The organism is Streptomyces sp. RLA131, assembly GCF_056270125.1.
The window spans coordinates 113,486-171,156 of record NZ_JBWDOQ010000002.1; the positions used below are offsets into that span (position 1 = coordinate 113,486).

At 68.1% G+C, this 57,671-nt stretch carries 40 protein-coding genes and 9 pseudogenes (2 of these 49 running past the window's edge); 25 read left to right on the top strand and 24 right to left on the bottom strand.

What is annotated here, in order from left to right; all coding sequences use genetic code 11:
- Together RWE79_RS01300 and RWE79_RS01305 are read left to right on the top strand one after the other, a co-directional pair.
- Positions 1-335: the 3' end of a beta-ketoacyl-ACP synthase 3 gene (locus RWE79_RS01300; protein WP_475945543.1), read on the top strand. It extends 610 nt beyond the left edge of the window; 335 of the gene's 945 nt are visible here — the last part of the coding sequence; its start codon lies off the left edge, out of view; the stop codon is at positions 333-335.
- Between the two features lie 19 nt (positions 336-354).
- A complete protein-coding gene (locus RWE79_RS01305) occupies positions 355-588 on the top strand; it encodes an acyl carrier protein (RefSeq protein WP_475938135.1) in 234 nt (77 codons plus the stop codon).
- Positions 589-772: 184 nt separating this feature from the next.
- Here the strand turns inward: RWE79_RS01305 and RWE79_RS01310 are convergent, their stop codons facing one another.
- From RWE79_RS01310 to RWE79_RS01330, 5 genes are all read right to left on the bottom strand, one after another.
- Positions 773-1,600, bottom strand: a complete 828-nt coding sequence (locus RWE79_RS01310; RefSeq protein WP_475938136.1) for a methyltransferase — start codon at positions 1,598-1,600, stop codon at positions 773-775.
- A 300-nt stretch (positions 1,601-1,900) separates the two neighbouring features.
- The gene (locus RWE79_RS01315) at positions 1,901-9,085 is read right to left on the bottom strand and encodes an amino acid adenylation domain-containing protein (RefSeq protein ID WP_475938137.1); all 7,185 of its coding nucleotides are present in this window, start codon (positions 9,083-9,085) and stop codon (positions 1,901-1,903) included.
- Between the two features lie 2 nt (positions 9,086-9,087).
- Positions 9,088-10,350 (bottom strand): cytochrome P450 family protein, encoded by a 1,263-nt coding sequence (locus RWE79_RS01320; protein WP_475938138.1) that lies wholly within the window; start codon positions 10,348-10,350, stop codon positions 9,088-9,090.
- A 31-nt stretch (positions 10,351-10,381) separates the two neighbouring features.
- Positions 10,382-11,209, bottom strand: a complete 828-nt coding sequence (locus RWE79_RS01325) for a methyltransferase domain-containing protein (protein ID WP_475938139.1) — start codon at positions 11,207-11,209, stop codon at positions 10,382-10,384.
- Positions 11,210-11,594: 385 nt separating this feature from the next.
- Complete coding sequence (locus tag RWE79_RS01330) at positions 11,595-12,146, bottom strand: EF-hand domain-containing protein (RefSeq protein ID WP_475938140.1); 552 nt, start codon at positions 12,144-12,146, stop codon at positions 11,595-11,597.
- Positions 12,147-12,996: 850 nt separating this feature from the next.
- Here RWE79_RS01330 and RWE79_RS01335 point away from each other — a divergent pair.
- Together RWE79_RS01335 and RWE79_RS01340 are read left to right on the top strand one after the other, a co-directional pair.
- Positions 12,997-14,208: an FAD-dependent monooxygenase gene (locus RWE79_RS01335; protein ID WP_475938141.1), complete on the top strand. Its 1,212-nt coding sequence runs from the start codon at positions 12,997-12,999 to the stop codon at positions 14,206-14,208.
- An 82-nt stretch (positions 14,209-14,290) separates the two neighbouring features.
- Entirely contained in the window at positions 14,291-15,343 is a 1,053-nt protein-coding gene (locus RWE79_RS01340) for a methyltransferase (RefSeq protein WP_475938142.1), read from the top strand.
- Positions 15,344-15,557: 214 nt separating this feature from the next.
- Here RWE79_RS01340 and RWE79_RS01345 read toward each other — a convergent pair whose 3' ends face one another.
- Positions 15,558-16,169 carry a hypothetical protein gene (locus tag RWE79_RS01345; protein WP_475938143.1) on the bottom strand — a complete coding sequence of 204 codons (612 nt, stop codon included), beginning with the start codon at positions 16,167-16,169 and terminating at the stop codon, positions 15,558-15,560.
- Between the two features lie 15 nt (positions 16,170-16,184).
- Here RWE79_RS01345 and RWE79_RS01350 point away from each other — a divergent pair, with 15 nt between their 5' ends.
- Positions 16,185-16,667 (top strand): hypothetical protein, encoded by a 483-nt coding sequence (locus RWE79_RS01350; protein ID WP_475938144.1) that lies wholly within the window; start codon positions 16,185-16,187, stop codon positions 16,665-16,667.
- A gap of 195 nt (positions 16,668-16,862) precedes the next feature.
- On the opposite strand, the gene RWE79_RS01355 is transcribed toward RWE79_RS01350, so the two are convergent.
- The gene (locus RWE79_RS01355) at positions 16,863-17,912 is read right to left on the bottom strand and encodes an aldo/keto reductase (protein ID WP_475938145.1); all 1,050 of its coding nucleotides are present in this window, start codon (positions 17,910-17,912) and stop codon (positions 16,863-16,865) included.
- A 113-nt stretch (positions 17,913-18,025) separates the two neighbouring features.
- On the opposite strand from RWE79_RS01355, the gene RWE79_RS01360 reads away from it, so the two are divergent.
- Both RWE79_RS01360 and RWE79_RS01365 read left to right on the top strand, forming a co-directional pair.
- Positions 18,026-18,496 (top strand): MerR family transcriptional regulator, encoded by a 471-nt coding sequence (locus RWE79_RS01360; protein ID WP_475938146.1) that lies wholly within the window; start codon positions 18,026-18,028, stop codon positions 18,494-18,496.
- Positions 18,497-18,731: 235 nt separating this feature from the next.
- Positions 18,732-18,917 (top strand): annotated as a pseudogene (locus RWE79_RS01365) (hypothetical protein); the annotation flags it as partial.
- Between the two features lie 293 nt (positions 18,918-19,210).
- Here RWE79_RS01365 and RWE79_RS01370 read toward each other — a convergent pair.
- From RWE79_RS01370 to RWE79_RS01380, 3 genes and pseudogenes are all read right to left on the bottom strand, one after another.
- Positions 19,211-20,131: pseudogene (locus RWE79_RS01370) on the bottom strand (SulP family inorganic anion transporter); the annotation flags it as partial.
- 62 nt (positions 20,132-20,193) lie between these two features.
- Positions 20,194-20,645: pseudogene (locus RWE79_RS01375) on the bottom strand (helix-turn-helix domain-containing protein); the annotation flags it as partial.
- 239 nt (positions 20,646-20,884) lie between these two features.
- The gene (locus RWE79_RS01380) at positions 20,885-21,718 is read right to left on the bottom strand and encodes a PIG-L family deacetylase (RefSeq protein ID WP_475938147.1); all 834 of its coding nucleotides are present in this window, start codon (positions 21,716-21,718) and stop codon (positions 20,885-20,887) included.
- A 1,797-nt stretch (positions 21,719-23,515) separates the two neighbouring features.
- Between RWE79_RS01380 and RWE79_RS01385 the strand changes: the two genes are divergently transcribed.
- The gene (locus tag RWE79_RS01385) at positions 23,516-24,013 is read left to right on the top strand and encodes a hypothetical protein (protein ID WP_475938148.1); all 498 of its coding nucleotides are present in this window, start codon (positions 23,516-23,518) and stop codon (positions 24,011-24,013) included.
- Between the two features lie 731 nt (positions 24,014-24,744).
- On the opposite strand, the gene RWE79_RS01390 is transcribed toward RWE79_RS01385, so the two are convergent.
- Positions 24,745-25,308 (bottom strand): DinB family protein, encoded by a 564-nt coding sequence (locus RWE79_RS01390; RefSeq protein ID WP_475938149.1) that lies wholly within the window; start codon positions 25,306-25,308, stop codon positions 24,745-24,747.
- Positions 25,309-25,410: 102 nt separating this feature from the next.
- On the opposite strand from RWE79_RS01390, the gene RWE79_RS01395 reads away from it, so the two are divergent.
- Positions 25,411-26,421: a helix-turn-helix transcriptional regulator gene (locus RWE79_RS01395; protein WP_475938150.1), complete on the top strand. Its 1,011-nt coding sequence runs from the start codon at positions 25,411-25,413 to the stop codon at positions 26,419-26,421.
- A gap of 216 nt (positions 26,422-26,637) precedes the next feature.
- Here RWE79_RS01395 and RWE79_RS01400 read toward each other — a convergent pair whose 3' ends face one another.
- Positions 26,638-26,793 (bottom strand): hypothetical protein, encoded by a 156-nt coding sequence (locus RWE79_RS01400; protein WP_475938151.1) that lies wholly within the window; start codon positions 26,791-26,793, stop codon positions 26,638-26,640.
- Between the two features lie 254 nt (positions 26,794-27,047).
- Between RWE79_RS01400 and RWE79_RS01405 the strand changes: the two are divergent.
- The 3 genes and pseudogenes from RWE79_RS01405 to RWE79_RS01415 form a co-directional block, all read left to right on the top strand.
- Positions 27,048-27,388: pseudogene (locus RWE79_RS01405) on the top strand (hypothetical protein); the annotation flags it as partial.
- Between the two features lie 215 nt (positions 27,389-27,603).
- Positions 27,604-28,065 (top strand): hypothetical protein, encoded by a 462-nt coding sequence (locus RWE79_RS01410; protein ID WP_475938152.1) that lies wholly within the window; start codon positions 27,604-27,606, stop codon positions 28,063-28,065.
- A gap of 97 nt (positions 28,066-28,162) precedes the next feature.
- Positions 28,163-28,978 carry a PIG-L deacetylase family protein gene (locus RWE79_RS01415; RefSeq protein ID WP_475938153.1) on the top strand — a complete coding sequence of 272 codons (816 nt, stop codon included), beginning with the start codon at positions 28,163-28,165 and terminating at the stop codon, positions 28,976-28,978.
- A 550-nt stretch (positions 28,979-29,528) separates the two neighbouring features.
- Here the strand turns inward: RWE79_RS01415 and RWE79_RS01420 are convergent.
- Positions 29,529-29,936, bottom strand: a pseudogene (locus RWE79_RS01420) (GtrA family protein); the annotation flags it as partial.
- Between the two features lie 220 nt (positions 29,937-30,156).
- Between RWE79_RS01420 and RWE79_RS01425 the strand changes: the two are divergent.
- Positions 30,157-30,738 carry a TetR/AcrR family transcriptional regulator gene (locus RWE79_RS01425; protein WP_475938154.1) on the top strand — a complete coding sequence of 194 codons (582 nt, stop codon included), beginning with the start codon at positions 30,157-30,159 and terminating at the stop codon, positions 30,736-30,738.
- A 364-nt stretch (positions 30,739-31,102) separates the two neighbouring features.
- A complete protein-coding gene (locus RWE79_RS01430; RefSeq protein ID WP_475938155.1) occupies positions 31,103-31,666 on the top strand; it encodes a cysteine hydrolase family protein in 564 nt (187 codons plus the stop codon).
- Positions 31,667-31,943: 277 nt separating this feature from the next.
- Here the strand turns inward: RWE79_RS01430 and RWE79_RS01435 are convergent, their stop codons facing one another.
- The 3 genes and pseudogenes from RWE79_RS01435 to RWE79_RS01445 form a co-directional block, all read right to left on the bottom strand.
- The gene (locus RWE79_RS01435) at positions 31,944-32,648 is read right to left on the bottom strand and encodes a TetR/AcrR family transcriptional regulator (RefSeq protein ID WP_475938156.1); all 705 of its coding nucleotides are present in this window, start codon (positions 32,646-32,648) and stop codon (positions 31,944-31,946) included.
- 404 nt (positions 32,649-33,052) lie between these two features.
- Positions 33,053-33,331 (bottom strand): annotated as a pseudogene (locus tag RWE79_RS01440) (helix-turn-helix domain-containing protein); the annotation flags it as partial.
- Between the two features lie 273 nt (positions 33,332-33,604).
- Entirely contained in the window at positions 33,605-34,465 is an 861-nt protein-coding gene (locus RWE79_RS01445; protein WP_475938157.1) for a hypothetical protein, read from the bottom strand.
- A gap of 547 nt (positions 34,466-35,012) precedes the next feature.
- Here RWE79_RS01445 and RWE79_RS01450 point away from each other — a divergent pair.
- A protein-coding gene (locus tag RWE79_RS01450; RefSeq protein WP_475938158.1) for an IS630 family transposase occupies positions 35,013-36,076 on the top strand; the annotation gives its coding sequence in 2 pieces (ribosomal slippage) (positions 35,013-35,460 and positions 35,460-36,076; 1,065 coding nt in all).
- Between the two features lie 125 nt (positions 36,077-36,201).
- Positions 36,202-36,636: a hypothetical protein gene (locus tag RWE79_RS01455; RefSeq protein WP_475938094.1), complete on the top strand. Its 435-nt coding sequence runs from the start codon at positions 36,202-36,204 to the stop codon at positions 36,634-36,636.
- A 213-nt stretch (positions 36,637-36,849) separates the two neighbouring features.
- On the opposite strand, the gene ltrA is transcribed toward RWE79_RS01455, so the two are convergent.
- Positions 36,850-38,094 carry a group II intron reverse transcriptase/maturase gene (gene ltrA / locus RWE79_RS01460; RefSeq protein WP_475938159.1) on the bottom strand — a complete coding sequence of 415 codons (1,245 nt, stop codon included), beginning with the start codon at positions 38,092-38,094 and terminating at the stop codon, positions 36,850-36,852.
- 1,853 nt (positions 38,095-39,947) lie between these two features.
- On the opposite strand from ltrA, the gene RWE79_RS01465 reads away from it, so the two are divergent.
- On the top strand, positions 39,948-40,817 hold the full coding sequence (locus RWE79_RS01465; protein ID WP_475938160.1) for an IS5 family transposase: 870 nt from the start codon (positions 39,948-39,950) through the stop codon (positions 40,815-40,817).
- Between the two features lie 22 nt (positions 40,818-40,839).
- Here the strand turns inward: RWE79_RS01465 and RWE79_RS01470 are convergent, their stop codons facing one another.
- Positions 40,840-41,370 (bottom strand): GNAT family N-acetyltransferase, encoded by a 531-nt coding sequence (locus tag RWE79_RS01470; protein WP_475938161.1) that lies wholly within the window; start codon positions 41,368-41,370, stop codon positions 40,840-40,842.
- Between the two features lie 417 nt (positions 41,371-41,787).
- Here RWE79_RS01470 and RWE79_RS01475 point away from each other — a divergent pair.
- Positions 41,788-42,426, top strand: a pseudogene (locus RWE79_RS01475) (transposase); the annotation flags it as partial.
- Here RWE79_RS01475 and RWE79_RS01480 read toward each other — a convergent pair.
- From RWE79_RS01480 to RWE79_RS01490, 3 genes and pseudogenes are all read right to left on the bottom strand, one after another.
- A complete protein-coding gene (locus RWE79_RS01480) occupies positions 42,409-42,618 on the bottom strand; it encodes a DUF1272 domain-containing protein (RefSeq protein ID WP_475938162.1) in 210 nt (69 codons plus the stop codon). The pseudogene RWE79_RS01475 and the gene RWE79_RS01480 overlap by 18 nt on opposite strands.
- A gap of 556 nt (positions 42,619-43,174) precedes the next feature.
- Positions 43,175-44,409, bottom strand: a protein-coding gene (locus RWE79_RS01485; RefSeq protein WP_475938163.1) for an IS3 family transposase whose coding sequence is annotated in 2 segments (ribosomal slippage) — positions 43,175-44,086 and positions 44,089-44,409 — 1,233 coding nt in all. Because the reading frame shifts where the segments join, the coding sequence is not laid out codon by codon here.
- A gap of 72 nt (positions 44,410-44,481) precedes the next feature.
- Positions 44,482-45,098 (bottom strand): annotated as a pseudogene (locus RWE79_RS01490) (transposase family protein); the annotation flags it as partial.
- A 30-nt stretch (positions 45,099-45,128) separates the two neighbouring features.
- On the opposite strand from RWE79_RS01490, the gene RWE79_RS01495 reads away from it, so the two are divergent.
- From RWE79_RS01495 to RWE79_RS01510, 4 genes are all read left to right on the top strand, one after another.
- Positions 45,129-45,629 carry an N-acetyltransferase family protein gene (locus RWE79_RS01495; protein WP_475938164.1) on the top strand — a complete coding sequence of 167 codons (501 nt, stop codon included), beginning with the start codon at positions 45,129-45,131 and terminating at the stop codon, positions 45,627-45,629.
- A 289-nt stretch (positions 45,630-45,918) separates the two neighbouring features.
- Entirely contained in the window at positions 45,919-46,797 is an 879-nt protein-coding gene (locus RWE79_RS01500; protein WP_475938165.1) for a class I SAM-dependent methyltransferase, read from the top strand.
- A 484-nt stretch (positions 46,798-47,281) separates the two neighbouring features.
- Positions 47,282-48,202: an NADP-dependent oxidoreductase gene (locus tag RWE79_RS01505; protein WP_475938166.1), complete on the top strand. Its 921-nt coding sequence runs from the start codon at positions 47,282-47,284 to the stop codon at positions 48,200-48,202.
- Between the two features lie 594 nt (positions 48,203-48,796).
- Entirely contained in the window at positions 48,797-49,297 is a 501-nt protein-coding gene (locus RWE79_RS01510; RefSeq protein WP_475938167.1) for a DDE-type integrase/transposase/recombinase, read from the top strand.
- Between the two features lie 98 nt (positions 49,298-49,395).
- On the opposite strand, the pseudogene RWE79_RS01515 reads toward RWE79_RS01510, so the two are convergent.
- Positions 49,396-49,509 (bottom strand): annotated as a pseudogene (locus tag RWE79_RS01515) (IS5/IS1182 family transposase); the annotation flags it as partial.
- Positions 49,510-49,637: 128 nt separating this feature from the next.
- On the opposite strand from RWE79_RS01515, the gene RWE79_RS01520 reads away from it, so the two are divergent.
- The gene (locus tag RWE79_RS01520; RefSeq protein ID WP_475938168.1) at positions 49,638-52,307 is read left to right on the top strand and encodes a helix-turn-helix transcriptional regulator; all 2,670 of its coding nucleotides are present in this window, start codon (positions 49,638-49,640) and stop codon (positions 52,305-52,307) included.
- A 477-nt stretch (positions 52,308-52,784) separates the two neighbouring features.
- Here RWE79_RS01520 and RWE79_RS01525 read toward each other — a convergent pair whose 3' ends face one another.
- A complete protein-coding gene (locus RWE79_RS01525) occupies positions 52,785-53,915 on the bottom strand; it encodes an FAD-dependent oxidoreductase (protein WP_475938169.1) in 1,131 nt (376 codons plus the stop codon).
- 117 nt (positions 53,916-54,032) lie between these two features.
- On the opposite strand from RWE79_RS01525, the gene RWE79_RS01530 reads away from it, so the two are divergent.
- Positions 54,033-54,650 (top strand): TetR/AcrR family transcriptional regulator, encoded by a 618-nt coding sequence (locus RWE79_RS01530; RefSeq protein WP_475938170.1) that lies wholly within the window; start codon positions 54,033-54,035, stop codon positions 54,648-54,650.
- 398 nt (positions 54,651-55,048) lie between these two features.
- On the top strand, positions 55,049-57,229 hold the full coding sequence (locus tag RWE79_RS01535) for an MMPL family transporter (protein WP_475938171.1): 2,181 nt from the start codon (positions 55,049-55,051) through the stop codon (positions 57,227-57,229).
- 206 nt (positions 57,230-57,435) lie between these two features.
- On the opposite strand, the gene RWE79_RS01540 is transcribed toward RWE79_RS01535, so the two are convergent.
- On the bottom strand, positions 57,436-57,671 hold the 3' portion of the coding sequence (locus RWE79_RS01540) for a LuxR C-terminal-related transcriptional regulator (RefSeq protein ID WP_475938172.1). Its footprint extends 2,422 nt past the window's final position; 236 of the gene's 2,658 nt are visible here — the last part of the coding sequence; the start codon falls outside the window, past its right edge — the gene reads right to left on this strand; the stop codon is at positions 57,436-57,438.

Below are 57,671 nucleotides of genomic sequence, written 5' to 3' on the forward strand. Positions count from 1 at the left end.
GGCGGGCCTTGGAGCACATGGAATCCGCCTCCCGCGCGGCTTTGGATGCCGCGAGGTGGAAGCCGCAGGACGTGGACCGGATCATCCCTCATCAGGCGAACGCGCGGATCAACGCCATGCTCCCGGAACGGCTGAGTATCGCGGCGGCCTGTGCACTGTCCAATATCGAGCATGTCGGCAACACCTCGGCCGCATCGATCCCGATCCTTCTTGATCACGCCAGCCGCTCAGGCGAGCTTGAGCCCGGACACCGCGTCCTTCTCACAGCCTTCGGCGGCGGCCTGACCTGGGGCGCCACCACCCTCGTGTGGCCGCGCCTCGACCGCCCGCACTGACCCACTCCGGAGAGACGGTATGTACGACATTCTGGTCAGCATCCTGACCGACAGATTCCAGGTTCAGCCCGAACTGCTCTCCCCCGACGCCACGCCAGCGGCTCTCGGTCTGGACTCACTGTTCGTGGTGGAACTGTCCCTCGTGCTGGAAAGAGACCCCGGCGTCGAGATCGGAATCGACGAACTTGCGGAAGCGATGACGCTGGCCGACATCGCGCGGGTGATGCAGGACAGGCAAGACGCGTCGGTCTGAAGGTCCGCGATTTGCGAAGTCGCCGAGGCGATCCGGTCACCACCCGGGGTCCTCGAAGGTACTGAGCCGCACGACCAGTTCGAAGGGGGCCGGGCGGGGTGGTGGTCGTCCGGACGGGGTCGCCGAGGAAGCCAACGGCCGCTCCGTTCCGATGTCGTCGGACTGCGCGGAAGAACGTCAGCGGTCAGTGGCGTTCGAGGGGCCGCCGGAACATCAGGGCGTGCACCGTGAAGCGCGATCCGTCGAATTCCGCCCGGCCCGCTGCTCGCTGTTCCTTCAGTAGGCTCAGCATGGTGTCCTTGTGCTCGGCGTACGCCAGGAGCGGAATGTCCATCTCGAAGATTTCGAGCGTGTCGCTCGTATAGCCACGCCCGGTGAGGGCCGTGACGGTCCGGGGAATGTCGGCGAGCGAGGAGTGTGCCATGAGCAGGGTGCCGCCCGGTGCGAGGAGCGTGTCCATGCGCTCGACGACGGAGTCGTACACCGCGCGGCCTCCGCTCCGGGCGACGAGGGCGGTTTCCAGCCCGTCGTCCCTGCTGTAACTCGGGTCGTAGGGCAGGTGCGGCGGATTCGTGATCACCAGGTCGAACCGCTCGTCCGGTGTGTAGTCCCCCAGCGGCGAGGTGACACAGGTCAACCGTGTGGCGTCGAGACCGTTGGCCACCACGTTGGCCACGGTCTGGGCGGCGGAAGCGGGGTTGATGTCCAGAGCGGTCACCCGCTCGGCGCCGGCTGCGAGCAGGGCGACGCTGTAGAGACCGGAACCGGACCCGATGTCCAGTGCCTTGACGCCGTTCAGGTCGGGAGTGTTGTCACCGTTGAGGGCGGCGATCAGGCTCAGCCCGCAGTCTGTCGGGAACAAGACCTCGGCGGGGTCTTCCACCGTAAGCTGCAGGCGCCTGCCGCGGAACTCGAAGAGTCCGCACGCGGGTCGTGCCTCCCACAGCGAGCCGTTCTCACCGGCGGGCAGGACACGGCGTCGCGTCAGCGTGTGGATCAGAGTGTCGGTCATCGCAGCGTGGACCTTCCGATGGGTGGGAGACGGCCATTGGGTTCGAGGGGCGAAACCATGCGGAAATCCGCACGGTCCAGGACGTATGCGGCTCCGGCAACTGTGCGATCGGGGGCAGCGGCTCGTCGGGGTTACCGGAAGACGCCAGTGGCGCGCGACAGGCTCTACGGCTCCTCGGAGAGGGCGACCGGCACGGCGCGGACAGAGCCGTCACGGAGTCGCCGTTTCGCGCGGCTCCGGGATCACCTGATCGGCGAACTCGTAACGGCCGGCGTCGGACGCCGTCCCAACCGCATCGGGTCATCTCTTCCGGCCGGTTCGGACGAAGTCGGTCCTGATCAGATCGGCGACGGTGCCGGCCACGTGTGCCACGTACGGTTCCTCCATGAGCGTCAGGTGGTCGCCGGGGACGCGGACGACGTGAACCCGGCCACGGGTCATGGCGCTCCAGCCGTTGCACGGATCCTGGTGGCGTGTTCGGGCCGCCTGGTGCATGGCGGACAGGACGGCGGGCAGCGGCTCAGTGGCGCGGATCAGCGTGAGGTCCTGGTCCTCGCGTGGGGGCCGGTAGGCCAGCGTTGCCTGCCAGTTCGCCCGATAGACGCCGAACAGGCGGCGGATCACGGCGCCGGAGCTGCCGGCCGGCAGGACGCCGCGCTCGCTCGCGACGCGGGCCATGAAGGCGAACTTCTCCTCCGGCGAGGCGAGTCCGTCCTGGAGGTCCCGTCCCGGTGCCTCGCCGCCGTCCCGGGGCCAGAGCAGCTCATGGAAGAACCACTCCAGTAGGCCGTCGTCGTACGCCTCACGCGGCCCCTGGTCCAGCGCGGTGGTGTCCAGCACCAGCAGGGCGGCCTGCTCGCCCGCTGCCCGCAGCCGACGGGCGATCTCGAAGGCGACGAAGCCGCCGAAGGACCATCCCCCGATCGCATAAGGACCGTGTGGCTGAGCCTTCCGCAACACGGCGAGGTAGCTGTCCGCCAGGTCCTCCACGGTGCACAGCGGTGTGGTGCCGGGCTCGGCTCCAGCGGCCTGGAGCGCGTACAGCGGCTGGTCGTCCGGGAGGTGCCGGGCGAAAGCGACGTAGCACAGCACGTTGCCGCCCATGGGGTGGACCATGAACAGCGGCGGGCGGGTGCCCTGCGGGCGGATCGGCACCAAGGGGTCGAACGTGGCTCTCGCACCGCCGTCGCGCAGCCGTGCCGCGATTCCGGCGGGGGTGGGTGCCGCGATGAACTTCGCCAGGGGGATGTGCACCCGGTAACGCTGTTCGATCCGGACCACCAGCCGCATCGCCGTCAGGGAGGTGCCGCCGAGGTCGAAGAGGCTGTCGTGCACCCCCACCGCGTCCAGGGACAACACGTCCGCCACCATCTCGGACACGGTCCGCTCGTACGCGTCGCGCGGACCGGTGCCGGAGGCACGACCGGGGAGGGTCATCGGCGCGCGGCGCAGCGCGGCGTCGTCGCGTTTGCCGCTGGGGGTCAGGGGCCACTGGGAGACCCATTGCAGGTGCGAGGGGACCATGTAATCGGGCAGGGCGGCACGCAACCGCTCACGGACGCCGGCCAGGTCCTCGTCCGTGCCCTCTCCGAGGAGGAACGCGGCGAGGAACGCCTCGCCGTCCGTACGCCGACGCGCCACGACCGCGGCGTCACGCAGGCCCGGGTACCGCTCGGCCAGGCCGGTGACGGCCAGTTCCACCTCCGCCGGCTCTACGCGAAAGCCCCGTACCTTGACCTGTGCGTCGTCGCGTCCGAGGAAGACCACATCTCCGCCGGGAAGCACCATGCCGACGTCGCCCGTGTAGTAGAGCCTGCGATCCGCGTCCGTGAAGGGATGCGGGAGGAAACGCTCCTTGGTCAGGTCCGGGCGGCCCTCGTAGCCGTCGGCCAGGCAACCGCCGCCCAGATAGATGTCGCCCCGCGCCCCAGTCGGCACCGGACGCATCCGCTTGTCCAGGACGTGCACTTCGGCGCCGTCGATGGCGCGGCCGATCGGCGGGAGCGCGGGGAAGGCCGCCGGGTCACCGGTCATGGTGAACGCCGTCACCACATGAGTCTCGGTCGGACCGTACTGGTTCTCCAGCACGGCTCCCGGGAGGTCGGCGCACAACGCACGGATCTCCGGCGTGACGCGCAGCTGCTCACCACAGGTGATCATCACCCGCAAGGTCCGCGGGGTGATGCCCAGCGTGCCGGCGGCTTCGGCCAGTTGCTGCAGGGCCACCGGGGGGAGAAAGACCTGCTCGACACGGTCTCGGTCGAGCAGGCGCAGCAGTGCGCGCATGTCGCGCCGCTCCGCGTCGCCGGCCAGGCACAGGGTGCCGCCGGAGCACAGCGTGGAGAAGATCTCCTGGAAGGAGATGTCGAAGCTCAGCGGGGCGTACTGCAGAGTCGCACCGCCCGCGGCCGCGCTGGGCGCCCCCGCCTGCCAGGCCACCAGGGCGGCCAGGGTGCGGTGCGGCATGGCGACGCCTTTGGGGGTCCCGGTGGAGCCCGAGGTGAACAGGACGTAGGCGGTGCTCTCCGCGTCGGTCCCGCCCCGCGCCGGGCACACCGGCGCGGGCGCGGCCACCGACTCGGCGGGCAGCAGCAGCGCCGGATCGCCTGCGAGGTGGGCGTGCGCAGACTCGGCCACGACGCGGAAGGGGCGGGCCTGCTCGACCATCGTGGCCAGCCGCGGGGCGGGGTAGCTGACGTCCATCGGGGCGATCGCGCAGCCGGCCCGCATGACACCCAGGAGCACCGCCATGGTCAGTGGGGACCGGTTCATGGCGATCCCGATCCGGGCGTTCGGCGGGGCGCCGAGCGCGCACAGCCGCCCGGCCACGTTCTCGACGGCCTCGGCCAGTCGTGCGTAGCTCCACCGCTCCTCGCCCATCACCACGGCAGTCGTGTCCGGGGTGCGCGCGGCCTGTTCGGCGAAGCGCGCGACGACCGTGGGGTGCTCCGTGGGGGAGGCGAGGACGGGACGGGAGGCGAGGAAGGCGAAGTCCGCTGTGGCGTGCGGCCTTTCCACCATGCGGCGCAGGATGCTCAGGTAGCGGGCCGCGAAGAGGTTGCCCAGCTCGGCCGGGAACGTCGCACCGTCGCAGTCGAGGCGCAGCCACATGCCGCTACCGTCCGGCTCGGTGACCGCGTTCACCAGGAGACGGAAGTCGTTCTCCTCCCAGCTGCGGAACTCCTCGAGCCGCAGACCGGGCAGCCCCAGGACATCGGACAGCTGATGGAAGTGCACGTAGTTGAAGGCCGTGTCCAGGACGGGCCCACCGTGGTCCTCCTGGATGGCGCTCAGCGGGTAGCGGCGGTGGGGATGGCCGTCCTGCTCCTGGCGGAAACCTTCGCGCGCCACCTCCAGCCAGCTGTCCCGTGCGGTGTCCAGGCGCACGGGCACGGTGTTGAGGAAGAGACCGACGATGCGCTCGGCTCCGGCCACTTCGGGCCGGCCGTGGGTGATCAGGCCGGTGGTCACGTCACGGGTGCCGGCGAGCATGGCCAGCGTCAGGGCGTGCGCTGCGAAGAGTACGGACTTCACGGGCAGCGTGTGTTCGGCTGCGAAGTGCCGGACGCGCTCGACGAGGGGGCTGGGCAGGTCGACCCGCCGGGAGGCCGGCTGGTTGCCGGTACCGGGCAGGTGGGGCGAGAACGCCTCGACGGGCAGCGGCTCGCAACCGGCGAGCTTTTCCCGCCAGTAGCGCCGGTCCTCCCGCGACCGCAGGGCGCTCTGCTCCAGCCGTACGTAGGCCGCTGATGAGGGAGGCGCCGCGCCCTGGACGGGGCCGGTGTCCAGGCCGAGGCCGTGGGCGTAGTCCTGGAGCAGCTCCTGGAGCAGGGTGGCGACGCTGCCGCCGTCGAGGAGCGCGTGGTGGAAGCTGAGGACCAGGTCGACGGTGGCGGGCCGCACATGGGCGCGGAACAGGTACAGCGGCGGCCGGTCGAACACGTAGGGATAGTGGCGGCGTGCCTCGATGTGCGCGCGTACCTCGGCCTCGGCCGCCTCGCTGTCGAGCGGACGCAGGTCGGCGATCTCCAGGCCGCCGTGCACCTGGGGGTGGACGACCTGCAGCGGTTCGGCGCCGGCCAGTTCGAACGCCGAGCGCAGCGCCGGATGCCGTACCGTCAGCCGGTCGTAGGCACGACGGAACTCCTCCTCGTTCCAGGGCATCTCCAGGGTGTACCGGAAGACGTCCTGGTACTTGGCCGAGGTTTCGTGCCTGCGACTGTGGTACAGCATGCCGAGCTGGAGACGGGTCAGCGGGTAGGCGTCGGTGGCGTCCCGCAGGCGGGCCCGGTCCACGTCGGCCACCAGGGCGAACGGGCGCGGGACGGCCCCGGTCTCCGGTGCTTCGCACTTCTCGGCGCACGCGGCGAGGCCGGCCACCGTCGGGTTGCGGAGGAGGTCGGTGAGCGAGAAGCGCAGGCCCCGGGTTTCCGCTTCGGCCCGCACCCTGAGCATCGTGATCGAGTCGCCGCCGAGGGCGAAGTAGTCGTCGTGCACCCCTACGGCGTCATGGCCCAGGACGCGGGCCCAGACCTCGGCAAGGACGGCCTCGGCAGGGTTGCGCGGCTGCCCGTCCGCAGTGGCCTTCGGGGCGTCGTGCGGGGGTGGCAGCGCGTCGCGGTCGGCCTTGCCGTTGGGGGTCAGCGGAATACGGTCGATCCAGGTGAAGGAGGCCGGGACCATGAACGCCGGCAGCGTCTGCCCGAGCCGTTCGCGCAGCAGTGCCGTGTCGATCGGGGCTTCGGCGACGTAGTAGCCGACCAGGACGGTTCCCCGGTCGGGGGTGGTACGGCCCACCACGATGGCGTCCCGTACACCGGTGACCGCGCGCAGGGCCGCAGCCACCTCGTCGGGCTCCACGCGGTTGCCCCGGATCTTGACTTGGCCGTCGATCCGTCCGAGGTACTCCAGGGTGCCGTCCGCGAGCCACCGGGCCAGGTCCCCGCTGCGGTAGAGGCGGCCGCCCGGCACGAACGGGTCGGCGCCGAATCTTTCGGCGGTCAGCTCGGGGCGGTCGAGATACCCGCGGGCGACGCCGGCTCCGCCGATGCACAGCTCCCCGGCGACACCGACGGGTTGGGGCAGGTCGTCGGCGCCCAGTACGTACAGCCTGGTGTTGTCGATCGGCCGGCCGATGGGCACTCGTGCGATGTCGTGCGCGGTGTCGCCCGGACAGTCGTAGAACGAGACGTCGACCGTGGCCTCGGTCGGGCCGTACAGGTTCACGAGCCGTACCGGCTGCTCGGTGTCGCTCCCACGACGGCACCGGTCGGCCAAGCGGTTGAACTGCTCGACCCGCGAACCGGGCAGGGCCTCGCCGCTGCAGAAGACGTACCGCAGGGTTCCGATGCCCTCGCGTGCCGTCGCCGACTCCTCCAGCAGGTCGAGGAAGGGGCCGAGCATCGAGGGGACGAAGTGCACGGCGGTGACCCCGTGCTCGCGGATGGCCCGCAGGACCTCACGCGGGTCCCGCTGGCCGCCGGGCGGCAACAGGGCCACGGCGGCGCCCTCGACGGCCCACCAGAACAGCTCCCAGACGGAGACGTCGAAGGAGACCGGCGTTTTTTGCAGGAGGACGTCCCGTTCCCCGAGAGGGTAACGGCGCTGCATCCACGCGAGGCGGTTGACCACGCTGTGGTGCTCGACCATGACGCCCTTGGGCTGTCCGGTCGAGCCGGAGGTGTAGATGACGTACGCGACGTCACGGGAGGTGGCGAGCGGATCGAGCGGGGCGCTGCTGCTGGTCAGCAGGGCGCCGATACGCCGCGCCGTCGCGTCTGCGGGAAGGCCGGCCGGAGCGTCGTCATCGACGATCACCACCTTGGCGCGGCTGTCACGCAGCAGGAAGCCCACCCGCTCGGCCGGGTAGCCCGGGTCCACCGGTACGTAGGCGCCGCCGGACTTCAGGATGCCGAGCAGCGCGATCAGCAACTGCGGCCCCCGCTCCATCATCACCGCGACCCGGTCGTCCGGCCCGATGCCGTCCGATCGCAGGGCCCGCGCGACACGGTTGGCCCGCTCGTCGAGTTCGGCGTAGGTCAGCGTCTTCCCGGACGCCGCGATGACGGCGGTCCGGTCCGGTCGGAGTGCGGCCCGTGCCTCGAACAGTCCGTGCAGGGTGGCCTGATCCGCATAGGGCACCCGCGGGCCATGGGCACGCCCGGCGGTGAGGTCCCGGTATTCGACCGGGGACAGCATGGGAACGTCGGACACGGGCTGGTCCAACAGGTCCAGACCGTGCTCCAGGAGCGTCGTGAGGTGGCCGACCACGGAGGCGATGGGAAGGTCCTCGTCGAAGACATCGCGGGCGTAGTCCAGGTCGACACGGATATCGGTCGTGTCGTCGAAGGAGGACACCAGGACGCCCAGTGCGTCCTGGTCGTGTGAGGGGGCCATCAGGGTGCTCTGCCGCACGACTCCCGGGATTTCCGGCCGGGACCAGTTCATGGAGGAGAGCGTCACGTCGAAGAGCTGCCGTGTGCCCTTGGCCGCTGCGGGTGCTTCCCGCAGGATGTCGCCGAGCGCGAGCCGCTCATGACGCCGGAGCGCGCCGGTCGTGCCCTGGATTCCGGTGAGCAGGTCCCGGACGGTCCGCCCGGCGGGTGCCGCGACCCGCAGCGGCAGGGTGTTGGCGAACTGGCCGAGTACGGCTCTGTGCCGCTCCGTCGGGCGGTTGAGGTAGGGGACGCCGAGGACGACCTCCTCGCTCCTGTGCAGGCGCGTCAGGTACGTGCCGAGCATCGCCGCGATGTAGGTGAACGGCCAGTAGCCCGCGGCACGGACCCGGCCGATGAGGGCACCGTCGATCACGAAGGAGTGGCGGCCGCGTTCACGCGGGTCGCTGTCCGTCGTACGGGGGAAGAGCGCGGGTGCCACGCCGCGCAGGTAGTCCCGGTAGAAGGTGCGGTCGCGGTCGCCGTCCGCACCGGTGTGGTGGGCGGCGTCCTCCTCGACGAACGCCAGGTAGGAGGGCGTCTCAGGGGTGTCGGGCCGTGGACCGTCGTGCGGCGCGCGTACGTAGTCCTGGAGGATCTCGTGGCTCAACCGGTCGAGGGTCCAGCCGTCGGCGACGATGTGATGCGCCTTGATGTGCAGGTGCGTGATGTCCGGACTTTCCCGGAGGAGCGTGGCCTCGACCAGGGGGCCGCCGGTGAGGGGCAGGGCGTCGGCCAGCGATCTGCGCATCCACTGGGCGCAGGCGGTGTCCGGCCCGGGTTCGTGCGAGAGGTCGACCACGGTGACCGGAACGCGCTTCTGCGCCACACGTTGGAGGGGAACACCGGCATTGTCGGCGAACCGCAGCCGGAACGTCTCGTGGCGGTCCAGCGCCCGTTCCACGCAGGCGACGAGCCTGTCGTGGTCGACACCGCCGTACAGACGTTCGTGGAGGACACAGTTGAACTGGGGTGATTCCGGGGCTCGGGAGCCGACGGACCACACGTCTCGCTGAAACGTCGTCAACGGATGCGGCGCTTGGTGGTTCATGCTCACCTGGTGGGGTTTCCTTCGAGCCGGACGGGGATCTCCCGGTGCCCGTTGAAGATGAGGGAGGGCAGCGGGGTCAGACGATCGGGTCCGGCGGCGAGTTCGAGTGCGGGGAACCGGGAGAAGAGCGCGGGAAGCGCGATGCGGCCTTCGAGACGGGCAAGTTCGGCGCCCAGGCAGTAGTTGGGGCCGTGGCTGAAGGCCAGGTGCTCGCGGGCGGTGGCACGGGTGATGTCGAAGAGGTCGGCGTCCGCGCCGTGCACCCCGGGATCGCGGCCGGCCGCGGCGTAGTTGATGACGATGGCGTCGCCCCGCGCGAAGGTAAGCCCGGTCGCCTCGTCGTACAGGTCCTCGGTGGGGAAGCGCATCATGAAGTTGGCCACGGGAGCCTGGTGGCGCAGGGTCTCCTCCACGACCTGGTCCCAGCCGACCCGGCCCGAGATGGCCAGGTCCAGCTGGTCCGGATGCGTCAGCAGGTTGACCACGGCGTGGTCCAGCAGGCTCGCCGTGGTCCCGTAGCCGGCGCCGAGCACCATCCAGACGTTGTCGGCCAGCTCGCGCTCGTCGAGCAGGCCCTCGCGGTGAGCCTTGACCAGGGCGCTGGCGATGTCGTCGCCGGGATGCTCGGTCTTGAGCGCGAGCAGTTCCCTCAGGAGCAGCGTGGCCTCGGCCGAGTTCGCGGCTGCCTGCTCCGCGGTCAGATCGGTGGTGAACACGCTGTCGTTGATGGCCTGGAAGCGGTCGTGCATGACCTCTGGTACGCCGACCAGCGCCGTGACCGTCAGCCACGGCAGTCGCGAGGCGAAGTACGTCCGCAGGTCCGCGACCCCGTTGGGGGCGGCGGCGGCCGCCCCCGCGAGGTCGTCCAGGAGCGCGGCGGTGGTCTCCTCGATCTGCGGTGCGAGGGCGCGTACGCGGCGGGCGGAGAACGCAGGGACCAGCGGACGGCGCATCCGGCCGTGGTCGGCCCCGTAGGCGGTCTGGACGGTGCGGATGTCCATCCAGACCCTCAGCGGCCAGTCGGCGGGGAGATCGCCGTTAAGGAAGGCGGGCCAGTGGCGGTGGGCGTCCTTGGAGATCCGGGGGTGGACCAGCAGTCGGCGGACGAGGCCCGGGTCGGTCACCGACCACGCCGGCACGCCGCCGGGCAGCTCGACCCGGCCGGCGGGCCCCAGGGCCCGCAGTGCCGCGGCTTCGCCGTGGACGTCGGCGGCGCCGGCGTCCAGGCGGTAGGGACAGCGGTTCCGGAGGGGTGGGGAGGACATGGCTCAGGACCTCGACGGCGCTAGAGGGGACTCAGGGGCGAACGGCGGTGAGGAGTCCGTAGCGGAGCTGCGGGGTCACGCCGAAGATCCATCCGCCCAGGTCGGCCGCTTTCTCCATCTCGCGTGCCTTCTCGCCGTCGGGTTCGCTGCGCGCGGCCTCACGCCAGGCGTCGACCATGCTGTCGTAGGAACGGCGGACGTTCTCGGTGGTGTCGGTGTAGTCCACCACCTTCAGTCCGGCCTCCCGGAGCAGCGCCTCGTACCTGTCGGTGGTCAGTGAGATCTTGAAGAACGCGTACGCGTCGGCCATGCGGGCGGCGTCCGGGCCGTCGAGTTCGCCCTCGAGATGGTGCTCGGCGATGACCAGCCGTCCCCCCGGACGCAGGACCCGCGCGATGTGGCCGAGGGCCGCCTCCTTGTCCTTCATGTGCATCAAGGACTCGATGGCGTACGCACCGTCGAAGGACTCGTCCGGGAAGGGGAGTTCCATGGCGTCGGCCAGCCGGAACGTAGCCCGTCCGGGAAGCTCCGACGACTGCGAGCGGTTGTTGGCCACATCCACCTGGTAGTCGCTGACGCTGACGCCGGTGATCCGTACGGAGTGGTGCGCGATGATGCGCATCGCGGTGCTGCCGTGCCCACAGCCCACGTCGAGCAGGTGGTGGCCCTCGGCCGGGGCGACGCGTTCGGCGACGAGGTCCGTCAGCCGGTCGGTCGCCGCCCGCATGGGGCTGCCATCCGCGTCGTCGTCCCAGTATCCGACATGGATGTTGCCGCCGAGCGCCTGGTCGTACACATCCGTGTGACGGTTGTAGAAGGACCCCACTTCGCTGGACGTGTGGGGGTGTTGAGTCAGCATGAGGCGACCTTTCACGGTTCTTCGACCGCTTGCGTGGTTGCGGACGGGACGAACAGCCCGCACCACTGGTCCTGCGGCGAGAAGGGGGGACGACAAGCGCGTCATATCTACAAGCAAGATCTACAAGCAAGGCGATACAGACGGAACGGATGAGCCGCGACTTCACCTCTTTGGAGGCACGGGTGTCACCCGGTCGCGGGAACGAACATGCCGCAACCGGCGGCCGGTGAGCGTTCGGCAGGCCTTCGCGGATGAAGCGTCGCGACCGCGTCCGTCACCAAAACACTGCAACCGCACTCGGGGTGCCGCTGCCGGTCGGCGCAGTAACCTGCGCCCGGAGCGTGTGCCAGAGGTGCGGTTGCAGTGCCGGCTCGCGTGGAGCCGCTCAGATGCGCCCGAAGAACAGGCTGCCCGGCGCGTCCGGGTCGTTCGAGAGGAAGTGCTCGCGCACCGAGCGGATGAATTCCTGGCGCGAGATCACGCCGTCCCCATCGGTGTCCAGCTTGGCGAACGCGTCCATCGCTTCGGGCGCGTCGCTTTTCCACACGTCCTTCAGGAAGCGGGCGAACTCGTCCTTGCTGATCTCGTTGTCGCCGTCGACGTCGATGACGTCGAAGATCGCGTGTCCGCCGCCCTCGGTCACGTTGAGTCGACTGGTGTCGATGACCGCGAGGCGGTTGGCCGTGACGAACTGGTCCTTCGTGAGCCGGTCCGCGTCCACGCCCGCGTGACGCAGCAGCTCCAGCCAGTAGATCTGGCAGAAGGTCTGGAGCGCCCTGGCCCGTCGGTCGTTCTTGTCGAGCCGGTAAGCCTGGATGTAACGGTCGGCGAGCTTCTGATAGTCCGTCCAGTCCACGTAGCCGTCGTGGTTGGCATCCATCGTCTCGAATGTACGTTCGAGTTTGACTGTGATGACGTCCTGCGCTGTGGTCGTCACGCGTCCTCCTTGGGGACGAAGGGGGCAAAACTATAAAAACAATGTGCGGCTCGATTACGCAGGGCAACTTGGCGCGGCGTGCGGGTCCCGCTTTTCACCCCTTCGGACTCGCACCCGCGCCTGGTGATCCGCTGGCGGGAGTCGAGCGGTCACTCCGGGCGAAGTGCGACGGAGCGGTCACGTAACGGTGGCGACGGAGAAGCCGGAAGGAAGCCGCCGCCCGTGGCCGGTAGCGCGGGCAGTCGGCACGGTTACCGGCAGGGCCACCGGTCGCCCGGTGCGGTTCCGCCGATCCGGTGAAGCGCCTGCGGCTGAAGGAGTGAAGGCCCTTCTCCTCCACTTCCTCGGGACTCGTTTCACTTGCGACACTCAGTGACGCCAGCTGTCACCCCTTTCTGCGGTGAGGGGAACTCGCCGTCCCAAGCACACCCGTCACCGTAGGGAGCGGCTCAAGGGCCGCCGGGGAAAGGTTCGGACGACCTTGACGCAGCACCTGCGGACTTCCGTAGAGAGACTGAGTACGGAGCTGGGCATCCAGTCGGCGGACAGCGCTCATCCGGCATCTCTCGCACGAGAAGCCGGACCTCGCGCCGATCCACGCCGCGGAGCCGCTCAGCAGTGTCCTCACTCTGATGCACAGCGGCTGGACAGCCACCGGCAAAGCTGCCCGGTCAACGGCCGGAGCCCCGGACCCGCGGCCGAATTCACGTCGTCCGCGTCCCGGGCGACCGCCTGACGCTCATGGAGGAACCGTACGTGGCACATGCGGCCGCCACCGTCGCCGATCCGATCAGGACCGGCTCCACCCGACCCGTCCGGGAAGGCTGATCCGATGTCATTGGGACGTCCAGTGAAAGCCCTTGTCATCGGCGCCGGTATCGGCGGCCTGACCTGTGCTGTCGCCCTGAGACGGGTCGGCATCCACGTCGAGGTCTACGAGCGCGCCACTGAACTGCGCGAGTCCGGCTCCGCTCTGGCCGTCATGAGCAACGCCGTCACCGCCTTGGCCGCCCTCGACATCGACCTCGGTCTGGACAAGCGCGGCCAGGCCGTGAAGTCGTTCACGATCACGGACCGGCACGGCCGACGGATCAGGGACCTGCCGTTCGAGGAAGCCTGCGACCGGGCGGGTGCCCGCAGCTTCTGCTTGAGCCGCGCAGACCTCCAACAGGCCCTGATGGTCGAGGCCGCAGACTGCCCGCTCCACACGGGGGCGACCGCCATCGGCTTCGAGACCGGCGACGCAGGCGTCACCGTTCGCTTCGCGGACGGCCGTTCGGCAAGCGGGGACATCCTGATCGGTGCCGACGGGTTCAACTCGGCCGTACGGCGCCACTTCGTGGGCCCCGAGACGGCCCGGGACAGCGGCTACCACTTCCAGCTCGGCATCGTGCCCTTCCGCCACCCACTCCTTCCCCTGGGCGCCGTCCGCCAGTACTGGGGCAGCGGACAGCGTTTCGCCCTCATCGACATCGGCCACGGCCGCTGCTACTGGTGGGCGAATATGAGCGCGCCCGTCGACGCACCCACCGCCGACCGCGTCAAGGCCGCCCTCGAACGGGCATACGCGGACTGGGCCGAGGAAGTACGGGCGGTGATCGAGGCCACACCAGCGGAGGCCATCCTTACCGTGCCCTCGCGTGACCGGGCCTTCCTGGAACGGTGGGGCGACGGCCCCGTCACCCTGCTGGGCGATGCGGCTCACCCCATGCTGACCACGCTCGCCCAGGGAGCCGGCATGGCTATCGAGGACGCCGTCGTGCTGGCAGGCGCACTCGCCGAGTCCGCGACGGGCGACGACCTGGTGTCGGCCCTGCGCGTCTACGAACGGCGGCGCCGCGACCGCACCAGGGCAATGGTGACCGAGTCCCGTATGACAGACGACTTCCAACAGGCCGCGGGCCCCCTTCGCGAACTGCTGCGGGACAGTCGCTTCCGACTGACGCCCCGCCGCGTGCTCGCCCAGCGGTTGACCCGGCAGCTCACCTTCCCGAACAGCCCGCAGGCCGCCCTGGCCGCCCTGCACGCCGAGCCGCGGCTCAATTCACTGGAGCCCCGCTAAGGGGGTCGCCCACCACAGCTCACCCGTCCACGTCATCGCTCGGGCCCACAATCAGCCGGTCCGCCGCTGGATGTGTCGCCGTGTGAGTCACTACGGCATGAAAGGCAGCATGGAAGGCAGTCTGTCGCTGGTTCCCCTGATGGGGCTGACAAGCGGGTTCTGGGCATTCAAAACGCTGGCGTCTTCGGTTGAGCTGGGATTGTTCACTCGACTCGCAGACGGCCGCGAAGCTTCGTTGACCGAGATCTCGTCAGAGATGAGGCTTGAAGCACGACCGACGCGCATGCTGCTGGCTGCATGCGCGTCTCTGGGACTGCTGGAGAAAGACGGGGACGTTTACCGAAACTCCGCGCTCTCCGAGGAGTACCTGGTCGAAGGCAGACCGTATTACTTCGGCGATGCCGTGCGCTATTGCGACGAAAGGGAGTACGTGCCGTGGCATCGACTGAGTGAGGCACTACACGGGAATCGGCCCATCACGTGGGATCCGGATTCACAGGACACGCCGTTCACAGCTGACGACCCGGTCATGACCGGGCTCTTCTGGAAGGCCATGAACTCCCTCTCACGGGCGACCGCGCGCGTCCTCGCCTCGAGTTACGACTTCGGCGCACATCGGAGCGTTCTGGACATGGGCGGCGGGTCGGGCGCCTACCTCATCGAGTTGTGCCAGCGACACGCACACCTGCGCGGCACACTGTATGACCTTCCGCATGTGTGCCAAATGGCACAGGAGAGGATTGCCGACGCCAGGCTGGAGAAGACCGTGGGCACCGTGGCAGGAGACTTCCTTCAGGACGCCACTCTGCCGTACGGCCACGATCTGATCCTGCTGAGCATGATCCTCCACGATTGGAACGAAGAGACCAACCGGGCGCTGCTGAAGAAATGCTACGACGCGCTCCCCGCAGGTGGCACCGTCCTCATTTCCGAGCTGCTGCTGAACTCAGAACGCACTGGCCCCCCCGCAGCTGCCCTGATGAGCCTGAACATGCTCGTCGAATGCGAGGGTGGGGAGAACTACTCGGAAGATGAGTACGTCGCATGGCTTCAGGACGTCGGTTTCACCGACACGCAGATCATCCGGTTCGATGCGGCCGGCGCAAACGGCGCCGTCATCGGTCGCCGTAGCTGACCCAAGGCGGGCGCATCTGTGTGACCCCGCTCCACCCCCGGTTTCGGTGAAGGTGCGGTAGTACAGCTGGTCGTTCGTACTGGTGACGGCGTAATTCAGCCAGTCTTTGGCCACGCTGTGGGCGGGGGCGTAGTAGCTGCGGTCCGGGCAGCGCCTTCACCACCCGCCGCGACCTCGAACTGTACGGCGTCACTAGCCACCCGCACGGCTGGCTTCAACGCACCAGGTGAAGCGCCCCGCCCGGAGAAGGAGACATACCTTCCCACGGGGCGCGGGCGACCTGGCCGCCTGTCGCAGACCAGCCCGTCGGTGCTGGTCGGTGCCGCCGCCGGCTGCAACACCTCCCGTGAAGGCCGCTCTCGCAGCCCGGACGCCCTGTAACAGAAACGCGTACGGCCACCGACCGGGAGGGGGTGGCCGTACAGGCACGGGCGCCGTGCCGGGGTGCGGCGGCCCTTCTGGGGAACGGTGAGCTGGCGTTCGTAGCGGACAGGGCGCGGTCGGCGATGTAGTCGTCCAGGCCGGTCGGGAAGGCACGGCCGCGCAGGGTCTCGGCGAGATGCCGGCGGGCTTCGGCCCGGACGTGGCGGCGGGCGAACGTGCGGCGCACGGTGTAGACGACCACGGCGACGTCGACGGCGGCGAGCGCGGTGTCCACCAGCGGACCCACCCGCTCCCGGATCGCCGCCCCGGCCGCCCGGCACCGCTCCAGCAGCCCGTCGACCATCTTCTGTCCGAAGCTCAGGATCGCCGACGCACGCCACCACGCGCGCGGCCGCTCCAGAGGCTTGGGGGTCCCCTTCTCCCGGCGGGTGTCCTGCGCCACCCACCACCCTAGACCGTGGCAACCGCGCTCGCCGGGCAGCCGCTTGTGCACGGCCAGCAGCAGGTCTGCCGGTCGGCGGCAAGATACAGACGGCGGTCGATCAGCGTGCGTCCGCGGTCGGAGGCGATCGAGGACTCGTTCGCAAGAGCACGCTTCCTGATTGCCGACCGGGACGTGCAGATCCTGCGTCCGATGGAGGGAGAGTTCCTCATCGGCGACACCCCGGCTGTGACCGTACGCCGCTACGGCCCGAAGGTCAGTTACAACATGGCCATCGGTGACTGCCACACGATCGTGCTGTCGTCCCCGGTGCCGGGCGCCGGCATCGACGTCGGCCTTGTGCACCCAGTGCCGCAGCGCTGGCCGGCCTCGACCAGCCCTTACCTTCTCGTCAGCCAGAAGACGGCCCTCGACGCTCCCCAAGAACGTCACGCTCGTCGGCCCGCGCCAGGACCGCACGCTCAACGAGGCGTTTGCCACCGGCGATCCTCAAGCTAATGCGGCTCTTCGGGATCACCGCGCAGACCGCCATGCGCTACGTCGCTGCGGCGTACCCGGAGCGGACGGTCCGACTGTCCCGCTGACCGTCCGGGGTGTTCATGAGTACGCCTGATCACCGCCGTACAACACCTTTGAAGATCGTTTCCCGTCGGAGTGGAGATCGATTCCCGGCAGGCGGGGCAGTCGCCAGCCTCAGGCTGCAGCGCGTTCGGCGAGTGGGCGGCGGCGCAAGGCGGTCTCGGTCAGTGACCGCGGGGGCAGGGAGGCGGCGGGGTTGTACAGGTTCGTCCCGGGCGGCACGATTTCGTCGATCCGGTCGAGGGTCGCGTCGTCCAGGGTGAGCGCGGCGCCCTTGAGCAGGCCCTCCAGCTGCTGCATGGTCCGCGGCCCGATGATCGCCGAGGTGACGGCGGGGTGGGCCACGGTGAAGGCTACGGCGAGCTGAGGGAGGGTGGAACCGATGCTTGTCGCGAGTTCGATGAGCTGTTCCACGGCGTCGAGCTTGGCGGCGTTTTCGGCGATCGCGGGATCGAAGAAAGCCGGTCGGAGCGCGGCACGGCCGGTTGCCAGGTCCACGGGTCGGCCCTTGCGGTGCTTGCCGGTGAGGAATCCGAAGGCGAGGGGGCTCCAGACCAGTACCCCCATTCCGTAGCGCTCGCAGACGGGCAGGAGCGAGGCCTCGATCCCGCGTGCCAGTATCGAGTAGGGCGGCTGGTCGGTGCGGAAGCGTCCGAGGCCGCGACGCTCGGAGACGTGGTGTGCCTCGACGATCTCCTCGGCCTGGTAGTTCGAGCAACCGAAGGCGCGGATCTTCCCCTCGCTCACGAGGTCGCTGAGCACCGAGAGCGTCTCCTCGATGTCAGTGGAGTGGTCGGGGAAGTGGACCTGGTAGAGGTCGATCCAGTCAGTGTTCAGGCGCCTGAGGCTGTCCTCGACCGCCTTGAGGATCCAACGCCGCGAGTTGCCACCGCGGTTGCGGCCCTCGCCCATCGAGAAGTGCACCTTGGTGGCGAGCACGACGTCGTCACGGCGCCCCCGCAGCGCCTTTCCCACGATTTCCTCGGACTCGCCCTGTCCGTACATGTCGGCGGTGTCGACGAAGTTGATTCCCTGGTCGAGGGCGGCGTGGATGATGCGGGCACAATCGTCGTGGTCGGGGTTGCAGCCGTCCTGGAACATCATGGTCCCGAGGCAGTGGACGCTGACCTCGATACCGGTTTTGCCGAGAGTGCGATAACGCATGGCGATGCCCCTTACTAGTTCAACCCAGCACGCAGAGCGACAGAGGAGTCGGTCGCACGAGGGAGCCTAGGATCTAGACTCGGCTCTAGATCAACCCCGTTACCCTGACCGGCATGGGTGAGATCGCAAAAAGTCTGAGCATCGGACAGGTCGCCGAACGCACCGGGTTGAGCGTTCACGCGCTGCGCTTCTACGAGCGTGAGGGCCTATTCGTCAATCCCGTGCGACGCGGGCCTGGCGGGCGCCGCGTCTACGGCCAGGATGACATCGACTGGCTGACCGTCTGCGTCATTCTCCGCGCCTCGGGCATGCCCCTGCCCGCGCTCAGCCGATACGCCGACCTCGTCAGAGAAGGCGCAGGTAACGAGGAAGAACGACTCACGCTCATGCGTGAGCACCAAGCGCACGTCACCACCCAGATCGGTAGGCTCACCGAGTCCCTGGACCTGATCCGGTTCAAGGTCGGGGTGTATGAGGACCTTGTCGACCAAGGCGGCGCCGCTGCCCATCACTGTCACGCCCCATCCCCTTCGGCTGACGAAGAACTCACGCCAAGCCTTTGCCACGAAACAGTGGTCGAGTGACCGGCACCGCACCACGCTCGCCGGCACCAGTCGATGGCCGCGGAGCCGGTCACCGACAACGGCTCCCCGACACCAGGATGTCCCGCGAGCGAACCAACGCTCCGACGACCAACCGCTTCCGGGCACCGCCTCGAACAGCCCCCTGAAACGCCGAAATCCCGCCCGATCAATCACATCGGACGGGGTCTTGAGAACCTTTCCCGAGCTAACTCAAGAACAGTCGCCGTCCGGCTGCGACCTGGACGACCAGGGCTACCTGACGGTCGACGCGCCCTCGACGCGTACGAACCTGCCCGGCGTCTTCGCTGCCGGTGACGTCGTCGACCACACCTACCGCCAAGCCATCACCGGCGCCGCCAGCGGCTGCCAGGCCGCCCTCTCTGCCGCAGCGCGGCGCGGGGGCGGCCCAGGCGGCTGCTGAGTGGCCGGCCCACTTCGTCGCCTTCGACCTGCTCAGTGAAGGGCACGGTCGGAGAGACGCCCTCCACACTGAGCACGAAGAACTCAAGGCGAGGGCCCAGGCGTTACGCGAAGAACGCGACCGCTTCGCCCTCCAGGTCCAGCAGTTCGCCCGCGTCGTGCAGGTCCTGGAGCTGGAGAATGAGCTGTTGCGGCAGTCCAGCCCGCACCAGGTGATCCGGCCTTGCCCCGACGTTGACGGCCTCCACCCGTCGGGCGCCCGTGTTTTCGGCACCGGACACAGTGACGGCCGCCCGAGACGGAGGAGGCGTCCCAGACGTGCGCCGCGCTCAGGTCGATGACGACGGTGTCGGGGTCGGTGGCGTAGTCGAACTGGCCGACGAGGTCGTTGGAGGAGGCGAAGAACAGCTCACCGGTCACCGAGTACACCACCGTGGCCTGGTCGGGGTCGATGACGGAGGTGACGTTGGCGAGGTGGGCGACGCGCTTGGCGAAGATCACCATGGCGGTGACGGAGCCGACGACGACACCGATGGCGAGGTTGTCGGTGGCGACCACGCAGGCCACGATGACGACCATGACGGCGATCTCGCCCGTCGGCATCCGCTGGAGGGTCTTGGGGGCGATGCAGTGCCAGTCGAACGTCGCGAAGGACACCATCACCATCACCGCGACCAGGGCCGCCATGGGGATGCCCGAGACGACCGGGCCGAAGACGATGCACAGCACCATCAGCAACGATCCCGCCAGGAAGGTGGACAGGCGGGTGCGGGCTCCGGACACCTTCACGTTGATCATCGTCTGGCCGATCATGGCGCAGCCGCCCATGCCGCCGAAGAAGCCGGTGACGATGTGCGCGATGCCCTGGCCGATCGACTCGCGGTTCTTGGAGGAGTGGGTGTCGGTGATGTCGTCGACCAGCTTGGCCGTCATCAGCGACTCCATCAGGCCGACCAGCGCCATCGCGAGCGCGTAGGGGGCGATGGTGGTCAGGGTGTTCATGGTGAACGGCACGTCCGGCAGGCCCGGCACCGGCAGGGAGGAGGGCAGTTCACCCTTGTCGCCGACGGTCGGCACCGCGATACCGGCGGCGACCGTGATGACCGTAAGGATGACGATCGACACGAGCGGGGCCGGGATCGCGGTGGTGACCTTCGGGAAGAACACCATGAGCGCGAGGCCGCCGATGATCAGCGGGTAGACGGGCCAGGGGCATGTCGTGCATCTGGGGAGTGGACTTAGTCGAAGCCCATCCCGCGGATCGGGCGGCCGGCGTGCCGTCCCCGGACTTTGTGACCGCCGGCGTCGGGGATCCGGCCGAGTTTCTGCACATCGACGTGGATCAGATCGCCCGGGCGGTCGCGTTCGTAGCGGCGGATCACGGTGCCGGTGGGCCGGTCGAGCCAGGCAAGGCGGTGCAGGCCGTGGCGGGTCAGGATCCGGGGCACGGTCGAGGCGGGCAGGCCCAGGACCGGACCGGTCCGCGCCGGCCCGAGCTTGCGGGCCCGCCGCAGCTCGCGGACTCCCGCTCGGTGGCAGCGGGGGTGCGATGCGGAGTCGTAAGCGGTCGGCTGGAACGATCCACCAGACCCGCATCGCCCTCGGCCCGCCACCGGCGGACCCACTTATGGGCGGTCGGCCGTGAGATACCAAGCTCGGCGGCGACATGAGCCACCGGCCGCCCGGAACGGACACGGTCGACCAGCAGCCGCCTGCCATGAACGGTCAGCCGTTACGGTGGGACACGAAGACCTCCTGTGCGGTGCAGTCCTAGCTAGACGGCTCCACCACACCGGAGGTCTTCGCCTTCAAGCAACCCCAGCACCAGGTGTTGAGGACTCGCACGTCCACTGGCAAGGGCCTTGATCACGGGCGGAGCGGAACTCGCGTGGACAAGCCTCCGGGCGTGCGACCCGCTCGATCGCGCCGTGCGGTCGATGCGCTTTCCCGGCCGGTCGGACGGGCGGATCAGCGCAGTCCGGCGAAGAGATCGTTCTCGGGTATGGCCGCGCCGGTGGCGTCCTGGACACGTACGAAGGTCTCCATGCCCATCAACTCGCCGAACCTCTCCTTGCCCATCTTGAGGAAGAAGATGTTCTCGCCCTGACTGGCGTGCGCGGCCAAAGCGTCGAACTTCTGACCGCTGAACGCGGTGGTGTCCACCCACGTGGTGATCTCATCGTCGGGGAGGCCGATCTCGGCCATCGCGGCGGCCTCGGCAGGATCCGGCTCCGGCATGTCCCCATGGAACTCGCGCATGATCTCGCCGAACCGCTGCATCATCGAGCGGGGCATCGTGGTCCAGTACACCTTCGGTGCCAGCGCGGTCATCTCCAGCGCCGCCATCGTGATGCGGTGGGCCTGGATGTGGTCGGGGTGGCCGTAGAAGCCGTTCGCGTCGTAGGTGACGACCACATCAGGTCGGTAGTGCCGCATGAGTTCCGCGAGTCGGGCCGCGCCTTCCTGCACGGGGGTCTGCCAAAAGGATCCGGGGGCGTCGTTGCTCGGCCAGCCCGTCATCCCGGAGTCGGCATAGTCCAGCATCTCCAGATCGCTGACCTTCAGGACGTCACAGCTCGCCTGGAGTTCTTGACGGCGCATCAAGGCGACCGCCGCCGGATCGTGCCCGGGATCCCCCGGCTTGACACCCCCCGGTCCGTCACCGCACCCGCCGTCGGTACACGTCACGAGAACCGTGCGGATGCCTTCCGCCGCGTACCGCGCGAGGACTCCTCCGGTTCCGGTGGCCTCGTCGTCGGGGTGGGCGTGTACTGCCATGAGCGTCAAGGGCCGGTCAGTCATGAAACAGTTCTCCTAAAGAAATACGTCTTGGTCCGAGTGCGCGGCGGGCGTACCGCGATCCTGGGGCCCGGATCCTGGTGGGGCGGACGACCTTGTGGTCTCCGTGTTCCCCGCCCGTACGGCGCCGGTCCCTCGGTCGATGCAACCGCGCCGACCGGACCGGCTGTTCCCGGCGCGGCCGCTGGGCCTTCCAGGCGTCGGCGTTCAACGCGAACGAGGTACAGGCTGTCCCGTGAATCCTGGAACAGTCCGCGTATCCGATCCAGGAGCACATGACTGCGCACAGCCGGAGCAGCTGTGCAGCTGTGCAGCTGTGCAGTTGTGCAGCTGCGCAGGGACCAGAGCGTGGTGCGAGGGGCCTGGATATCGAGGTGGCAGACCGCTCAGGAGCGGCACTCGGTGCGGCGACGCACTACCAGTGGACGTCTTTCTCCACGAGGAGGTGGCAAGACCAACGGGGTGCTGTTCTGCACCACCGACGTGCGCAACGAACCCACGACGATACGACGCGCTCCTGGCGCAGGAACCGCCCAGGACCGACTTCCTCCTCCCCCACGCCACCCACGACGGGCCGGGCTGACGTCACGCGGCACAGCACCCAGGCACCCTGCCCCTATCGCTCGGCGCCATCCCTGTAGTGATCACGCCCGGCAGGACACCGGAGCAGGCCGGCTCCATCACAACCGCCCACGACAGCGCGCCCACCACAGGTACGGACGTCGTCGCCAACTCCCTGAACGGGTACCCACCCGTCCGACCGGACCAGGCCGGCAGGACGGAGCAACCGAGTCAAGTCCTCCCACCCACCATCAAGTTGTTCCAGTTGGCTGCACGAAAACGAGTCAACCTCCATGCGCCCACAGCTCCTCAGACACTTGAGTGGGCAGCGGATCGTCGCCCACTCGGGATCGGCACCGCATGACTCAAACCGACCAGTTCTTTGTCAATACGCGTAGATCGGCCTTGCATCGCCCCAGCGCGCCGCCCTCTGTCTCCTAACCGCCACGTCCCCCGCCCTTCGGCGCTCCGATGGCTCTGACCAGCCGCTTCACCGAGCACGTCGCTCGTTCAACGCCTCCTGCCACGGCTTTCCCGAGTGCTCCTGTTCGACTTCGATGGCCCGATGTGCCACCTCTTCATCGGTCCGCTCGCTCATGCCGGCCACGACGAATCCGCATCACGATCCGGCACGGCAAGTTGGCCGACACAAAAAACCGCAGCTCAGCCTCATCACACAGGCTCCTCGCACATGCGGAACACCAGCCTCCGATTCCCTGCATGGCAGAGGAACACCGCAGAGCCACCCGTCACGGGACGCAGGCGACACGAGAATGGGCGTAGAAAGATGTCCACGCGCAGTAAGGTGCCAACAACCCGCTCGCATCCGACGATTGCCAACACCGCACATGCTCTGACGAAGTACGAACGCTGACCCGACCGAGGCCAGGATCAGGGGACCACTACCTGCCTCCCGGGAAGTTGCCGTCATTGGCACGGAGTCAACCCTCGCACTCCCTTCCCTGCTACCCCCATGCCTGAATTCGCCAAATATTCCGCAGGACGACGAGCGAAATGAAAAAGCGCCCTCTCAGACCAAACTCTGCCCGCGACGAAAGCGGGCGCCCGATCACCGAGTCAGTTGTACATCTCAGAGAAAGACGGATCTGCACCGACTGGAACCGAGCCCACCCGTAAGCGCTCCTCCTCCCGATATCGACGGCTGGAACCCAGAGATCGGGAGGAGGAACACACACAAAGGCGCATCACGTGATGACACCAACGCCCCACCCTAGCCGCATGCCTGCACCTCCGGAACAGCGAAAGGGGGTGTCGTGGTGGGTGCGCCGAGCCCGGGCCGCGGCCGCCACCGTGCTGACCGCAGGGCTGCTCACGCTCATGGCATCCGCGCCCGGGTCAGCAGCGACAGCAACGCATCGGGCACCGCCCCACGCCGCCACCGCCTCCTACGGCCGCGAGCTGGGTGTCGTCGGTTCACCCACACCGGACATGCCCGCGCCCATCTCCGAGCACCCGCGGGAGGCTTCGCCTACCCAGACGAACCCCGGTACGAGGGCCGCCGGACCGGCCGCCGGCCAGACCGTGAGCATGCAGAACATCCAGCTCCTCATGATCTCCCTCATCTGCGGCGCAATCGGCGCGGCGATCACCACCGCCCTTTCCCTGGTCATGGGTGCGCCCTGGCCCGCCGCACTTCTCGCCGGAGGCGGCGCCTTCGTCACCGTCGCCGGATTCATCATCTTGATCTTCAAGTTCCTGCTCGGCCTCGGAGAGTAGAGATAAACCATCACAGCTGTAACGCCGCCCGTGTCACCCAGGGAGCGGTGCTGCAGCATTTTCACAGAGAATTGAGCGCCATCAAGAAATGCATTTCTCCCCCGTCTCCCGATACGCCACAAACCTCCTCAGGAAACGCGAAGTAATCCCAGGGCCCATGCTTCGGCAAATGTTACGGGGAGTGACAGGTGGCCGATGCGACACAAGGCCTCGTTCGCCTCAGGTCGCACGAACCCACCGTCAACCGATGAGATCACCGAGGGAGTCGGGTCGGACACGGCCGCGTTCCCCAACGACCCGCCGGAGGTACTCCGAGGACACCATCATCCCCGCCGTCCTCTCGCGAATCAGGCAGCATGCCCTGCGCGCGAACTTGTGCGCGTCCATGTCGTACGGCACGGTGGTGACCCGCTGCTCGCCGGGCCGGTGAGGGGTCGTCCATGCCGGGTTCGTGCGGGCGGCCGCGCAGCGTCTGGCGAGGTGCTGGCGGGCTTCGGCGAGCAGGTGCCGGCGGGCGAAGGCCCCGCGCATCACGTAGCCGACGGCCGTCGCGTCGACCGCTGCCAGGCCGACGCCGACTGCCGCGCGCTCCCGCGCCCGGACTACCGCGGCTGCGGCCCGGGCGCGCTGCGGAAGGCTGTCGATGAGGGCTGTCGGCGTGCCGCGCCCCGCGCGCCGGGCTGGTCGTCTCGACGCCGTGGCCGCCCACGAGGTGCTCGGCGTCGGACGGGTCAGCCCATGCTCTTCGCACCGTCGATGGTTTCCCGGATGATGTCGGCGTGCCCGGCGTGCTGAGCGGTCTCGGCGATGATGTGCATCAGCACCCGCCGTGCGGACCACCGCGCCCCCGGCTCGAACCACGGCGCCTCGGGCAGCGGCCAGGTGGCATCCAGGTCCAGGGTGGCCACCAACTCGTCGGTGCGGCGAGCCACCTGTTCGTAGTCGGCCTGAATGCCACCCAGCGTCTCACCAGGCCCCATGAGGAAGGTCTGGCTGTAAGCGGCGTAGTCGCTCTCGTCCCAGTCCGCCCAGTTCTTGTTGCCGCTGGCCATCGCGGACGGTCCGTGGAGGATGAAGTCCACCCACTTGCGCTCGCCCTCGGCCACATGCTTGATCAGCCCGCCCAGGCACAGTGCGCTGGCCGTGGGACTCGCCGCGGCCTGGTCGTCGGTCAGACCGCGGACGGTACCGCGCAGGAAGGAGCGGTGCTTGCGCAAGGAGTCCACCAGGTCGGCGCGCTCGCCGGACATGATCGGGCGCGTAGCGGCGGTCTGGGTCATTTCAGGGCTGGTCATCGCGTTATCCCTCGTTGGGGCGAGTGGGTCTGTCGTGCTGATGCCAACGGTAGGAAACACAAGTGCCAGTTCTTGACCTGAATTCGCGGCAGAATCAAAGTCATGGCGAACACGAGCTCGCGAACCCTGCGGTTGCTGTCACTGCTGCAGACCCACCGGTATTGGCCGGGCGAGGAGCTGGCCCGTCGGCTGGGTGTGTCCATCCGTACGTTGCGCCGCGACATCGACCGGCTCCGCGAGCTGGGCTATCCGGTGCGCGCCAGCCGAGGGGTGGACGGTGGCTACCAGCTGGAGCCGGGTGCGGCACTGCCACCGCTGGTGCTCGACGACGACGAAGCCGTGGCCCTGACCGTAGGGTTGCAAGCCGCCGCCCAGGGCTCGGTGGCCGGGATCGCCGAGTCGTCGGTGCGCGCATTGGCCAAGATCATCGGGGTGATGCCGCCCCGTCTGCGCCGTCGGGTGGAGGCGCTGCGGGCGATGACGCTGACACCTGGCTGGGGCGACACTGGCGCGGCCGCCGACCCCGAGACGCTGGTCACCGTGGCACGTGCGTGCCGGGACAGCGAGCGGCTGGAGTTCGGCTACACCGCTGCCGACGGCGCGCGCACCGAGCGCCACGTGGAGCCGCTGCGGCTGGTCTACCTGGGCCGGCGGTGGTATCTGGTCGGCTACGACCTGGGGCGACAGGACTGGCGCAGCTTCCGGGTGGATCGGGTGGAACGCCCGTGCGTGACCGGGGTGCGGGTCCGCCCTCGCCGGCTGCCGGCCGATGACGCCGCCGCGTTCGTGCGCGCCGGTCTGCGCAACCTGCCGACGTCACATTCGGTGGAGGCCGTGGTGTACGCCCCGGCCGCCGAGGTGCGGGAGCAGATCGGCCGCTGGGCGGAGGTGGACGAGGAGGAGCCGCGGCGTTGCCGGGTCCGGATGCGGTCCGACGCGCTGGAGTGGCCGGCCATGGCGCTCGGCTCGCTCCGCGCGGAGTTCACCGTGCTCAGCCCGCCCGAGCTGGTCCAGCAACTGCGGGAGTGGAGCGACCGGTTCGCTCGAGCCGTTGCCGAATCGCCAGCCCGATCCGCGGGGCAAACGTTGCCGGCTGCGGCGCAGCCTGAATAGGCCAGCAGGATCGTCACCAGCCCCGAGTACAGGTGATCTTCGACCGTTCGGCCGTCCCGACCCACGGGATCTCGAAAAGCCGCTCACCGTCTGGCGGTTCGCCGTCGGGGCGGCGACCGGACGGCTTCGATGGGGCCGCCACTCCCCGGTGCGCGATCAGCCGGGAGCACTCGGGCGGTGGATGGTCGGCGAGCAGACCCTCGGTGACGGTCTTGATCAGGCCGCACGAACGACCGGCGAACCGGACCAACCCTGATGACGCACTTCGCCGGTGAGGCGGCGGGCCATCAGCAACGATTTCTCGACCGTGCACAGGTCGTCGGTGCCGTTCGGCATCGACCCGCCCACCGGCTTCATCGGTTCGATCTCCAACGCCTCTTCGTCCGGGGCGAATTGGACTCGTGTGACCCGCGCGATCAGCTCCCGCGCCTCGGCGACGATCTGCTCGTAACGCGTCCGGCGACGTTCCCGACCCGCTCCGCCATGATGTCCACCACCTCACCCCGGGCCGGACCCGCCGCCCAGCGGCGGCCGTCAACAAGGCTCCAGTCCAGGTCACCTCAAACGGTGACGCGGGCCTGATGCCGCAGGGCAGAGCGCGAAGCAGGGGCGTCCAGGCCGCGAGGAACGAATGCGGCCTGGATCAGTACGAAGTCCGCCGCTACGTCGGCTGGTACCGCCACATCACCCCGCCCATGCTCGCGCACGCCTTTCTGGCCGCGATGACAGCTCACGCCCTCGAAAAGGGGGCCGAGAAAACGGTCCGAGCAGCCCCGTGACCCTCACCGTGGCAGAGGTGCGACGGCTCCTGGACCTTGCCCCCCTCAGCCCGGCGCCAGTCACCCGCGCACCGTCTCCACTGGTCCCGCCGGCGCTGGCGCCGGCGCCACCAGGCCGTCGCCCGCCGTGCCACTACCAGCGCCGCACGCACCCTGATCGGGTGAGTCACGAACTACCACCCACCTGATGCGACGTCAGCCGACCGGACTCCGAAAGGGCCTTGTGACCAGGACATATGGAGAAACGCAACTGGAGTACCAGAAGGTCCCCGCACGACAACAGAACCCAACGCTCAGTCACAGCACCGCTGACCGAAACCGAGAGATCGCAGGCTGTCGTGTGGCTTCTCATCGACAGGGGTATGCCCCAATTGTCAATCGCGATCTCCCCAGGGAGGGCTACATGGAACCGCAGGGCCCTCCCGATTCCCCGCATACTCCCGCTCAGCACATACCCCAGCGCCAGTTCGAACCGGAGATAGCGGCGCTCTTCGAGGAATACCGCGCTCTGCGGGAAGAGGTCACACAGCGGGTCGCTGCGCGCATGCAGATGATCGGATTCGCTGGCATCATCTCCGCCCTGCTGGTGGTATCGAACCGGCTGACCTTCGGCGCTCCCAGCGTGTACGTCGCCGTTGCCGTTCTCCTCTTGGCAGTCTGGTGGCTGCGCGGGATCAACCTGGCGATACAGCGGATCGGTCGGCACCTGCGCGCCGTTGAAGGGCGGATCAACGCACTGGCTGCTCAGGCGTGGGCCAGCCCTGACGAAATCCTCACCTGGGAGACTGGGTCCCAGGTCAGGCGGCGACAGGTGCGCGGGCTTCCAGGCCGGCTGGGCCGGCTCGGTGGCTGGTACGTGTCATGAGCGCCTAAGCCGTGCCCGATCCTGCGGCCCTCGGATATACACGGGTCGCGACTGACACGACGACTGCCAGCTGCCCGGTAGTGCAGGATGTGACCCCATGGCAACCGTTCTCGCCTTCCACGCTCACCCCGACGACGAAGTCCTCATGACGGGCGGCACTCTTGCCCGCGCGGCTGCCGAGGGGCACCGAGTAGTGATCGTTGTCGCTACAGACGGTGCAACGGGACCCGTTGTGAACGGCGAATCGCCACGTATGGACGAACTCCGTGCGAGCGCCGCCATACTCGGGGCGGCTCGTGTTGCGCACCTGGGGTACGCGGACAGCGGTAACGGCACGTTGCTGCATCCGGACCCGCCGGACCGGGCGCGTTTTGTCAGGGCCGACCCCCAGGAGGCTGCCGAGCGGCTGGCTGTGATTCTCCGGGCGGAGAACGTGGATGTGCTTCTCAGTTATGACGCCAACGGCGGCTACGGCCACCGGGACCACGTCAGGGTGCACGAGGTCGGCAGGCGCGCCGCCGACCTGGCCGGAGTGGAGCAGTTGCTCGAGGCGACGATTCCGCGTGACCTGATCATCCGAGTCCTGCAACTGGTGGACCGATTGAGAATCCCCCTGCGCCACGATGCCGTGGCCCCCGGCACCGCGTACAGCCCGCGTTCAGCCATCACCCACCGGGTTGATGTCCGCAGGTTCGCCCGCCAGAAGCAAGCGGCCCTCGCCGCACATCGATCTCAGGTGACCGGGACCGGCCGGCTAGCCCCTGTCATGCGAGCCCTGACCCGGCTCCCGGTTCCCCTCTTCGGACTGCTACTCGGCCGGGAATGGTTCATCGACGTCAACAGAACCCCTCCGTTCGAGGTGGTCAGCGATATCTTCCAGCCCGCGGCCCGAAGCCCCACAACACGGAGTTGACCTGCCCCGACTTATGCGAGATGACGAGCAAATCCGCGAAGAAGGCCACCGCCAAGTCACCGGCCCGTCAGAAACACCACGCCCACGGTGATCGCCGTGAACAGCGACGACGAGGCCCATCCTCTGCTCTCACGGAACCGGGAGACATCCCCGTCCTGCCCATCCGCCCTTCGGTCTTCGACGTGCAGGCGGGCGAGGAGGAGCTGCGCCGCGTCACCGCGCGTTCGGCGGACACGCTGGAGGAGCGTCTTAAGAGCTTTTTGGCGCGAGGCGAGGCTTCAGCCCCGCGGCGGCAGGGGCACGGCGAGGGCGGACAGGGCCGTGAAGCGGTCGGGGCGTGGACGCAGACCAACTTGACCGTCCAGAGCGAGAGCTTGCCCGGACGGTCGCAACCGTTGCCGCCGTCCTCGCCCCGTACATGATGGCTCGCTCGCTCGCCGACTGCGTGGCCTTCGGCCACGCAGGAGTCGCGATGGACCAGGACGCGGTCTCGTTCGCTTCCTGCAACCCCCACCGGGCTGCTCTCCTGCACCATGGTCGGACTGCCGTCGAAGACGAACCGGCGCAGCACCAGGAAACGTCCGATTCCGGCGAGCCCGGAAGCGCTGAGGTAGACGGCCTGCTCGCTCAGCGTCCCGGCCGACGGCTGCACCATGTGCAGGATGAACATCGCCGCGCAAGTCACCGCGTAGGAAGCCGAGGCCGACCCTGCGGACTGCCAGTGCTGGCGCCATCCGGCATGCCGCCCGGCCTCGAAGGTGAAGCGCGCGTGGAGTTCCGTGCAGAGGATGGTGGAAGCCGCGGTGACCAGCGCGTTCGCCAAGGCCCAGGGCATCAGCGCGGCCAGCAGTGCCACGGCCGGGCCGGCAGCGAGACCGACACCGCCGCCGCACAGGACGAACCGGGTGAAGGAGGCGAGCAGGCCGGGAACAGCCACGGTCTGGCGCACCTCGTCCATGCCGGCCTCTGTCCGGCCTGTGTGCTGCGCCTCGTACGCCGCACCGGGCTTCGGGGGTAGCAGCAACTTCATGGCGATGTTCCTTCCGGACCGAGGGCTGTGCACCTCGGTCTCCGGGACGGGTGCGAAGCAGGTGGCCTACAAGCGTTGGCCATCACTTGTTGACAGGATGCCCATCCCCGGCTGGAAAGTCAACGCAGGTTGGCCTACGTTTGTTGGCATGCTGCAGGAAACCGAAAACACCACCGCCCCCCGGCGCTCCGACCGCACCCGGGCCGCCATCCTGGAAGCCGCCCGACGACGCTTCGCCGCCCACGGCTACGAGCGCACCACGATCCGCGCCATCGCCGCCGACGCCGGCATCGACCCCTCGATGGTCATGCGCTACTACGGAAACAAGGCCCAGCTCTTCGACGCCGCCCTCGACGTCGACCTACACCTCCCCGACCTCACCGGCGTCCCCGCAGACGACCTTGCCCGGGTCTGGGTGCGCCACTTCCTCGACCGCTGGGAGCACGACGGTGACGACGACGCCCTGCTCCTACTGCTGCGCTCCGCCGTCACCAACGACCACGCCGCGCAACGCATACACGGGATCTTCGCCGCCCAGGTCGCCCCCGCCCTCACCGCAGCGCTCGGCCCTGAACAGGCTGCCGCCCGGGCCGGCCTGGTCTCGACCCAGCTCCTCGGCCTCGCCCTCACCCGCTACCTGCTGCGCCTCCCGGCGGTCGCCCACCTCACCCCCGAGGAGATCGTCTCCACTCTTGCCCCCGCCATCCGGGCCACCCTCGGACAACGCTGAGCACGCCATGCCGGCCCGCGATTCTCACTCAACCGTCGCGAACAGGACGGCGTCCCAGCCGCCGCTCGGCGACGTTTTGCCGCGGTACTGACGGCCTCGTGCGGGATACCGCGTCCGTCGCAGATCAGGGCCTGTCTGCTGCCCGTCTTCCGGCGGCTGGCTTCGTAACTGACGGGCGCCACCGCTTGCCACCGAGTTCCGACAGCACCTGGTGATCACAGGGCAAGAAAAGTGTCGATGAGAACCGACACCGGTCATGGGCGCACTGCGGCACGACGCTGATGAGGATCTCCCGAACCTGCACCGCGGCTGGGCTGATCCACCAGACTTGCTCTTGTTTCCCGACGGAGAGGGGACGACGAGCATGGCGAACAGCGCGCTTCTGGTGATGGACGTCCAACGGGACGTCGTGGCCATCGCCGACGACGGTTCCGGATATCTGCCGCGCTTGCGCAGCGCGATCGACGGTGCCCGGGCTGCCCGCATCCCCGTGATCTACGTGGTGATCGGGTTACGGCCGGGCGATCCCGGAGTCAGCCCTCGCAACAGGGTGATGACAAACGCCGTGCGGGCCGGCCTGTTCACCGAGGGCGCCCCTGGCACCGAGATCCATGACGACGTCGCGCCCCAGCAGGGCGACGTGGTGGTCACCAAGAGGCGGGGGAGCGCGTTCTCGGGCAGCGACCTCGACTTGGTACTCAGGGCTCGCGATATCGACAGCCTTGTTCTCACCGGCATCGCCACCAGCGCTGTAGTGCTGTCCACCCTGTGGCACGCCATCGACCTGGACTTCGGCCTCACCGTCCTGGCGGATGCCTGCCTCGACACCGACCCCGAGGTGCACACAATGCTCACCGAAAAACTGTTCCCGCAGTGGGCAGATGTCCTCGCCGTCGAGGACTGGCTCAAAGCCATCGCACCGCAATAGCGGGAGGCCGTCCGGACCCTCGAGTACGGGGCAGGACAGCATCACCTTCCGCCGGCCGGGTGAGGTCAGCCGGCGGCGTTCTACGCCGCTGCCCGGGCATCGCGGCGGATCGCCGCGTACAGATCGACCTTGCCGTTCGTTGGCACAGGGCCGCTCCACAGCCGCTCCACAGCCGCCCCACCGCTGCCGCAAGCTCTTCGAGGAAAGCGGCGGGCACGGCCTCCTTCACCGCCCGGAACACGAACTCCGCCTGCGTCCTCGCGCTTGATCCGTACGTTCACCTTCGTCTGCGGCCAGCCGGCGCTCCGACCACGGCCGCCAGCGAGGGCACCGGGAGTTCACCCCCAGCCGGGTGTCGGTCGGCGGCTGCACGGACACGGGTTCGGCTGCGGCACGTGTCGTGGGGTTCTTCGCGCGGGATGCGACGGGCAGCCGTGTACTGACCGGGCCCGTCCGGGTCGGGCAAGCGCCGCATCCCGCTCAGCGCTCCTTCCGAAGCCGCAGCCCGTCCATGCCGCCGTCGACGGTCAGGGAGGTACAGGTCGTGAATGCGGCGAGAGAGGCCAGACAGACGACAGGCACGCAGGCTTCCGCCCCTCTGGGCCTGCGTGACCAGCAGTGTCAGTGAGCCACCGGTTTCTGGATCATCCCATGTCGCCAGGATTGCCCGAATGGTCTGCTGAGGCATCTGCTGGGGATCGCCCTTGAGTGCGCGGTCCATCACCTGGCCGGGGCTGATCCCGAGCGCCATCACCCCGCCGAACAGCCCTTGCTTGGAACCGAAGTGATAGCTGATCAGGGCCGGGTCCACGTCGGCCGCCGCTGCCACGGCTCGCATCGTCGTCGCGCTGTAGCCGTGCCGCAGGAACGACGTCTGCGCCGCCGACAGGATCCGGTCCTTGGCGTCGGAGCCTCCTCGCGGGCGGCTCGGCAGCGCGATCGGCTGGAAGACCGGTTCGCTGGACGGCAACACCTGGTTCATCGCCTTCGCCGTCGTGTCCGTGATGCTTTTCGGGGGATGCCTCCTGGGCCGTCGTCGCTCCGGAGCCAATCCGGCCGCCCGGTGGGCCGCTTTGTTCGCAGCTGTTGACGGGCTCGCCTTCCCCGCGCTGAGCCCGACCGCGGACTGGTCGTATCCGGCGATCAGCGGGACCGCTGCCGTAGGGACCGGCGCTCAACTCCTCACGATGACCGTCCCGGACCAGCGCCTGCTGCGGCCCAACGCGACGAAGCACTCCGAGACGCCACGTCCGTGTAGCTGAAGGCACAGCACACCGCCGATCCGTAGGCGGACAGCCGACCCTCCGACAGCGGCTTCTCCCATGGCAGGCGAGGGAGGCCGCTGTCGGAGCCGCTCCTTCGCGGCGGCAGTCGGTGGCCTCCCGCAGGCCGCCGGGCCGGTGTAGTCACCAGCAGGACCGGGGCGCGGGTGGCCAGCAGATCGACGACCGCGGTGGTGTAGGCGTGCGCGGTGCCGACCCAGATGCCGAACCCAGCGGCGCTCGGCGTGAGGGGCTCGTGCTTGCACAGGTACACCAGAGCGACCAGGGCACGCTGGTGCGGTGGGAGCTTGCACCTCCGGTCACCCTCGCGGCTGACGATGAACATCGTGACCCACTCGACGAGCGTGTGAGGCAGGTCGAGTGCGGCAGGATGTGGAACCAATAAGGCGTCTGCACCGATGGGTTGAGACTTCGAACGCCTCCCCCAACGGCGCACGGGAGCCTTGTGCGTTGTCGCCACGGCTCCTGTCACCCGATCGGTGGCCACACTGAAAGAGCTCAGTGAGCATTGCCTGAGGCGGGCGGAGCGGTGGCGTCCACAGACGGTACGCCAGGGTGTCCGTGTCTCCCCCCGCCAGGATGTCGAGATCAGTGACTGGCAGCGGCACCGCATCACTCGGCCAAAGGTGACGGGGAGTGTCCCCGCCTGCACGCGTCAGCGGGTGATGTCGACGAAGACCATGGGGCGGTTGGCGACCGTGTTGAACGCGGCTTCGTTGCGGCCCCACCAGTAGCCGGTCGGTTTGCCAGTCGTCGTGTCGGCCTGAATGAAGATCGTTCCCCGGCCGGCGCCGCTCCATTCCTTCGTGGTGAGTCCCGGAGAGCCTTCGACCCGGCTGTCCTTGAACGCCCAGTGGGGCGACGTCTTGGAGGACAATGCGACGCCGTGCGGGGCGGAGGTGCTGTCGGCGACCCTGACCGCGTACTCCTGGGTAGCACTGTTGCCGTCGCGCTCGAACGGTGTCACGGACTGCACGGTCATCATGTGCCCGGTCGCTCCTCCCTCCGAGCCGTCCAGGTACTTCACCGCGATGACGGATCCTGCGTGCAGGTCGCTGACCCGCTGCGCGGAGGGGCGGCTGATGTGGTCGCTCATATCCTCGAGCGCACCGCCGGCGGAGGTGTCGGTGAAGGCGTCGTAGTACTGCTCCGCGGAGGGACTGCGGAAGCCTACGCCGGAGGTGAACCACGCGTCGGTGGCCCAGGTGTAGGCGTGCTTCAGCGAGGCGGTGAGGAACTGGGCGCACTTGGCCTCGACCTGATAGGAACTGGGGTTCCCGGGCGTGCCCCAGACGACCGAGGCTGCGGTGGCGTCGGGGTGGCCGAGAGCACCGGGGTAGAAGTTCTCCGGGTCCTGTCCTGGCCAGCCGAGCGTCGCGAGTTCGTCGATGATCTCGTTCTGAGCGGCCACCAGGGGCGCGCCGTCCTCGATTCCGGCTGCCTGTGCCGTGGTCGGCATGAATGCCAGAACGACGGCTGTCGACGCTGCGCACAAGGGGGCTATGAGCTTCTTCATCGTGCTGTCCTTCTTCTTTCTGTGGTGCTGCTCTGTCGCCGGGGCGGAGCCGGCTATCGCCTGCAGGGGGTGGTCGAGCGGCACAGCCGGGGTGTTGCGGGCGGAAATCAGGAAGCGCGGGACGCCGGGCGGAGGGATGCGGTTGCCCTGCCGCCTCGGTGGTCCGCAAGCCTCGTGGGGTGGCAGGGGTCCCGGCCCCGCGCATGGGTCGCCGTTTTGAGTTGACAGCTCTCACGAACCTGGGATTGCCCACGCCTCGGTGCTGCTCTGCTTCTCGGCGGGCAAGACAGGGTGAGTCAACCGTGAGTTCGGCCGGCGGACATGAGTAATCTCTGCCTATCCGGAGGACCGCGGGCACACCAAGCTCCCGCGGTTCCTTTCCTATGTCCCAGCCGGAGGTCACGGGAAGGCGCTTATCAGGCTCGCACTCTGGATTTCCGCTGGTCCTGCTGTGGTCGGGAAGGTTCACCGAGGTTACTGAACTTGATCGGGTGATGTCGGGCTGTTCGCCGGACAGCGTGCAGGTGGGCTCGGTAGCCCTGGTGAGGTGAGATATCCGCAGGGTGGTGGCTTGACCGACGCCGAGAGGGCCGCGCGGGAGCGGGTCCGGGTCCAGGCCGTGGCGTGCTTCGAGGGCAGGGAGAAGAATCGGGAGATTGCTGCCGCGTTGCGGGTCTCGGAGCGGTCGGTGGAACGCTGGCGGCGCCAGTGGCGCGAGGAGGGCCTGGCCGGTGTGGCGTCGAAGGGATCGCCGGGGCGGCCTCGCCTGTCGGAGACGCAGATGGCCAGGCTGGAGCGGGAGTTGGAGCGTGGCCCGCTGGCCCATGGGTGGACCGATCAGCGGTGGACGCTGGCCCGGGTGAAGACGATGATCGGCCGGCTGTTCCACGTCTCGTACACCGTGGAGGGCACGTGGCGGCTGCTGAGGAGGCACGGCTGGTCCTGGCAGCAGCCTGCTCGGCGCGCGATCGAGCGCGATGGCGACGCGGTGGAGCTGTGGAAGCGGGAGGTCTGGCCGCGGGTAAGAGCACCGCGGCGGCGAACAGCGCCTGGGTGGTCTTCGAGGACGAAGCCGGCCAGTCGATGACGCCGCCGCGTGCCAGGACCTGGGGCCGCCAAGGCAGTACCCCAGTTGTCCGCGTGCGTGGACGTGGCTCGGGCCGGGTGTCGATGGCGGGCATGACCTGCTACAAGCCCGGTGAGCGGTCCCGGCTGATCTACGCGATCCGTGAGTACCGGGGCCGCAAGGACGAACCGAAGGGCTTCGGCTGGAAGGACTACCGCGACCTGATTCTCCGCGCCCGCACGCAGTTGGGCGGCCCGATCGTCCTCGTGTGGGACAACCTGCGCATGCATCTGGTCGCGCCGTTGCGGGAGTTCTTCGAGGCCAATGCCGACTGGCTCACCGTCTTCCAGCTGCCGACGTATGCCCCGGACCTGAACCCGCAGGAGGGCATCTGGTCGCTGGTCAAACGCGACATCGGCAACCTTGCCGCTGCGGACCTCAGTCAGATCACCCGCGCCGTGAAACGCAAGCTCAAGATGCTTCAGTACCGGCCGGAGGTCATCGACGGCTGCCTGGCCGGCACGGGCCTGACCCTCAGCAAGTGATCGGCTTCGCGGATGTGGTCCCGTCGGCTTACTGGGTGCTGCCGCTGCCCAGGCGGGTCTTCTCCCTCGCCCGTCGCCTCGGAATTCGATTGCCACCGGCCCATGGAGTGCGCTGATACTTCGGCATGAGCAGAATTGCGCAGGTCATCGTGCTGGCGCCGTACGCGGACGATGTGATGGAGCCACTGACACGGCCGGATGACTCGCGCAGCTGGCGGGGCCACTTCGAGCGGCTGGACATGTTTGTTGACGGGTGGATGATCGAGTTCAACCGCGTGCGTCCGCGGTCAGGTCTGCTGCGGCACTTGGAATCCCTGGCGTGGCCGTATCCGGCGAGCGTGCAGGTGCTGATCCATGACGAGGAAGATGACTGCTTCGGGCTGTGGATGATGCGCGACGGTGTGCTGGTCGAATTGCCGGTCCCGGGCCATAGGCGCCTGCACGGCCCAGCGCCGACAACCGATGAATTTCCGCCCGACCCGGGCCTGCTGTTGCGGACCGAAGCGACCGTGCCCACCGGCTTCTCGACGGACCGTCAGGACAAGCGCCCCGCCTGGTAAGCCGAGTCAGCTACTGCAAGTTGATTGATGTCGGCCGACACCCGAGGTCAGGCCGACATCACGAGTTCAAGTTCAACAGCCAGCGTTTTTTGCGACAAGGATCCTTCCGCACGGCCGGAGGGAGAGTGGTCGGGTCGCCCGGGGGATCTCACCCCCGGGCTCCCACAGAACGGAGCGTGACAGTCTCCCGTCACTCCGCTCTTGTCACTCTGATCACCAGAAACACGGTGTCCAAGCCCAGTGGGCGAAGAGCCTGGGGTGCCGGCTGGTGATGCGTTGCCAGCACTTGTGGGCTGCTTTGAACGACCGAAATCGCTTGTACTTCTTGCGGATCCAGCGCATCAGGTAGGCGCTGATGCGCCGTAGGAGGGGCAGCAGTTCGGAGCGGTAGAACGCTCCGTAGTACTGCATCCACCCGCGGACGATCGGGTTGATTTTGCGGGCCAGTTCGGCGAAGGTGAGGCCGATCCGCAGGTGGATCCGCCAGGAACGGACCTCCCCACTGATCTTCTTCAGGGCCTCCTTGCTGATCGCGGGCAGGAAGTTGGTGAAGTTCTTCCCTCTCCTGTTCCGCGCCCTGCGGGCCTGGAACGTGAACCCGAGGAAGGTGAACGACGTGTGCTCGTAGGCACCGCGCCGGTTCCCGTCCTTGCAGTACACGATCTTGGTTTTGTCGGGGTGCAACCGCAGCCCGACCTCTTCCATCCTGTTCCCGAGCGCCGTCAGGACCTGTTGGGCCTGGCGCTCGCTGACGCAGTGCACGACCGCGTCGTCGGCATACCGTTCGAACTGGACATCCCGGAAGGCCCGGGCCAGCCACAGGTCGAACGCGTAGTGCATGAACAGGTTCGCCAGCACGGGCGAAACGGCAGACCCCTGCGGGGTCCCCCGGTCCCGCTTCTGCAAGGTGCCGTCGGGCAGTCGAAGCGGCGCCTGGAGCCACCGCTTGACATACAAAATCACCCAGACGGCATCGGTGTGAGCCTCCACGGCCTTGACGATGAGGTCCCACCGGACGCTGTCGAAGAACTTCTGAATGTCGAGATCGATCACCCAGTCTTTCCTCCAGCACCGTTCCCGGCAGCGTTCCACCGCATCCAGAGCCGACCGACGTGGCCGGTATCCATAGGAATCCTCGTGGAACGCAGGCTCCACCCGGACTCCGAGGTGCCTGGCCACCACGGTCTGAGCAACGCGATCGGCGACAGTGGGAATACCTAGCATTCTCGTGCCGCCACCATGCTGCTTCGGGATCTCCACCGCTCGCACCGGAGGGGGAAAGTAAGCCCCTGACGACATCCGATTCCAGATCTTGTACAGGTTGCCCCGAAGATCTGATTCAAAGTCAGCAATGGACTGCCCATCCACTCCCGGCGCGCCCTGATTCCTCTTTACCTCCTGGAACGCCTCCCAGACTTCCCACTTCGAAATATCAAACGACTTCTCCGACGACTTCAACTGGTCCCTCGACTCCTCCCGGAGAACCTCCGGTTGGTCAAACTCCCACAGTCACGAGTGACCCGGCCCCTTCGCTCCACCCCCATTACAGGGGCTTCAGCACTACTACGGGCCGGTCCGCCGACATGCCCCGCGACGGTACTCGGATCCTCACGGTGGTCACCGCTTGGAGTGCTCCCTCTCGCGCCCGCACCGGGCTGCAGTGTCGAGGCATGTCTTCCCACGTTCCGTACAAGAGCAGCAGATCAGGCTCACGTCACCTCCATGCCGGACACCGCCTGGCCAATAAACGGGAACCCGCCAGACTCCTCCCGGAGCAAAAGCCATCGCCCCGGTTTTGATGCCACTTGAGTTGGATAACGACACGTCATCAGTGATTCGCTCGCGCTCGTCTTCCTAATCCCCACCTGACACTTCAAAGAGTGCCTTTTCCACATCGCTCACCACGGTCGCGTCACCGCTTCCGCAGCATGTGGCGGTTTGGAGCCTCCCCCCGCAGGGCGGCTCCGAAGGGCCAAATCCTTCATCTCCTGCACAGCATCAATCGCAGCGGCTCTCCTACATCGAGCCCCTCCTCTTGTTCGTGGCACACGGCTGTTTCCAACCTGTGGGCGGGGGTGAGCGTGCGGTGTCGGCTATGGCCGAAGGACGGAGCGAGGGTCCCGGTGGCTTCACGTACTTGTCCACCCTTCCCCAAGCACTCGACTCCGTTCGAGCAGGGGAGACCCATCCTGTCGACGTGTCTTGCTTTGGCTTACGTCTGCCGGGCCGTGGCGAGCCGGGTCGTGGTGATGTGGTCGGCGGCGGCGGTGAGCCGCGCCATGAGCGCGTTTTCTCCGCATCCGCATGGTGGGCTCTTGACCGCCTGAAGTCTCGTGACCTCATACGCAGGTTCGCCCACGGGCTTGGCGGCGGCCGGGTCTGAGTACGCAGTACTCAAGCGCCGTCGTACAGGAGACACACAGGATGAGCCCATTGAGGAAGGGATCCAATCCGCCTCTGTCGTACCTGCCCGCATCCAGGAACGGTGTACATGAAACGAATGACAAGGGCTATTGCCCTCGCGTCGGTAGCAACTGCAGTGGTGGCTGTGCCCTCGATGGCGCAGGCCGGCACTTCGGGCACCCCGGCGAACGGGCACCGAAGCACCGCGGCGGCGAGCTGGCGCCTCGACCTGGACATGGACCCCGGCGGCGGAGGCGGCAGACACCTGTCCGCAGCGAACCTCGGCCGGAACATGGACCCCGGCGGCGGAGGGGGGTGAGCGAGCGCCGTTGCCCTGGTGGAACGGGTACCGAAGAACGCGCCGCGTCCCGGGCTGCAGACCGGCGGAGATGGCGAGTTGACGCCATTGGAAACGCTCGGGGCGGGGCACTGCGGTCAGGGCAGCGCCCACGGGATGGCGCCGGTGGAAGAGCATGCGCCGGGGGCGCCAACGCGAAAGGCTCCGGCGGTTCGTGCATGCCGGTCACAGCCGTCGACGGCAGCTGCCCGCCTTCGCCGCACGGCGAGGCGCTGTGTACGGCTTCGTGCGGGGTGGGGGCGGCTGCCGGACGGGCGGCCACCGGCTTTCCGGATCTCGTTCTACCGGTCCGCGGCAGGGCAGCCGGCGCTCGGCTCCGTATCTGGGAGCAGCGCTCTGCCGGGCCTCCGGGGCCGGTGGTGAGCACGTCGGAAGGAATGCGCGACGTGGAATCGGCGCCGCCTTCGCCTTGCCATGCGGTCGGTTGGCGCAGCGCCGGCTCAGGGGTAGCTGACGTCCGTGGCCGGGACGTTCGTTCGCCTGTCCTGTCCTGCGGCTGTCCCTAGGCCGTGTATCGAAAGTGGATCTTGCGCGAGGAATGATTCGGTTCATGGGGCGGGGAGATCTCACAGACGAGCAGTGGGCGGCGCTGGAGCCGGTGTTGCCGAAGGGTACGAAGGCGGGGCGGCCACCCGTCTGGCCTCGGCGCCAGTTGATCGACGGTATACGGTTCCGGGTCCGGACCGGGGTTCCGTGGCGGGACGTGCCCGATGAGTACGGGCCGTGGGGCCGGGTCTACGACCTGTTCCGCCGATGGCAGCGGCAGGGCACATGGCACAGGGGCCTCATCCGGCTCCAGTCGCCGGCCGACGCGAAGGGTGCGATCAGGTGGGACCTGAGCGTTGACTCGACGGTATGCCGCGCCCATCAGCATGCGGCTGGGGCTCGGAAGCAGGGTGATCTGCAGAAGGAAGCACCGGGTGGCCGGTTCATCGAGCCCGGTGATCACGGGCTGGGACGCTCGCGTGGCGGGTTCACGACCAAGCTGCACCTGGCCGTCGAGCAGGGCCAAAAGCCCATGTCGATCGTGGTCACGGCAGGGCAGCGCGGGGACTCGCCGCAGTTCGAACCCGTGCTGGAGAAAGTCCGCGTGCCCCGCATCGGGCCTGGTCGGCCGCGCGTCCGCCCCCCTCGCGCTGACAAGGCGTACGCCTCCCGCAAGAACCGCGCCTACCTGCGCCGCCGCGGGATCCGTTGCACCATCCCGGACAAGGCTGACCAAGCGCGCAACCGCCAGAAGCTCGGCTCCCGTGGCGGCCGGCCGCCACATTTCGATCCGGCCGACTACCGCGAGCGCCACGCGGTGGAGTGCGGCATCAATCCCCTCAAACGCAACCGTGCTGTGGCCACCAGATATGACAAGCTCTCGGTCCGCTACGAGGCCACCGTGCTGGTGGCGGCCATCAACGAGTGGCTGTAACCAGCACCACCACACCGCTTGCCTACAGTGTGATCCAGTAGCGGCGCTTGATGCCCTCGTCGGTGGTGCGGACGTCCTCCAGAACGCCGCCATTGCGCTCGATGGTGCGCGCCGATGCGACATTGTCGTCGTCGCATGTGATGAGGACGCGGCCCAGACCGAGCGCACGGGCTTCGGGGAGAACAGCCCCGAGAGCCCACGTGGCCAGGCCGCGCCTTCGGGCGGAGGGCCGGATGCTATATCCGATGTGCCCGCCGCTATGGAACAGAAAGGCGTTCAGACGGTGCCGCAGATCGATGGCTCCCAGATAGCTGTCGCCCTCGACGATCCACCAGTGGGTGGCGTGGACCCACCCATCTCTCAGGGCAACTGACCTGTCCGACTGCTGCTGCAGTTGCTCTACCCACGCCGAGAAGACGGCGGGGTCGTCGAGGTCAGCCTCGGGCATGAGGCCCAAGCCAGTACCGGCTTGGTGAGCGCCTGGAGACCACTCGTCACGCGCCGCGAGCCATGAGGACTGAAGTCGACCGGTGGGTGGGATCAGTTCAGGCATGCGGGCGACGATAACATTCGCACACCTCATGTGATCAGGCATTTTATGCTGGACCATGGCCCGCAACCGCATCACACCCGATGGCGCAGAGTTGCCCGGCGGAGCTCCACCGCCGCAAGATGCGCCGTCAGTCACTCGTCCAGCTTCAACGCGGTCCGCATCTCGCCTCGGGGACGCTGCGTCGCTTTGCCCAGTCAGTCGTAGGGCGTCCCACGCGACGGCCGGGACCTCCGAGGCCGACTCCGGGACCCGGGTCTTCGCCTCAAAGACTAGAGCGGTGATCTTGATACCGGACCGGCTGATCACGTGGCTGGCGCATGAGGTGTGCCCGGCCGAGTCAGCTGACCGTCCTGGCGTCGCTCTCGCCCTCGCCACGGGCTGACGTGAGGGAGGACGGGATCGGTGTGAAGCTGGGCAAGGAAGGCCGGACTCATCCGGCACGCCAGCCGCGCGCGGGCCATGGACACCGCACGGTGGACCGACGACGTGTGGGTGGTGGACTCCACGCCGGTCGAGTGCGGCCGCTCCCGGGAAACCGTCAAACGCTCCGACCTGGCCGGCTGGGCCCAGTACGGCCACTGCTCCAGCCACTCGCGCTACTTCCGGGGGCTTCGACTGCACCTGGTGTGCACTCTGGGCGGCCTGCCGATTGTCTTCGCGCTGACCGGGGCGAAGGCCGACAAGCGCGAGATCCTGTTCGACATCGCGACCAAGCCGGCACACCTCGACGACCGTCCCGGACAGACGCTGATCGGCGACAAGAACTACTTCGGCCGCGAGTTCGAGACGCAACTGGCCGAGCTGAGCATCCAGCTGCTGCGTCCCGCCGCAAGGGAGGCCGAGCGGCCCGGATCGCAGCTGTTCAAACCGCTACGGCAGGTCGTCGAGTCGATCAACGAGGCCTTCAAGGGACAGCTCGACCTCAAGCGCCACCGAGGCCTCACTCCCGGTGGCGTGATCGTCCGCGTGCTCCAGCGGATCCTCGCTCTGACCGCCGCCATCTGGCACAACCACCACACCGGCCAGCCCGTCAAGCGGTCACTGACCGCCTACGACCTCGGCAGCGGAGGCCGGCGCACGGCGAGGGCGCGGGACGAGTTCACCGCCGCAGTTGGGGCACGTGTCCTGCATGGCGTCGCTGCAGGACACACAGAATGTGCACTCGTACGAGCAGATGCGGGCCGATGAGTCCTGCGCCGGCAGCGCACCCTCACATCGTTCGCAGCGGTCGCGCATCTCCAGGGCCATGACTCTCCTGACAGGTTCGGGCATCCATTGCCCGGGCGTTGGCACTGGACAAGGTTGAATGTCCATTTTCGCCACAGCGGGCTCGACCTAAAAGCATCAGCAGTGACAGCTTTGCGCAAGATCCGGCCACCCGGCCACCTCCTGAGCTGGCCAGGCGCGGCGTGTCAGCGGCGCGGGCTTGCGACATTCTCGCCATGCCGCACGAGGCGGCATGCCACGGTCGCAGGAGCTGTGACCTCGCTACCGCCCAGGATCCCCGCACGGTGCAACAGGCTCAGTCGGGCGCAGTTGCCGACCACCCAGCGGCCTTCCTCGTGGCAGCGACCTTCCGCGTCGTCGCTGCCGTACAGGCACATTCATCCGGGCGGCGGATCGCTGAACATCCTGGTGACATAGGCGAGATAGATGACGCCTGGACGGGTCATTCCAAATGATCAGTGGTCATAGGCGATGAGCGAGCGCGCGATCGGCCTTCGCGTTCTTTTCGCGCTTGAACGAGGGCCGCATCAGCTCGATACCGGGCCTTCCCCCGTGAAGGTGGACACGCGGTTATTGATCACGCGGCGAGCGTGAGTTTAGCGGTGTGGTGTCGGCGTTCATATTCGTTGGGGCTGAGGTGGCCGTTGGCAGAGTGTCGACGGTAGGTGTTGTAGCGGGTCAGCCAGGCAAATACCGTCCTTCTGCAGGTGTCGGCGTCGCCGTAGTCGCGGGCGTCTTGGAGGGTCTCGCGCTTCAGGGACGCGTGGAAACTCTCGCAGGCCGCGTTGCCCGCGCTGGTGCCGACCGCACCCATCGACCGGGTCACCCCGAATTGGCCGCAGAGATCGGCGAAGGCCCGGGATCCGTATTGGGCCCCGTGGTCGGTGTGGAACACGGCGCCGCCCAGGCGGCTACGGGTCGAGGCTGCCATCAGCAGTGCGTCGGCGACCAGGGCGGTGCGCATGTGGTCGGCGATGGACCAGCCGACGACCTTGCGGCTGAAGCAGTCCAGCACGGTCGCGAGATAGAGGAACTTCCCGCCTGCGAGCGGGAGATACGTGATGTCGCCCATGTATTTCAGGCCGGGTTCGGTGGCGGTGAAGTCCCGCTGGAACAGGTCCGGGACCGGTGAGGCTGCCGGGTCCGGGACGGTGGTGCGCATGCGTCTGCGCAGGCGGATGCCGGTGATGGAGAACGTCCGCATGATCCGGGCGACCCGCTTCTCGTTGACCCGCCGCCCTTTCTCGCGGAGCTCGGCCGTCACTCGCGGGGAGCCGTAGGCGCCGCCGGACTCGCCGTGGACCTCGCGGATCTCCTCGGCCAGGATCCGGTCCTCCCGCTGCCGGGTGGCCCGGGCCTCGGCGCCGGCGAGCCACTTGTAGTAGCTGGACCTGTTCACGTCCAGGACTTGGCAGAGCCGCTTCACCTCGTAGGTGTCCCGGTGGTCGTCAACGAACTGGAAGCGGCTCCTCACCAGTTCGTCTCTCCGGCGAAATATTTGGCCGCCTTGCGGAGTATGTCCCGCTCGGTGGCGAGCTTGCGCTCACTCGCCTCGAGCTCGGCCACCCGGGCCTCCAACTGCCGCACTCGCTCGTCCGGATCAGTGGACGGTAGCGTCTCCCGGCGTGCGGCCGGCCTCGCAGCCGCGGCGGTGACGCCACGGCGTTCGCGGTCCCGCAGCACCCACTCACGCAGGGTTGCCCGGTTAACGCCCAGGTCAGCGGCGATGCTCTTGTAGGTCGCCCCGGGCGTGGACTCGTACAGGGCCACGGCATCGGCCTTGAACTCGTCTGAATAGTCCTTCATCGCCATCGGCGGTCTTCTCGCTTCCTCCGGATCAAGCAGATCCAGTATCAGCGTGTCCACCACTCAGGGGGAGGCCCCACCACGCAGGGCGAGGTCGGTCTCGAACTCCTTGGAGGCGAAGCCCTTGTCGGAGATGATCAGCAGTCCGGGCCGGTCGGCGACCAGTCCGGCATCGCATCGATGCATGACCTGCGGGACCTCGCGTTCGTCCGTTTTCGGGGTGGCCAAAGCCCACAGGATCGGCATCCCGGGCGGAGTGCACACCAGATACAGGCGCGGGCCCCAGAAGAACCGGGAGTGCGAGGCTCAGTAGCCGTATCCCGCCCAGCCTGCCAGGTCGGAGCGTTTCACCGTCGGCCGGGAGCGGCCGCACTCCACCGGGGTGGAATCCACGATCCGGTGGTCGTCGAACCAGTAGTCCGTGTCGGCCCCGAGCATGCGTATCGCCTTCTTGACCAGCGGCAACGCGGCCCGCAACCGCTTGTTCCAGTCCGGCTGCTTGGGCAGGTGGGCTGGAACATCGACGTCAGGTTCTTGCCCGCGTACCTGAGCCACCGTGCCACGGATGTGAACTCCAGCATCGCCTGGGCCACCGCCAGGCAGACCAGCTCGGAATCCGTCAGCCGCGGCGGCCTGCCCAGCCATCGCTGTTCTTCACAACCTGATCTCGGATGCCCTCTTCTCGCGGTCAGCAACGGCCGGAAGTGCTGGCTACTCTGGCCCGCATGTCCACCGTCTCTCTTTCGCCGCTCCGTTTCTCTCCGCAGGAGATCACTGAAGTGGTCGACCTCTACGCGAGCAACCCGGAGTACTGCCGCGCCGCTGGCGAGTACGACCCCGAGAATGTCCGGGCCGATCAGGTCGAAGCCGACCTGCGCGAGGAAGCCGGCACCGAAGGCTGCGAGGTACTACTCGCCCGCGATGGGTCGGGACAGCTCGTCGGGCTCCTTTGCCTACTCGACCGCCACCCCACAGACGGCCGGCCCTGGATCGGGCTGCTGATGGTGCACGGCAACCTCCACCGCAAGGGCCTCGGCCGCCGGCTCACCGCCCTCGTCGAGGAACGTTTCCGCCACGAAGGCCGGGACGGAATTCGGCTGGCCGTCCTTGAGAACACCCCGGCCTCCCTCGTCTTTTGGAGTTCCCTGGGCTGGCAGGAGATCGACCGCCGCACCGACAACCAGCACGGCCGCCCCTGCGTCGTCATGCACAAGCGACTCACCTGAGTCCAGCCAGGTGGCGTTGACTCCAGGAAGGCCAGATCCGCGAACCGACGGCCTGCACGCAGAAAGTGCGAAGTGCCTTCCGTTGACGACGACAGAACCCCTCGCCAAGGTTCATCGTCCCAGTTCAGGAAGGCGCTTTCGCGTTTCCCGTCGATAACCGGCCCCGCCCAAGCGAAACGGCCATGTTAATTCGAGTAGTCGGTACTCATGCTGGTCTCCCAAGCCGACCGGCATGGTGTTGCCACCAACCAGGTCGAAGACGAGTTCGACCGTCAACCGGAGGCATGGGATGGCTGCAAACGACAACCTCACCACTGAGGCGACCGGCGCGCAGAGCGTCGATCCTGCCGACGGGCTCGCCGCCAATCAGGCCCTGTGGGACACCTTGGCCAAGATCCACGGAACGAGTCCCAACGACCTGTCCTACAACGTGGAGGACTTCCTCGCAGGTCGGCAGACACTGCATGGCATCGAGCGGGAGCTCGCCGGCGACGTGGCGGGAAAGGATCTTCTTCACCTGCACTGCCACTTTGGCATGGACACCATGAGCTGGGCCCGTCTTGGCGCCCGGGTCACGGGGGTGGACTTCTCCCCCGTGGCCATCGCCCGGGCCCAAGCCCTGGCTGAGCGTGCCGGACTGGCCGCAGAGTTCATCGAGGCGGATGCCCAGCATTTGCCCGACAGTCTGGCGCGCAGATTCGATCTCGTCGTTGCCACCTACGGGATTCTGTCCTGGATCGGAGACCTCGACGCGTGGATGCGCGGCGCCGCAGGGACGCTTCGCCCCGGGGGCCGGCTCGTGCTCGTCGACCTCCACCCCGCCTTCCAGACCGTGCTCAGCATTGAGCCCTTCGTAGCAGACTGGCCCTACGGTGGAGGCGAGCCCCAGCGTTCCGTCATGAGCGGCTCCTATGCCGATCCGAACGCCGAGATGGTGCCGCAGGAGACGGTCCAGTACCCCTACTCACTCGGCGAGATCGTGACCGCTGCCGCCTCGGCAGGGCTGCTCGTCGAGCGAGTCGGCGAGCACACAGAGACCGAGTCCGACGGCCGCCACATCCTGCCTCAAGGCCCCGACGGCATGTACCGGTTCCCCTTCGGTGACACCCATCTGCCGATCATGTACTCCCTGCGCGCCACAGCCCCCCGAACGGGCGACGGCTCATGATCCCCCTGCGCCTGCAGGGCGGAAGTAACGAGATACCAACTTGGGCGAAGGCCCGCTCGACCGGGCTGCGGAGCCGGGCGGGCGCGCGGTCGACCGACTTCCGGTGCACGGTCAACTCGGGCGCGGGGATCATGGCTTGCCAGCTTCTCGGTCCTCGGACGCTTTGTGCTGGCGATACCCGCGGTCGCATCCCTGCCGATCGGGACTCTGGTCAGCCGATCCACTCCGGCCATCCGCGCTGTAGCGTCGGCCGGGTGATCCTGAGGCAGCCGCTCGGCACGGCCGCGCCTGCAAGACCGAGGCGACGAACACGGACGCCAGCCATGTGAAAAAGCCCGTGATCGCGACAAGGCGCACTTCAATGCTCCCAGCGCAAGCACGCAGGCAGTGTCAAAACTCAGCTTTCACCTACAAAGCCAGGGTGCCTGTCGTTGAGTATGCTTTACTCATGCCAGCCATGCTTCAATCTGGCATTAATCAATAAATGCGCAAGGTAATCCAGAGCAGGTTGGGTAGTCCAGAAGTCCTTGAAACCGTCGAGGCTGAAATTCCGGTACCTGGGCCAACAGAAGTTCTCGTTGAGGTCAAGGCGGCGGGGGTCAATCCTGTCGATTGGAAGGTGCGGGGTGGTGGAGGCCTGGGAGATCCGCCTTTCTCCGTCGGCTGGGATGTCTCAGGAGTGGTGACGGAGGTCGGCCCCGGGGTGACCCGGTTCAAGCCCGGGGACGAGGTCTTCGGCATGCCTCGGTTCCCCTTGGAAGCGGCAGCCTATGCGGACTATGTGACCGCTCCGTCCCGACATCTGGCCCTCAAGCCGTCCGGGATGAGCCATGTGCAGGCGGCTGGCCTGTCTCTTGCCGGTCTCACCGGCTGGCAGGCCCTGGTGACCACCGCCGGACTCGACGCCGGCCAGCGGGTGCTCATTCCGGCCGCAGCCGGAGGGGTGGGACACCTTGCCGTTCAGATCGCCAAGAGTCGCGGTGCCTACGTCATCGGAACAGCGAGCGCTGCAAAGCACGACTTCGTCAGGGGACTTGGAGCGGACGAGGTCATCGACTACCAGAGCGTTGAGGTGGGTTCGCAGGTCAGTGATGTGGATATTCTCCTCGCCACGGTCGCCGGCCAGATCCGGGAGCTGGCCAGCACACTGGTGGCTGGCGGACGAGTCGTGGCACTGAACGGCATCGACGTGGAAGCAGTCCACTGGGCTGCGCAGAGCGGCCTTCGGGCAGAATTCATGCTGGTGGAACCTGACCGTTCCGATCTGGAGATTCTGGCCGACCTGGCCGAGAACGACCAACTGACCGTCCACGTCGGCACAGTTTTTCCGCTCGGCGAAGCAGCTGATGCACACCGGCTCGGTGAGCAGGGACGGACGATCGGGAAGATCATTCTGGTTCCGTAACGAAAGGCGGCAGGCAGGCCAGACACCCGAAACGCTGACGGATCCAGGACTGATGCCTTCTCGGCCGACGAGATGAGCGGTTCGCCCGAGGGCGGCCGCAGTTGGCCGGTTCGCCCGACTGGAAGTAACGACGCGACCTCTGATGATCAAAGGGTGCCCTTCGGCAGCGCTGCGATCTCCGTGACCATGAGCGTCTCGGGGAGGCCAGCGGTGAAGCCGGCCGCGGTGCGTGCCACGGCGGCGGACGTCCATGGGGCGCGCAATGCTGAGCCGGGAGGCGTATATACATACATCGCCTGCGGTCGAGCCGACGCCGAAAGCCTCGACCACGACCGATCAGCTTGCCGCCCCGCCCCACTCGTGGGTCGGCAAGGACAGGTCCCAGCTCGCAGCGAAAGGGCAGGGCATACAGGCCCAGGACACCACCCGAGCCGGTCGACACGACCAGGCCGCCGGCCAGGGCCGGACCGAACACCGGCCCGGACGACTGGACGAAGCCGCGCGGGGCATTGGCCTGCCGCAACCGTTCAGGCCTGCCGGACGCGATCATCAGCAGGACGAGGTACGCAACCTCCGCAGCGCAGCAGCGCAGCGATGAGCCCCTGGACCGCCCGCCAGGGTGAACAGCATGGGCAACATCCCTGCAGCTGTCATCAGACCCGCGTCGGAGGCGGAGCCGCCCACCGGGCGCCGATCGGGCCGCCGACCTGCTCAGGCGCGACCTCACCGCGTCCCGTCCGAACGAGCGGTGGAGGGGCCTACTTCACCTACGTCGCCACCTGGTCCGGGGTCGTCTACGTCGCGTTCGTCGTGAACGTGTTCTCCCGGGCGATCGTGGGCTGGTCCGCCGCCACCAGCAAGCGGGCCAAGCTCGTCCTCGACGTCCTCGACATGGCCTTGTGGCGACGCGACCGCGCTGGAACTCCCTCTGGTCCAGGGCTTGTTCATCATTCGGACGCGGGCAGCCGACACACGTCATTCGCGTTCACCGCGCACGTCCTCGACGCCGGCATCGACGCGTCGATCGACACCGTCGGCGATGCCCTGAACAACGCGCTCATGGAATCCCGATCGGCCTCCACAAAACGGAACTGATCGCTCCAGCCCCTACCGGCGGCTTGAGCCAACGCATAGAGCCTCCACCGATCCCGGAGCGGTTCAGGCGTCTGCCCCCCCCCCCCCCCCCCCCCCACGCGCGGCTGTCGGTGGGTGATCGGACAGCAGGCCGGCTTGAGGAACGCTTCATACATGTCAGTTCGACGTTCCCAGCGGATGCGAACGCGTCGGAAGCCGTGAAGCCAGGCGCAGGTCAGCTGTGCGATGGAAGGCGATGCCGGGTCGACTGGCACAGGGCGGCTCCCCGTCCCTCGATCACCGGCCGTCTGTGCGGTTCGGTAGCATTGGCTGACCGGTCGCCCCTTGAGGGAGCAGTCGCATGCAGGGCTGGGCAGACAGATGGCCGCTCGTGGGGCGGCAGCCACTCCTGGATTCCTTCGCCCGGGACCTGTCTGACGGACATACCCACGGTTGGATGATCTGCGGGCCGGCCGGAGTGGGCAAGACCCGTCTGGCCGAGGAGTTCCTGGGACTGGCGATCGCCGTGAGCGGACAGCGCACCGCGAGGGCCGTGGCCAGCAAGGCCGCCGCGCAGATACCCCTCAGCGCGATCTCCCACCTGCTGCCCCCGGGCATCGACCTGACCGACCCGGTCAGCGGCTTCCGCGCTGTCGCCCAGACCCTGGCCGGACCGCCGGGCAAACCCACCGTGGTGTTCGTCGACGACATGCACCTTCTGGACAGCTCCTCAGCCGTCCTGCTCGGCCAGCTCCTGGACTCCCAGGTCATCGCCCTGCTCGGCACCGCCCGCACCGGTGAACCGGTCGGTGACGCCGTCGAGGCCCTACTGCAACGCGGGGACCGCGTCCGCCGCATCGACCTGTCCCACATGGACCGCACCCAGGTCCACGCACTCGTCCAGCGCGTCCTCGGCGGCCTCGTCGGCAGCCGCACCCTGCACGCGCTGTTCACCGCAAGCGGTGGAAACGTCCTGTTCCTGAGAGAGCTCGTCCTGGGAGCCGTCGAATCAGGCACCCTCGGCCTCAACGGCGAAGTCTGGGAGATTCCCGACCAGTGGCTCGCCGTCACCCCGCACCTCAATGACCTGATCACCGCCAAAATCGCGTCGGCGCCGCCCGCGGCACTCCCCCTCCTGCAATCCCTCGCCCTCTGCGGCACCCTGTCCGTGACCGACGCCGCGTCCATCATCGACCGCGCCCACCTGGCCGAAGTCGAAAGCTCGGGTATCATCCGGGTAACCGCACACGGACGTAGGATCACCGTCGCGCTGTCCCACCCCCTGTACAGCGAGGTCATCGCCGCCGGCATCTCGCCCCTCCAGCGCCACGACCTGGGCCTGAACCTGGCCGAACGGCTCGAAACCCACGGGCTCAAACGCCGCGACGACGCCCTGCACATCGCGTCCTGGCGACTGGCGGCCATCGGCACCGCCGACCGCGCCCTCCTCGCCCGCGCCGCCACCGTCGCGATGAACTCCAACGACAACGAACAGGTCATCGAGCTGCTCACCGCGATCAAACCGGACCAGCGCACCCTGGATACCCGGGTCCTGCTGGGCCGGGTGCTGACGTACACCGGCCATCTGGACCGCGCCGAAGCCATCCTCGCCGAGGCCGACGCCCACGCTCGCAACGACCAGGAAAAGATCACCGCGGTAACGGTCCGCAGCATGAATCTGTTCTGGTCCAGCCCGCGACTCGACCAAGCACTCTCCGTCTGCACTGCCGCCCACGCGGTGCTGCGAAGCCGGACGGCAAAGCAACAGCTGCGTTTCATGGAAGGAGCCATGCTGGCCGCCTCCGGGCAGCCCGAGGCCGGACTGCGGCTCCTCGACAGCCTTCCCGGAGCCCCGCCTCAGGACAGCCCTGACATCTGGCTGCTGGCAGTGACCGCGAAAGCCCTGGGCCTGGCCGCTGTCGGCCGCGTGGCACAGGCCAGGGCCCTGGCCGAGCACGGGCACAGCATGCACCAGGCGATCGGCGGAGGAACGCTGCTGCCCCATCCCGCGATCCAACTGGCGCCCCTCGCCCTGGCGCTCTCGGAGACCGGTCTGATCGCTCAGGCTCGCGAGGCCTGCCTGAGCGCCTTCGACAGGCTTCAGGATTCACCCTCCCCCCTCGCGCGCCAGTGGCTCGCCTACTACAGCGCACGAACGGAGTGGCTGGCCGGGCACCCGTCCAGTGCCCGCCGCTGGTACGCGGAAGCCGCCGCCCTCGCACGCACGCACCAGCACACCAGGACCACCAGGCTCTTCGTATCGGGCCTGATCGCCTGCGCGGCACTGACCGGCGACATGAACACGACAGAGTCCCTGCTCGCGGATCTTGAACAGTACGCACCGACCGACTTCATGGCCGGCGAGGAGACGCTCGGCACCGCCTGGCTGCACGCGGCCCGGGGCAACCTCAGCCGCGCCCGCGACGTCCTGCACACTGCGGCTGCCCACGCTCGCCGCACCGGCCACATCCTGTCCGAGGTCCTCCTGCTCACCGACATCGCACGCCTCGGCGACGCCCCGGGGGTCCGGCACCGCCTCACCGAACTCGCCTCCGACTGCGACGGAGCACTCACCCATGCCCGGTCACACTTCGTGACCGCCCTTGCCGACAACGACCCCGGCCGCCTGATGGACTGTTCACACGACCTCGAACAGATGGGCTCGCCCATCCTCGCCGCCGAGGCAGCAGCCGCATCCGCCAGCGCCTGGACACACCATGGCGACCCACGCAAAGCCACCGCCGGCACCACTCGCGCCACGGCCCTCGCAGCCCAGTGCGAAGGCGCCCGAACTCCACTCCTGTCCGCCCTCGGCACCCCCTCCGGCCGACTGACCAAACGCGAACAAGAGATCGCCCTGATGGCCGCCGCCGGGAACTCCAGCAAAGCGATTTCCCAGCACCTCACGCTTTCCGTCCGTACCATCGACAATCACCTCCAGCACATCTTTCTCAAACTCGGCGTGCGCAACCGAGCCGACCTCGCCAAGACCCTCGAATACCAAGCGACCCGCAGACCCAAAATCACCTGAAATGTGACCGCGGCCGTTCTGCTCCTCATCGCATGGCAAGCTGGCGGCGTCCGCGCCGTGGAAAGCCGCCGCTTCACGGTTCGCCCGCCCCACAGACTCGCGAAGTGCGTGCCCGGGTGGAGTTCCAGCCGGGCCCCGCTGACCGCCTGGTCGCCCGCCATCGGCACGGTCATGTGGACGTCATCGCTGCCCAGTTGGGCCGGCAGGTGTTTCGCGGAGGTGGGTGTCGAAGGTGCCGAAGGCACGTTCGTCGGCCTCGGCGAGGAGGTCGGCCCCCGCAGCGTCGGTACCGTCTCCAAGCCGATGCCCGCCGGCGGCGAGGTGTCCTTCGGCAGCACGGCGATCTCCGTGATCATGAGCGTCTCGGGGAGCTCCGCGGTGAAGCCGGCCGCGGTGAGCCGCTCGGCGAGATCGGCGGGGCGGACGTGCGAGTCAGGGGCCGGAGCGAGTCGCGCGAAAAGCCGCTCACGGGTGTCTCTACCGGTAGTTGAGCTCGGCGAGTTCGGTGGCGAGCTTCTTGGGCAGGGCGGTGTGGCCAAGCAGGGGAAGGACGATGTTGCGGGCGCCGCGGGCGAAGGCGTTGCGGGTGGTGGCGATGCGGGTCATCCGGTCGGTGAAGGCGACCACCCGCTGGGCGACGGGGCGGCGCCGGGCCTCGTAGCCGTCGAGCTGCCCGGTGGCGAACGCCTGGCCCAGGGCGTAGCCGTCCTGGATACCGGTGTTCATCCCCTGGCCGCCGGCGGGGCTGTGCACATGCGCGGCATCTCCGGCCAGCAACACACGGCCGGCCCGGTAGTGGTCGGCGACCCGGTGATGCACCCGGAACCGTGAGGACCAGGCAACGCCCGTGACTTTGGCCAGGCCGGGGGCGCGTTCGTCCAGCAGCTGCTGGACGAACGCGAGGTCGGGGGTGTCCGGAGCGTCGTCCACGGTGGCGACGACCCGGTAGTGGCCGCCGGGGAGCGGCGCGACGACGGTGAGACCGGCGGTGCCGAAGGTGAGCGACACCTCGCTGGGGCCCGGAGTCCAGTCCATAACGGTGTCGGCGAGGACGAAGGACTCGCTGTAGGCGCTGCCGGTGAACCCGATGCCGGACGCTTCGCGCACGGTGCTGTGCATGCCGTCGGTGCCGACGGCGTATGCGGCGCGCAGTGTCTGCCCAGTGCTCGTGGTGAGCGTGACGCCGTCCTCGTCCTGGACGACCGAAGTGACCTCGTGCGGGCGGTGCACATCGCCGCCGAGCGCCCGCAGCCGGTCCAGCAGCGCACTCTCGGTCTCGTACTGGGGAACCATCAGCGTGTACGGGTGCGCCGTGGGCAGCTTGTCGAACGGCACGGTCAGCAGCCGGCGGGAGCCGTCGCGGACGGCGAACCGGGTGACCTGGATGCCGCGCGCGATCAGCTCCTCGGAGGCTCCCAGCTCGTCCAGGACCTCCAGGGTGCGGGCGTGCACGACGGCGGCACGCGAGGTGTTCGCGCCCTCCGCCAGCTTGTCCAGGACGACGAAGTCGATGCCGGCGGCGGCGAGAGTGACGGCGAGCGCGAGGCCGGCGGGGCCGGCACCGACGATGGCGACCTCGGTGCGGGCGGGGAGTGCGGTGGTGTTCATGGCGGAGTCTTCCGTTCGCATCCAGAAGGAAGGCCAACAATCGTTGGCCTACGTCTGTTGACAGGATGCCCAGATCAGTACTGGAAAGTCAACCACTGTTGGCCTACAATCGTTGACATGACGCCGGGTACTGAGACCACCAGCACAGACAAGCGTTCCGACCGGACCAGGGCCGCGATCCTGCGCGCCGCACGTGAGCGATTCGCCGCGGAGGGCTACGAACGCACCACCATCCGCGCCGTGGCCTCCGACGCCAGCATCGACCCCTCGATGGTCATGCGCTACTTCGGCAACAAGGCACAGCTCTTCGACGCGGCGCTGGCCATCGACCTGCGGCTGCCGGACCTCACAGCCGTTGCGCCGAACGAACTGGCGCGGGCGCTGGTGCGGCACTTCCTCGAACGCTGGGAGGGCAACCCGGCCGACGACGCGCTGCTGGTCCTGCTGCGCTCGGCGGTCACCAATGAACATGCGGCAACCCGGATGCACGAGATCTTCGCGACCCAGATCGCCCCGGCACTGGTCGCGGCCCTGGGCCCCGAGCTCGCCGCACGCCGGGCCGGCCTGGTCTCCTCCCAGCTCCTCGGCCTCGGGCTGACCCGCTACCTGCTGCGCCTTCCTGCGCTGACCGCCCTCACACGGGACGAGATCGAAGACGGCCTGGCACCGGCCATCGCGGCCACCCTTGAGCCGAGCCACGTGCTGCCCGGAGAGGTTGGCGACGCGGCCGGCTGAGGCGTGGCCGCCGGTGGTGTCATGTCTGTCGTGCGCGATGGCCCGCAACGGTCTTGCCGGCGCGAGTACACCTTGCCCATTCGGTGCCCTCACCGACGGCCCAGAGCTACTCGTGCGGAACTGATGAGTGCACACGGCCATTGCGGGAAACCGCCGGCGCCCGAATCCGATGCCGCCGGCTCTGCTCCCGCCTGCCCTGTTCCTGCCGTCGGCGGACCTGCCGTACACAGCGGGGATTTATAGGCATCGTTTACTCATGTGAAGGGCTCAGAGCCGGAAGGACGATGAGTACCTGAGAGGACCCGCACCTGATGTGCGGCGCAGTTCTCTGACCTGAGTGGTCAAGGAGGCAGGCCGAACCTGTTCCTCTCATCCCCCTCGATGAACAGGGAGCCCTCGTGGCCTCGTTTCTCTACAGACTAGGGCGGCTGGCCTTCCGTCGCCGCAGGCTTGTGGCCCTCATATGGGTGGCCCTGCTGGCGCTCGCCGGATTCGGCGCGGCGTCCGCGCCGGCTGCCACCTCGTCGTCCTTCTCCGTTCCCGGCACAGAGGCCCAGAAGGCCTTCGACCTGCTAGAGGAACGTTTCCCCGGTGGCAGTGCCGACGGCGCCACCGCCCGCATCGTCTTCAAGGCGCCCGACGGCGGGAAGATGACGGACGCCGGTCCCAGGGCCGAGGTCACCGGCGCGGTCGCCGCGCTGAAGTCCGGCTCCGGCCAGGTCGCCTCCGTCACCGACCCGTACACGGCGCAGGCTGTGTCGAAGGACGGCTCGACGGCGTACGTGTCCGTCACCTACCGGGTCGGTTCCATGGAGCTGACCGACGACACCCTCCACGCCCTGAAGGAGACTGGTGCGCAGGCCCGCGACGACGGGCTCACTGTCGAGATCGGCGGCGACGCGCTGCAGGCCGCGCCGGAGACGGGTGCCGGGGAGATCATCGGTGTGGTGATCGCCGGGGTGGTCCTGGTCGTCACCTTCGGGTCGCTGATCGCCGCGGGTCTGCCGCTGCTCACCGCGCTCGTCGGCGTGGGCATCGGCATCTCCACGATCACTGCGCTGGCCGCCGCCCTCGACCTGGGCACGACCACCTCGACGCTCGCCATGATGATCGGCCTCGCGGTCGGCATCGACTACGCGCTGTTCATCGTCTCCCGTTACCGTGCGGAACTCACCGAGGGACGCGAGAAGGAGGAGGCCGCCGGACGGGCCGCCGGCACTGCGGGCTCGGCCGTGGTCTTCGCCGGCCTGACCGTGGTCATCGCCCTCGTGGGCCTGGCCGTCGTCAACATCCCCCTGCTCACCAAGATGGGCTTCGCCGCGGCCGGTACCGTCGTCATCGCGGTACTCATCGCTCTCACCCTGATTCCGGCCCTGCTGGGTTTCGCCGGGGACCGGGTCCTCGGCCGCAAGGTCCGCAAGGGCAAGGCCGTCTCCGGCAAGCCGAACGTGGGCGCCCGCTGGGCGCGTCTGGTGCTCCGTCACCCGGTCGCCGTCCTGCTCGTCGGCGTCGTCGGCCTCGGCGCGATCGCCGTGCCGGCCGCCTCGCTGGAGGTCGGCCTGCCCGACGACGGTTCGCAGCCCGTCAGCACCACCCAGCGCAAGGCGTACGACCTGCTCTCCGACGGCTTCGGTCCTGGCTTCAACGGCCCGCTGATGGTCGTCGTCGACGGCGACAAGGCCGAGGCCGACCGGGCGATCGACCTCATCCGCGATCTCGACGGCGCGGCCGCCGTCACCCCGCCGACCTTCAACAAGGCCGGCGACACAGCCATGATCACGGTCATCCCGAAGGGCCGGCCGTCCTCGCTCGCCACCGAGGACCTGGTCCACGACATCCGGGACAAGAGCGGCGACCACGTCTATGTCACCGGTGCGACCGCCTTGAACACCGACTTCTCACAGAAGATGAGCGACGCGCTGCTGCCCTACCTCGCGCTGGTCGTGGGCCTCGCGTTCCTGCTGCTGATGGTGGTGTTCCGCTCGCTGCTCGTGCCGCTCAAGGCAGCGCTCGGCTTCCTGCTCTCGGTCGTCGCCGCGCTCGGCGCCGTCGTGGCCGTCTTCCAGTGGGGCTGGCTCGGCTCGCTGTTCGGCGTCGAGCAGACCGGCCCGGTCATGTCGATGATGCCGATCTTCATGATCGGCGTGGTCTTCGGCCTCGCCATGGACTACGAGGTCTTCCTGGTCACGCGGATGCGCGAGGCGTTCGTCCACGGCCAGCAGCCTGAGGAGGCGATCGTCACCGGCTTCCGTCACAGTGCCCGCGTGGTGATCGCGGCGGCAGTCATCATGATCGCGGTCTTCGCGGGCTTCATCGGTTCCAGCGAGCAGATGATCAAGATGATCGGTTTCGGCCTCGCGATCGCGGTGTTCTTCGACGCCTTCGTGGTGCGCATGGCGATCGTTCCGGCCGTACTGGCTCTGCTCGGCCGGCGGGCCTGGTGGCTGCCGCGCCGGCTGGAGCGGAGTCTGCCCAACGTCGACGTGGAGGGCGAGCAGCTCAACAAGGAACCGTCCCGGAGCCCGGGTGGACCGGACGGACGAGGACCACGAACCGATCTCCGTCTGAACCAGAGATGACCCGGAGATCTCGGGGCCTTGTGCGGTGCGGTCGGCTCGGCCGCACCCGCCCGAGCACCATCTGCTCGAGGCGCGCCCCGGAAGGCGGCGGCCCGTGGGGACGAAGCCGCCGCCGCTCGGGTGAGGGCCGTGCTGTCACTGCAGACAGCACGGCCCTCACCCACCGGCTCTCGATGGTGCGGGGCACACCGCACGAGCCGAGTGCCTCAGTTCGTTGCCTCCAGCGCTTTCTTGAGCTCTGCGCGAGTAGAAACGCCAAGTTTGCTGTAAATGCTGTAGAGGTGGTTTTCCACGGTCCGCCGGGAAATGGAGAGTGCCTCTGCTACAGCTTGCGCCGATGCACCTGAACCGGTCAGGACAGCAATTTCCCGCTCACGGGCCGTCAGTGCCGCAGCAGGTTCGAGGGCCGTGGTCAAGCCGGGAGTGCGGGCACCTTCGCACA

What these genes read in the sequence shown, in the direction of transcription:
- RWE79_RS01305 (WP_475938135.1), top strand. Translation starts at nt 355, where the DNA reads ATGTACGACATTCTGGTCAGCATCCTGACCGACAGATTCCAGGTTCAG.
- RWE79_RS01310 (WP_475938136.1), bottom strand. Translation starts at nt 1,600, where the DNA reads ATGACCGACACTCTGATCCACACGCTGACGCGACGCCGTGTCCTGCCC.
- RWE79_RS01315 (WP_475938137.1), bottom strand. Translation starts at nt 9,085, where the DNA reads ATGAACCACCAAGCGCCGCATCCGTTGACGACGTTTCAGCGAGACGTG.
- RWE79_RS01320 (WP_475938138.1), bottom strand. Translation starts at nt 10,350, where the DNA reads ATGTCCTCCCCACCCCTCCGGAACCGCTGTCCCTACCGCCTGGACGCC.
- RWE79_RS01325 (WP_475938139.1), bottom strand. Translation starts at nt 11,209, where the DNA reads ATGCTGACTCAACACCCCCACACGTCCAGCGAAGTGGGGTCCTTCTAC.
- RWE79_RS01355 (WP_475938145.1), bottom strand. Translation starts at nt 17,912, where the DNA reads ATGCGTTATCGCACTCTCGGCAAAACCGGTATCGAGGTCAGCGTCCAC.
- RWE79_RS01360 (WP_475938146.1), top strand. Translation starts at nt 18,026, where the DNA reads ATGGGTGAGATCGCAAAAAGTCTGAGCATCGGACAGGTCGCCGAACGC.
- RWE79_RS01380 (WP_475938147.1), bottom strand. Translation starts at nt 21,718, where the DNA reads ATGACTGACCGGCCCTTGACGCTCATGGCAGTACACGCCCACCCCGAC.
- RWE79_RS01385 (WP_475938148.1), top strand. Translation starts at nt 23,516, where the DNA reads ATGCCTGCACCTCCGGAACAGCGAAAGGGGGTGTCGTGGTGGGTGCGC.
- RWE79_RS01390 (WP_475938149.1), bottom strand. Translation starts at nt 25,308, where the DNA reads ATGACCAGCCCTGAAATGACCCAGACCGCCGCTACGCGCCCGATCATG.
- RWE79_RS01395 (WP_475938150.1), top strand. Translation starts at nt 25,411, where the DNA reads ATGGCGAACACGAGCTCGCGAACCCTGCGGTTGCTGTCACTGCTGCAG.
- RWE79_RS01410 (WP_475938152.1), top strand. Translation starts at nt 27,604, where the DNA reads ATGGAACCGCAGGGCCCTCCCGATTCCCCGCATACTCCCGCTCAGCAC.
- RWE79_RS01415 (WP_475938153.1), top strand. Translation starts at nt 28,163, where the DNA reads ATGGCAACCGTTCTCGCCTTCCACGCTCACCCCGACGACGAAGTCCTC.
- RWE79_RS01425 (WP_475938154.1), top strand. Translation starts at nt 30,157, where the DNA reads ATGCTGCAGGAAACCGAAAACACCACCGCCCCCCGGCGCTCCGACCGC.
- RWE79_RS01430 (WP_475938155.1), top strand. Translation starts at nt 31,103, where the DNA reads ATGGCGAACAGCGCGCTTCTGGTGATGGACGTCCAACGGGACGTCGTG.
- RWE79_RS01435 (WP_475938156.1), bottom strand. Translation starts at nt 32,648, where the DNA reads ATGAACCAGGTGTTGCCGTCCAGCGAACCGGTCTTCCAGCCGATCGCG.
- RWE79_RS01445 (WP_475938157.1), bottom strand. Translation starts at nt 34,465, where the DNA reads ATGAAGAAGCTCATAGCCCCCTTGTGCGCAGCGTCGACAGCCGTCGTT.
- RWE79_RS01455 (WP_475938094.1), top strand. Translation starts at nt 36,202, where the DNA reads ATGAGCAGAATTGCGCAGGTCATCGTGCTGGCGCCGTACGCGGACGAT.
- RWE79_RS01465 (WP_475938160.1), top strand. Translation starts at nt 39,948, where the DNA reads ATGGGGCGGGGAGATCTCACAGACGAGCAGTGGGCGGCGCTGGAGCCG.
- RWE79_RS01470 (WP_475938161.1), bottom strand. Translation starts at nt 41,370, where the DNA reads ATGCCTGAACTGATCCCACCCACCGGTCGACTTCAGTCCTCATGGCTC.
- RWE79_RS01480 (WP_475938162.1), bottom strand. Translation starts at nt 42,618, where the DNA reads ATGGCCCTGGAGATGCGCGACCGCTGCGAACGATGTGAGGGTGCGCTG.
- RWE79_RS01495 (WP_475938164.1), top strand. Translation starts at nt 45,129, where the DNA reads ATGTCCACCGTCTCTCTTTCGCCGCTCCGTTTCTCTCCGCAGGAGATC.
- RWE79_RS01500 (WP_475938165.1), top strand. Translation starts at nt 45,919, where the DNA reads ATGGCTGCAAACGACAACCTCACCACTGAGGCGACCGGCGCGCAGAGC.
- RWE79_RS01505 (WP_475938166.1), top strand. Translation starts at nt 47,282, where the DNA reads ATGCGCAAGGTAATCCAGAGCAGGTTGGGTAGTCCAGAAGTCCTTGAA.
- RWE79_RS01510 (WP_475938167.1), top strand. Translation starts at nt 48,797, where the DNA reads ATGAGCCCCTGGACCGCCCGCCAGGGTGAACAGCATGGGCAACATCCC.
- RWE79_RS01520 (WP_475938168.1), top strand. Translation starts at nt 49,638, where the DNA reads ATGCAGGGCTGGGCAGACAGATGGCCGCTCGTGGGGCGGCAGCCACTC.
- RWE79_RS01525 (WP_475938169.1), bottom strand. Translation starts at nt 53,915, where the DNA reads ATGAACACCACCGCACTCCCCGCCCGCACCGAGGTCGCCATCGTCGGT.
- RWE79_RS01530 (WP_475938170.1), top strand. Translation starts at nt 54,033, where the DNA reads ATGACGCCGGGTACTGAGACCACCAGCACAGACAAGCGTTCCGACCGG.